Origin of the sequence: Streptomyces sedi, from assembly GCF_006335015.1 — a bacterium.
Lineage (GTDB): Bacteria > Actinomycetota > Actinomycetes > Streptomycetales > Streptomycetaceae > Streptomyces > Streptomyces sedi.
The window spans coordinates 1-57,671 of record NZ_VDGT01000020.1; the positions used below are offsets into that span (position 1 = coordinate 1).

Annotated in this window: 47 protein-coding genes; 21 read left to right on the plus strand and 26 right to left on the minus strand. The window is 72.6% G+C overall.

The features are described 5' to 3' along the window. Positions 1-114 (plus strand): hypothetical protein (locus tag FH715_RS22335; RefSeq protein ID WP_139648159.1); only part of this gene is annotated, 114 nt, incomplete at its 5' end. Between the two features lie 49 nt (positions 115-163). Here FH715_RS22335 and FH715_RS22340 read toward each other — a convergent pair. The 7 genes from FH715_RS22340 to FH715_RS22370 all read right to left on the minus strand — a co-directional run bounded on the left by FH715_RS22340 (position 164) and on the right by FH715_RS22370 (position 8,687). Further along, positions 164-1,579 carry a GH1 family beta-glucosidase gene (locus FH715_RS22340; RefSeq protein ID WP_139648339.1) on the minus strand — a complete coding sequence of 472 codons (1,416 nt, stop codon included), beginning with the start codon at positions 1,577-1,579 and terminating at the stop codon, positions 164-166. 39 nt (positions 1,580-1,618) lie between these two features. Continuing rightward, positions 1,619-2,614, minus strand: coding sequence for an ABC transporter ATP-binding protein (locus tag FH715_RS22345; RefSeq protein WP_139648161.1), 996 nt, complete (start codon positions 2,612-2,614; stop codon positions 1,619-1,621). Further along, the gene (locus tag FH715_RS22350; RefSeq protein ID WP_139648163.1) at positions 2,611-3,711 is read right to left on the minus strand and encodes an ABC transporter permease; all 1,101 of its coding nucleotides are present in this window, start codon (positions 3,709-3,711) and stop codon (positions 2,611-2,613) included. Before FH715_RS22350 ends, FH715_RS22345 begins: the two co-directional genes overlap by 4 nt. A gap of 5 nt (positions 3,712-3,716) precedes the next feature. After that, a complete protein-coding gene (locus tag FH715_RS22355; RefSeq protein WP_139648165.1) occupies positions 3,717-4,697 on the minus strand; it encodes an ABC transporter permease in 981 nt (326 codons plus the stop codon). Then, on the minus strand, positions 4,694-5,833 hold the full coding sequence (locus FH715_RS22360; protein WP_139648168.1) for an ABC transporter ATP-binding protein: 1,140 nt from the start codon (positions 5,831-5,833) through the stop codon (positions 4,694-4,696). Before FH715_RS22360 ends, FH715_RS22355 begins: the two co-directional genes overlap by 4 nt. A 104-nt stretch (positions 5,834-5,937) precedes the next feature. Then, positions 5,938-7,626 carry an ABC transporter substrate-binding protein gene (locus FH715_RS22365; RefSeq protein WP_139648170.1) on the minus strand — a complete coding sequence of 563 codons (1,689 nt, stop codon included), beginning with the start codon at positions 7,624-7,626 and terminating at the stop codon, positions 5,938-5,940. Positions 7,627-7,685: 59 nt separating this feature from the next. After that, the gene (locus tag FH715_RS22370) at positions 7,686-8,687 is read right to left on the minus strand and encodes a LacI family DNA-binding transcriptional regulator (protein WP_139648172.1); all 1,002 of its coding nucleotides are present in this window, start codon (positions 8,685-8,687) and stop codon (positions 7,686-7,688) included. 377 nt (positions 8,688-9,064) lie between these two features. Here FH715_RS22370 and FH715_RS22375 point away from each other — a divergent pair, with 377 nt between their 5' ends. Beyond that, complete coding sequence (locus FH715_RS22375; protein WP_139648174.1) at positions 9,065-10,039, plus strand: TIGR03557 family F420-dependent LLM class oxidoreductase; 975 nt, start codon at positions 9,065-9,067, stop codon at positions 10,037-10,039. A gap of 41 nt (positions 10,040-10,080) precedes the next feature. Here the strand turns inward: FH715_RS22375 and FH715_RS22380 are convergent, their stop codons facing one another. Continuing rightward, on the minus strand, positions 10,081-12,003 hold the full coding sequence (locus FH715_RS22380) for a Dyp-type peroxidase (protein WP_139648176.1): 1,923 nt from the start codon (positions 12,001-12,003) through the stop codon (positions 10,081-10,083). Between the two features lie 286 nt (positions 12,004-12,289). Here FH715_RS22380 and FH715_RS22385 point away from each other — a divergent pair, with 286 nt between their 5' ends. From FH715_RS22385 to FH715_RS22395, 3 genes are all read left to right on the plus strand, one after another. Further along, positions 12,290-12,832 (plus strand): type 1 glutamine amidotransferase domain-containing protein, encoded by a 543-nt coding sequence (locus tag FH715_RS22385; RefSeq protein WP_139648178.1) that lies wholly within the window; start codon positions 12,290-12,292, stop codon positions 12,830-12,832. A 39-nt stretch (positions 12,833-12,871) separates the two neighbouring features. After that, entirely contained in the window at positions 12,872-14,092 is a 1,221-nt protein-coding gene (locus FH715_RS22390; RefSeq protein ID WP_139648180.1) for a baeRF2 domain-containing protein, read from the plus strand. Positions 14,093-14,247: 155 nt separating this feature from the next. Continuing rightward, entirely contained in the window at positions 14,248-16,092 is a 1,845-nt protein-coding gene (locus FH715_RS22395; RefSeq protein ID WP_139648182.1) for a transketolase, read from the plus strand. Positions 16,093-16,134: 42 nt separating this feature from the next. Here the strand turns inward: FH715_RS22395 and FH715_RS22400 are convergent, their stop codons facing one another. Together FH715_RS22400 and FH715_RS22405 are read right to left on the minus strand one after the other, a co-directional pair. Continuing rightward, positions 16,135-17,184 (minus strand): hypothetical protein, encoded by a 1,050-nt coding sequence (locus FH715_RS22400; RefSeq protein ID WP_139648185.1) that lies wholly within the window; start codon positions 17,182-17,184, stop codon positions 16,135-16,137. Positions 17,185-17,280: 96 nt separating this feature from the next. Next, complete coding sequence (locus tag FH715_RS22405; RefSeq protein ID WP_139648186.1) at positions 17,281-17,649, minus strand: tetratricopeptide repeat protein; 369 nt, start codon at positions 17,647-17,649, stop codon at positions 17,281-17,283. Between the two features lie 130 nt (positions 17,650-17,779). Between FH715_RS22405 and FH715_RS22410 the strand changes: the two genes are divergently transcribed. Beyond that, on the plus strand, positions 17,780-19,165 hold the full coding sequence (locus tag FH715_RS22410) for an MFS transporter (protein ID WP_281290772.1): 1,386 nt from the start codon (positions 17,780-17,782) through the stop codon (positions 19,163-19,165). A 34-nt stretch (positions 19,166-19,199) separates the two neighbouring features. Here the strand turns inward: FH715_RS22410 and FH715_RS22415 are convergent, their stop codons facing one another. The 7 genes from FH715_RS22415 to FH715_RS22445 form a co-directional block, all read right to left on the minus strand. Then, entirely contained in the window at positions 19,200-19,796 is a 597-nt protein-coding gene (locus FH715_RS22415) for a DinB family protein (RefSeq protein WP_139648188.1), read from the minus strand. 80 nt (positions 19,797-19,876) lie between these two features. Beyond that, the gene (locus FH715_RS22420; RefSeq protein WP_139648190.1) at positions 19,877-20,719 is read right to left on the minus strand and encodes a LacI family DNA-binding transcriptional regulator; all 843 of its coding nucleotides are present in this window, start codon (positions 20,717-20,719) and stop codon (positions 19,877-19,879) included. Position 20,720: 1 nt separating this feature from the next. Continuing rightward, positions 20,721-23,192: a glycoside hydrolase family 2 protein gene (locus FH715_RS22425; RefSeq protein WP_139648192.1), complete on the minus strand. Its 2,472-nt coding sequence runs from the start codon at positions 23,190-23,192 to the stop codon at positions 20,721-20,723. Between the two features lie 268 nt (positions 23,193-23,460). Then, positions 23,461-24,387, minus strand: coding sequence for an ABC transporter ATP-binding protein (locus tag FH715_RS22430; protein ID WP_139648194.1), 927 nt, complete (start codon positions 24,385-24,387; stop codon positions 23,461-23,463). Further along, on the minus strand, positions 24,387-26,294 hold the full coding sequence (locus tag FH715_RS29465) for a dipeptide/oligopeptide/nickel ABC transporter permease/ATP-binding protein (RefSeq protein ID WP_139648197.1): 1,908 nt from the start codon (positions 26,292-26,294) through the stop codon (positions 24,387-24,389). The genes FH715_RS22430 and FH715_RS29465 overlap by 1 nt, the downstream gene beginning before the upstream one ends. A gap of 14 nt (positions 26,295-26,308) precedes the next feature. Beyond that, positions 26,309-27,298 carry an ABC transporter permease gene (locus FH715_RS22440; RefSeq protein ID WP_139648199.1) on the minus strand — a complete coding sequence of 330 codons (990 nt, stop codon included), beginning with the start codon at positions 27,296-27,298 and terminating at the stop codon, positions 26,309-26,311. A gap of 9 nt (positions 27,299-27,307) precedes the next feature. After that, positions 27,308-28,996, minus strand: a complete 1,689-nt coding sequence (locus FH715_RS22445) for an ABC transporter substrate-binding protein (RefSeq protein ID WP_139648201.1) — start codon at positions 28,994-28,996, stop codon at positions 27,308-27,310. 318 nt (positions 28,997-29,314) lie between these two features. Between FH715_RS22445 and FH715_RS22450 the strand changes: the two genes are divergently transcribed. The 3 genes from FH715_RS22450 (at position 29,315) to FH715_RS22460 (ending at position 33,172) form a co-directional block, all read left to right on the plus strand. Continuing rightward, entirely contained in the window at positions 29,315-30,589 is a 1,275-nt protein-coding gene (locus FH715_RS22450) for an ROK family transcriptional regulator (protein WP_139648203.1), read from the plus strand. A gap of 183 nt (positions 30,590-30,772) precedes the next feature. Further along, positions 30,773-31,978: a cytochrome P450 gene (locus FH715_RS22455; protein WP_246108895.1), complete on the plus strand. Its 1,206-nt coding sequence runs from the start codon at positions 30,773-30,775 to the stop codon at positions 31,976-31,978. A gap of 87 nt (positions 31,979-32,065) precedes the next feature. Continuing rightward, positions 32,066-33,172 (plus strand): type III polyketide synthase, encoded by a 1,107-nt coding sequence (locus FH715_RS22460; RefSeq protein WP_139648205.1) that lies wholly within the window; start codon positions 32,066-32,068, stop codon positions 33,170-33,172. A gap of 62 nt (positions 33,173-33,234) precedes the next feature. Here the strand turns inward: FH715_RS22460 and FH715_RS22465 are convergent, their stop codons facing one another. The 4 genes from FH715_RS22465 to FH715_RS22480 all read right to left on the minus strand — a co-directional run bounded on the left by FH715_RS22465 (position 33,235) and on the right by FH715_RS22480 (position 36,535). After that, positions 33,235-33,753 (minus strand): NUDIX domain-containing protein, encoded by a 519-nt coding sequence (locus FH715_RS22465; RefSeq protein ID WP_139648207.1) that lies wholly within the window; start codon positions 33,751-33,753, stop codon positions 33,235-33,237. Positions 33,754-33,944: 191 nt separating this feature from the next. After that, entirely contained in the window at positions 33,945-34,757 is an 813-nt protein-coding gene (locus tag FH715_RS22470; protein ID WP_139648345.1) for an SAM-dependent methyltransferase, read from the minus strand. 221 nt (positions 34,758-34,978) lie between these two features. After that, on the minus strand, positions 34,979-36,049 hold the full coding sequence (locus FH715_RS22475; RefSeq protein ID WP_139648209.1) for an ATP-dependent DNA ligase: 1,071 nt from the start codon (positions 36,047-36,049) through the stop codon (positions 34,979-34,981). A gap of 123 nt (positions 36,050-36,172) precedes the next feature. Then, entirely contained in the window at positions 36,173-36,535 is a 363-nt protein-coding gene (locus tag FH715_RS22480) for a PH domain-containing protein (RefSeq protein ID WP_097230840.1), read from the minus strand. 128 nt (positions 36,536-36,663) lie between these two features. Here FH715_RS22480 and ligD point away from each other — a divergent pair, with 128 nt between their 5' ends. Next, entirely contained in the window at positions 36,664-37,683 is a 1,020-nt protein-coding gene (gene ligD, locus FH715_RS22485; protein ID WP_139648211.1) for a non-homologous end-joining DNA ligase, read from the plus strand. A gap of 10 nt (positions 37,684-37,693) precedes the next feature. Here the strand turns inward: ligD and FH715_RS22490 are convergent, their stop codons facing one another. From FH715_RS22490 to FH715_RS22500, 3 genes are all read right to left on the minus strand, one after another. Next, positions 37,694-38,509, minus strand: a complete 816-nt coding sequence (locus FH715_RS22490) for an SAM-dependent methyltransferase (protein ID WP_139648213.1) — start codon at positions 38,507-38,509, stop codon at positions 37,694-37,696. A 129-nt stretch (positions 38,510-38,638) separates the two neighbouring features. Next, a complete protein-coding gene (locus FH715_RS22495) occupies positions 38,639-39,619 on the minus strand; it encodes a hydroxyacid dehydrogenase (RefSeq protein WP_139648347.1) in 981 nt (326 codons plus the stop codon). A 723-nt stretch (positions 39,620-40,342) separates the two neighbouring features. After that, positions 40,343-41,503 carry an 8-amino-7-oxononanoate synthase gene (locus tag FH715_RS22500; RefSeq protein WP_246108896.1) on the minus strand — a complete coding sequence of 387 codons (1,161 nt, stop codon included), beginning with the start codon at positions 41,501-41,503 and terminating at the stop codon, positions 40,343-40,345. 167 nt (positions 41,504-41,670) lie between these two features. Here FH715_RS22500 and bioB point away from each other — a divergent pair, with 167 nt between their 5' ends. Genes bioB through FH715_RS22520 form a run of 4 tightly spaced genes read left to right on the plus strand, consistent with a single transcriptional unit; the run spans position 41,671 to position 45,795 of the window. Continuing rightward, positions 41,671-42,732: a biotin synthase BioB gene (bioB, locus tag FH715_RS22505; RefSeq protein WP_139648215.1), complete on the plus strand. Its 1,062-nt coding sequence runs from the start codon at positions 41,671-41,673 to the stop codon at positions 42,730-42,732. A gap of 11 nt (positions 42,733-42,743) precedes the next feature. Beyond that, entirely contained in the window at positions 42,744-44,060 is a 1,317-nt protein-coding gene (locus tag FH715_RS22510; protein ID WP_246108897.1) for an adenosylmethionine--8-amino-7-oxononanoate transaminase, read from the plus strand. A 5-nt stretch (positions 44,061-44,065) separates the two neighbouring features. Further along, complete coding sequence (bioD, locus tag FH715_RS22515; protein ID WP_246108898.1) at positions 44,066-44,806, plus strand: dethiobiotin synthase; 741 nt, start codon at positions 44,066-44,068, stop codon at positions 44,804-44,806. Continuing rightward, a complete protein-coding gene (locus FH715_RS22520) occupies positions 44,806-45,795 on the plus strand; it encodes a phosphotransferase (RefSeq protein ID WP_139648217.1) in 990 nt (329 codons plus the stop codon). Before bioD ends, FH715_RS22520 begins: the two co-directional genes overlap by 1 nt. An 85-nt stretch (positions 45,796-45,880) precedes the next feature. Here FH715_RS22520 and FH715_RS22525 read toward each other — a convergent pair whose 3' ends face one another. Continuing rightward, the gene (locus FH715_RS22525) at positions 45,881-46,855 is read right to left on the minus strand and encodes an extracellular catalytic domain type 1 short-chain-length polyhydroxyalkanoate depolymerase (protein ID WP_139648219.1); all 975 of its coding nucleotides are present in this window, start codon (positions 46,853-46,855) and stop codon (positions 45,881-45,883) included. Between the two features lie 27 nt (positions 46,856-46,882). On the opposite strand from FH715_RS22525, the gene FH715_RS22530 reads away from it, so the two are divergent. Further along, positions 46,883-48,016: a PucR family transcriptional regulator gene (locus tag FH715_RS22530; protein WP_139648221.1), complete on the plus strand. Its 1,134-nt coding sequence runs from the start codon at positions 46,883-46,885 to the stop codon at positions 48,014-48,016. Between the two features lie 7 nt (positions 48,017-48,023). Here the strand turns inward: FH715_RS22530 and FH715_RS22535 are convergent, their stop codons facing one another. Then, positions 48,024-48,971, minus strand: coding sequence for an alpha/beta hydrolase (locus FH715_RS22535; RefSeq protein ID WP_139648224.1), 948 nt, complete (start codon positions 48,969-48,971; stop codon positions 48,024-48,026). A 535-nt stretch (positions 48,972-49,506) separates the two neighbouring features. On the opposite strand from FH715_RS22535, the gene FH715_RS22540 reads away from it, so the two are divergent. The 6 genes from FH715_RS22540 (at position 49,507) to yicI (ending at position 57,444) form a co-directional block, all read left to right on the plus strand. Then, the gene (locus FH715_RS22540) at positions 49,507-50,523 is read left to right on the plus strand and encodes a LacI family DNA-binding transcriptional regulator (protein ID WP_139648226.1); all 1,017 of its coding nucleotides are present in this window, start codon (positions 49,507-49,509) and stop codon (positions 50,521-50,523) included. Positions 50,524-50,606: 83 nt separating this feature from the next. Further along, the gene (locus FH715_RS22545; RefSeq protein WP_139648228.1) at positions 50,607-51,845 is read left to right on the plus strand and encodes a sugar ABC transporter substrate-binding protein; all 1,239 of its coding nucleotides are present in this window, start codon (positions 50,607-50,609) and stop codon (positions 51,843-51,845) included. Beyond that, positions 51,842-52,765, plus strand: a complete 924-nt coding sequence (locus FH715_RS22550; RefSeq protein ID WP_139648230.1) for a carbohydrate ABC transporter permease — start codon at positions 51,842-51,844, stop codon at positions 52,763-52,765. The genes FH715_RS22545 and FH715_RS22550 overlap by 4 nt, the downstream gene beginning before the upstream one ends. A 7-nt stretch (positions 52,766-52,772) precedes the next feature. Next, positions 52,773-53,600, plus strand: coding sequence for a carbohydrate ABC transporter permease (locus tag FH715_RS22555; protein ID WP_139648232.1), 828 nt, complete (start codon positions 52,773-52,775; stop codon positions 53,598-53,600). 103 nt (positions 53,601-53,703) lie between these two features. Next, on the plus strand, positions 53,704-55,137 hold the full coding sequence (locus FH715_RS22560; RefSeq protein ID WP_139648234.1) for a GH1 family beta-glucosidase: 1,434 nt from the start codon (positions 53,704-53,706) through the stop codon (positions 55,135-55,137). A gap of 27 nt (positions 55,138-55,164) precedes the next feature. Beyond that, positions 55,165-57,444 (plus strand): alpha-xylosidase, encoded by a 2,280-nt coding sequence (gene yicI, locus FH715_RS22565; RefSeq protein WP_139648236.1) that lies wholly within the window; start codon positions 55,165-55,167, stop codon positions 57,442-57,444. Positions 57,445-57,671: the final 227 nt, after the last annotated feature.

Here is a 57,671-nt window from a genome sequence, read left to right on the forward strand (position 1 = left end):
GCGCTGATCCAGGGGCAGCGCGACTTCTTCGGGGCGCACACCTACCGGCGGGTCGACCGGGAGGGCGACTTCCACACGCTCTGGGGCGAGGACCGCTCGGAGCGGCGGGGCTGAACGCGGAACGGGGCACGGTGCCCGTCGGGCCAGGGTGCCGTGTCGGGCACTAGCCTCCGCGGGTGAGCCGCACGGTGTCCCGGTACCAGGCGCCGCTCTCCTTGACGGTGCGCCGCTGGGTGTCGTAGTCCACCCGCACGATGCCGAACCGCTTGTCGTACCCGAAAGCCCATTCGAAATTGTCGAAGAGAGACCAGGAAAAATAGCCGCGCACGTCGGCCCCCTGGGCCCTGGCCTCGGCGACGGCCGCCAGATGGCCGGCGAGATAGGCGACGCGGTCCTCGTCGCGCACCTCGCCGTCCGCCGCGACGGTGTCGTCGAAGGCGGCGCCGTTCTCCGTGATCACCAGCGGCACCCCGTACTCGCGGTCTAGGCGCAGCAGCAGCTTGGTGAGTCCGGCGGGCACGATCTCCCAGTCCATGGCGGTGCGCGGCAGCCCGAACGGCACGGTGCGCACGACCGGCAGGCCCCGTTCGTCCGTGGTCGCGCCGTGCTCGTCGGTGCCGCTGAACTGGTGGCTGGTGTAGTAGTTGACGCCGAGCAGGTCCAGCGGCTGGGCGATGGTGGCCATGTCGCCGTCGCGCACCGGCAGGGTGACGCCGGCGGAGGGCAGCTCGGCCAGCAGGTCCTCCGGGTAGCGGCCGTGCACCAGGGCGTCCAGGTAGAGCCGGGAGCCCAGGGCGTCGGCGCGGCGGGCCGCCTCGCGGTCCTGCTCGCTGTCGCTGGCCGGGGAGCCGTGGCCGAGGTTGAGCACGATGCCCAGGTTCAGCTCGTCGCCGGCCTCGGCCGCCGCCGCCCGCATCCGCTGGGCGGCCATGCCGTGGCCGAGCAGCAGGTGGTGGGCGGCGTGCAGGGCGTCGGAGAAGTCCTTCCGCCCCGGGGCGTGGACGCCCTCGTGGTAGCCGAGCATCGCCGAGCACCAGGGTTCGTTCAGCGTCGTCCAGTTGACCACCCGGTCGCCCAGCGCGCGGTAGGTCAGCTCCGCGTACTCGGCGAAGCGGTGGGCGGTGTCCCGCTCCGGCCAGCCGCCGGCGTCCTCCAGCTCCTGGGGCAGATCCCAGTGGTAGAGGGTCGCCCAGGGCGTGATGCCGTGCTCCAGCAGGGTGTCGACCAGCCGGTCGTAGAACGCGATGCCCTTGGCGTTGACCGGTCCCCTGCCGCCCGGCTGGATGCGGGGCCAGGCCAGCGAGAAGCGGTAGCTGTCCACGCCGAGGCCGGCGATCAGCTTCACGTCCTCGGGCATCAGCCGGTAGTGGTCGCAGGCGGTGTCGCCGTTCTCGGCGCCCGCGACGGCGCCCGGCACGCGGCAGAAGGTGTCCCAGATGGAGTCGGTGCGGCCGTCGGCTCCGGTGGCGCCCTCGATCTGGTAGGCGGAGGTGGCGACGCCCCAGGTGAAGTTCTCCGCCAGCTCGGGGAAGGCGCGGGGCGCGCCGAGGGGTGTGGTCGTGGTGGCGTGGATCGTCATGGTGCTCGTGGTCACTCCTGTCAGTGGTCGGCGTGCAGCTCAGTGGTCGGCGTGCAGCCAGCAGGCGACGGTGCGGCCCTCGTCCAGCGGAACCGGTGCCAGCGTCGGCACCCGCTGGTCGCAGGGCTCGAACGCCTTGGGGCAGCGCGGGTGGAAAGCGCAGCCCGGAGGCATCGCCGTCAGGTCGGGGGGCGATCCGGGGATGCCGGTGAGTTCCCTGCGCGGCCCGTGGAGCGCGGGGAAGGAGTGCAACAGGCCGTGGCTGTAGGGGTGGTGGGCGGCCTGGTAGATCTCCTTGGCCGCCGCCTCCTCCACGATCCGGCCCCCATACATGATCGCGATCCGGTCGGAGAACTCGATCAGCAGCGAGATGTCGTGGGTGATGAAGACCACGGAGAAGTCCAGCTCGTTGCGGAGCCGCGTCAGCTGCTTGAGGATCTGGCGCTGCATCACCACGTCCAGCGCGGTGGTGGGCTCGTCGAGGATGACGATCTCGGGGTCCAGGGCGAGCGCCATGGCGATCATCACGCGCTGCCGCATCCCGCCCGACAGCTGGTGCGGGTAGCTGCCGAGCCGGTCGGCCGAGATGCCGACCAGGGAGAGCAACGAGGCCGCGCGCTCCTGGCGTTCGGCCGCCGTCATGTCGGGGCGGTGTGCCCTGAGCACGTCGGTGAGCTGGGAGCGGACGGTGTGCACCGGGTTGAGCGAGTTCATCGCGCCCTGGAAGACCAGCGAGATCTCGGACCAGCGGAACGCCCGCAGCTGCTCGGGCTCCAGGTCCAGGATGTCGAGGGAGGCACCCTCGCGCGGGTGGTAGGTGACCTCTCCCCCGGTGATCACGCCGGGTGGGGAGAGCAGCCGGGTGACGGCGTAGGCCAGCGTCGACTTGCCGGAGCCGGACTCGCCGGCCAGGCCGAGCACCTCGCCGCGGTGCAGGGTGAGGTTGATGTCGCGCACCGCGTGCACGGCCTTCGCGCCCAGCCCGTAGTTGACGTTCAGCCCTGAGATCTCCAGGACGGGTGGGGTGCTGGTCATGCCGGGTTGTCCTTCCGGGGAGAACGGTCCGGAGCGGCCTTTGTCGACTCGTCCGGGGCCGGCTCGTCCGGGACCGTCTCGTCCGGGGCCGGCCGTGCCTGCGCCGGCACCGCGGCGGCGGCGTCGCGGGCGACCGCCGTCACCGGCTGGTCGCGCAGCACCGGGGTGAAGCCGACGCGCATCCGCACGGAGCGGTCCGCCTTGTCGTTGCGCAGCCTGGGGTTGATGAACTCGTCGATGCCGTAGTTGATCAGCGCCAGCGAGGTGCCGAGCAGCGCGATACACAGCCCGGCGGGGACGAACCACCACCAGGCGTCCTGTGCCAGGGCCTGGTTGCTCTGCGCCCAGAACAGGACCGTGCCCCAGTTCCACTCGGAGATGTCGGCGATCCCTATGAAGGCGAGGGTGATGTTGGAGAGCACCGCGAAGATGACCGTGCCGATGAAGCCGGTGGCGATGACCGGCGTCAGGTTCGGCAGCAGTTCGAAGACGATGATCCGCCACGTCGACTCGCCGGTGGCGCGTGCGGCCTGGACGTAGTCGCGCCCGCGCAGCGAGAGCGTCTGCGCCCGCAGCACCCGCGCGCCCCAGGCCCAGGAGGTCAGGCCGATCACGGCCGCTATGGTCAGGTCGTTGGTCTCGGGCAGGAAGCTGGTGATGATGATGATCAGCGGCAGCCCGGGGATGACCAGGAAGATGTTGCTCAACGAGGAGAGCGCGTCGTCGCCGAAGCCGCCGAGATAGCCGGCGGTCACCCCGATGAGCACGCCCAGCACCGTGGCCAGGATCGCGGCGACGAAGCCCACCACCAGCACGCCCCTGGTGCCCACCAGGATCTGGGAGAAGATGTCCTGCCCGGTCTGGGTGGTGCCGAAGGGGTGGTCCCACGACGGCGAGGCCATGATCTCCTCTCCGCGCGCCGAGGGGTCGTAGGGGGCCAGCATCTCGCCGAAGATGCCCAGGAGCACGAAGACCCCGAGGATGGACAGGCCGACGATCGTCTTGCCGTTGCGCAGGAAGCGCAGCCGGTCGCGGCGCGGGGCCGCGTCGGTCTCGGCCGCGGCGACGACGGCCGATTCGGTTGCCTGGAGCGCCATGACCGTCACGCCTCCCTTCGGGTTCGGGGGTCGAGCAGCAGATAGATGAGGTCGGCCACCAGGTTGGCGGCCAACACGGCCAGGGTGATGATCAGGAAGACGCCCTGCATCAGCGGGTAGTCCTTGGCGCCGACGCCCTGGAAGAGGATGTAGCCGATGCCGGGATAGGAGAAGACCATCTCGACGAGCAGCGTGCCGCCCACGATGAAGCCCAGCGAGAGCGCGAAGTTGGAGATGCTCGGCAGGATCGCGTTCCTGGCGGCGTAGGAGAACATCACGCGCCGCTCGGGCAGCCCCTTGGCCTGGGCGACCAGCACGTAGTCCTCGGCCGAGACGGAGACCATCATGTTCCGCATCCCCAGGATCCAGCCGGCGATGGCGCTGACGATGATGGTCAGGGCGGGCAGCGTGCCGTGGTAGATGGTGCTGGAGATGAACGGCCAGTCGAAGGCCGGCACCAGGCTGTTGTCGTAGCCGCCGGAGGCCGGGAAGATCGACCACTGCACGGCGAACAGCGCGATGGCGATGAGCCCGAGCCAGAAGTACGGGATGGCCGACAGGAACGTGGTGACGGGCAGCATGTTGTCCACCCACGAGCCGCGCTTCCAGCCGGCGTAGACGCCGATCGCGGTGCCCAGCAGGAAGCTGAGGACCGTCGTCAGGCCCATCAGTCCCAGCGTCCACGGGAGGCTCTGGCTGATGATCTCGGAGACCCCGGTGGGGAAGTAGGTGAACGAGGTCCCCAGGTCGCCGTCGAGCAGGTTGCCCCAGTAGTCGAGGTACTGCCGCCAGACGGACGCCTCGTTGTCCAGGCCGAAGAGGGTGCGCAGCGAGTCGATCGCCTTGCTGTCCAACTGGCCCTGGTAGCGGGTGATCAGGGACTGCACCGGGTCGCCCGGCATCATCCGGGGGATGAAGAAGTTGATGGTGATGGCGGCCCAGGCGGTGAAGAGGTAGAAGCCGAGGCGCTGGATCAGATACCTCACGCCGAAGCCTCCTGGGGCGCGGCCTGCTTCGGGGCGTCCTCGGCGTAGAGCCAGCAGGCCGCCCACTGGCCGTCGGCCAGGTCGAAGCGGGGCGGCACCTCGCTGGCGCAGCGCTCCATCGCCTTGGGGCAGCGCGGGTGGAAGCGGCAGCCGGAGGGCGGGGAGATCAGGCTCGGCGGCTCGCCGGCGGTCTCGCTCTCCTCCTCCTCGACGACGACCTCGCCGCCGGCCGGGTCGGTGGCGGCCTCGGCCCTGGCCTTGGCGTCGGCGACGATCCGGTCGGGGTCGGGCGCGGAGGAGGTCAGCAGCTGGGTGTAGGGGTGCGCGGGGCGCTGGGTGACGGTCTCGCTGTCGCCGCCCTCGACCATCCGGCCCGCGTACATGACGAGTGTCTCGTCCGCGAAGTACCGGGCGGAGGCGATGTCGTGGGTGATGTAGAGGATGGCGAGGTCGAGCCGTTCCTTCAGGTCGCGCAGCAGGTTGAGGATGCCGAGCCGGATGGAGACGTCCAGCATCGACACCGGCTCGTCGGCCAGCAGCACGGCCGGGTCGGCGGCCATCGCCCGGGCGATGGCGACGCGTTGGCGCTGCCCGCCGGACAACTCGTGCGGGAAGGAGTCGAGATAGCGCTCGGGCGGGGTGAGGTGGACCCGTTCCAGCAGCGCGGCCAGCGCCTTCTCCAGGTCGTCGGCGGTGCGCCCGGCGCGGTCGTGGATGCGCAGCGCGCGGGTGAGGTGGTAGCGCACGGTGTGCGTGGGGTTCAGCGAGCCGAACGGGTCCTGGAAGATCAGCTGGACCTGGCGGCAGTAGGCGCGGAACGCGCGGCCCTGGCCGACCCTGGTGGGCTTGCCGTGCAGCAGCAGCTCACCGGAGGTGGTCGGGTAGAGCTGCGCCAGCAGCCGGGCGATGGTGGACTTGCCCGAGCCGGACTCGCCCACCACCGCGGTCACCGAGCCGCGGCGGAGCTTCAGGGAGACGTCGTCCACCGCGTGCACGACCGGGCGGTTGCGGTCGGCGAAGTTGCGCAACGTGCGGCGGACCGCGAAGTGCTTGCTGATGGCGCGTGCTTCGAGCACCACCTCGCCGTCCGGCGGCGGGCCGGTGGTGGTGCTGGGGGGATCGGGGCTCTTGGGCATGACGGTGGGTTCCTGTCGTACGTCGGCTGGTGCCCGCCCCCGCCTTCCGGGGCGTCGGTTGCGGCGGGGGCGGGCGGGCTGGGTGGCCTTCCGGTGCCGGGGCGTCAGCCGTCGGCGGGCTCCAGGTTGAGCACGACCTCCAGGGCGTTGCGCTGGGTGGGCTGCGGCGGAGCGTAGGGGTCCTCCTCCGAGGGCCAGCCGACCCAGTGGCGCGTGCTGTACTCGGCGCCCACGGGGGAGGCGACGGTCGGGATCATCGGCACCTCCTCGACGAAGATGCGCTGGATCTCGTCCATGGCCTCGGTGCGGCTCGCGTCGTCCGTGGCGTCGGCGTAGGCGCGCAGGGCCTCACCGGCGTCCTCGCTGGCGAAGCGGCCGAAGTTGCCGCCGGGGGACGCCTCTCCGATCGGCTTGAGCAGCGCGTCGTCCATCACGTGCTGGTAGCCGTCGTAGGGGGTGGCGCCGCCGTTGGTCCAGTGCAGGGTGGCGTCGAAGCCGCCGGCGTCGACGGAGGTGCGCCAGCCGTCGACGGTCGCGGTCTCGACGGACGCGTCGATGCCGATCTCCGCCAGATTGTCGGAGATCACCGACAGCGAGGTCAGATAGTCCGACCAGCCGGCCGGGTCGACCAGGGTCATGGTGACCGGATCGCCGTCGGGCGTGCGCAGGGTGTCGCCCTGGAAGGTGTAGCCGTTCTCCTCCAGCAGGGCGCGGGCGCCCTCGACGTCGCGCTCGACGGTCGCGCCCTGGTACTCGGGCGCCAGGAAGGAGTCGCCGGCCGGCAGCGGCAGGCCCGTCGGGCTCTCCACGACGGGGAACGCGCCGGCGTGGCCCTGCTCGTGGATGGCCTGCCGGTCGACGACCATGTTCATCGCCTGACGCAGCACCACGTCGTCGAAGGGCTCGCGCTCGGTGTTGATCCACAGTCCGTGGATGCCGAGGCCGGTGGGGAACCAGAGGTTGTGGTTCTCCGGGTCGTGGGAGAGGTAGACGTCCTCGAAGTTCGGGATGAAGACGTAGGACCACTCCAGCTCGCCGTTGGCCAGGGCGGTGGTCGCCGCGTTGTTGTCGTTGTAGCCCGTGTAGCGCAGCTCCTCGACCTCGGGCAGCTCCTGCCAGTACTCGTCGCGCCGGGTGAGGGTGACCGTCTGCGGGGTGAAGGTCTTGAGGGTGTAGGGGCCCGTGCCCACGGGGTCCTGGTTCTCGAAGGTCTCCGGGTTGTCGACCTCGGACCATATGTGTTCGGGAACGATGTAGGTCTGGTAGATCTTGACCTGGTTGACGAACTGAGGGGCCGAGAAGGTCAGGGTGACCTGGTTGCCGTCCTGGGTGATCTCCTCGAACGGGATCGCGCCCGCGTTCAGGCCCGCGTGATCCTTCAACAACTGAAAGGTGAACGCCACGTCCTCGGCGTCGAACGTCTCGCCGTCGGACCAGGTCGCGCCCTCACGGACGGTCAGGACCAGCTCGGTGTACTCCTCGTTCCAGGACCACTCCTCCGCGAGCCAGGGCTTGCCCTCCTCCTCGGGGGCGATGCCGTTGGTCATCACCAGCGGCTCGTAGACCATGGCGCGGTAGCCGAGCGAGGCGCCGGCCGAGGTCTCCAGCAGCGGGTTGCTGTTGTTGGCCTGGGGCCCGTTGGGCATCCCGACGGTCAGCACCCCGTCGCCGTTGCCGCCGCCCTTGTTGTCGCGGTTGCTGTTGGCGTCGGAGCAGGCGGCCAGCAGCGAGAGCGACAGTACGACTCCGGTCGCCAGTGCGAGGTTTCTGCGGGCTCGTGGTTGGACTCTCACGGAAGGCTCCCAGGGTGGTCTCTTGACGGGGTGGTGGAACGGTGCGGAGAACGGGGGCGTCAGCCGGGTGCCGAGGACCGGATGACGAGTTCGGTGGGCAGCACGAGGGGGTCGGGGCGCAGGGCCGTGGTGCCGCTGAGGTGGTCGAGCATCCGCCGGGCCGCGGCCTCGCCCATCGCCTGCATGGGCTGGCGGACGGTGGTGAGCGAGGGCTCGGTGTAGGCGGCGATGGGGATGTCGTCGAAGCCGATGACGGCCACGTCGTCGGGGACCCGCCGGCCGGCGGCGCGCAGCGCGTGCAGCACGCCGGTGGCGCTGAGGTCGTTGTGGCAGAAGACGGAGTCGAACGCGAGGCCGTCGGCGAGCGCGCGCTCGATCACCCGCTGACCGCAGCGGACGGTGAAGTCGCCCTCGAAGGTGCGGGAGGCGGGCTGTCCCACGCCGTGTTCGGTGAGCACCTCGGCGAAGCCGCCGAGCCGGTCCCGCACGCAGCCGAAGTGGGCGGGGCCGGTCACCACCAGCGGTGCGCGGCGCCCGGAGGTGAGCAGGTGCTGGGCGGCCGAGGCGCCGCCGGCGCGGTTGGTGGTGGAGACCGAGGGGAACGCGGCGCCCTGGCCGCGGTCGTCGACCAGGACCAGCGGCAGCCCCTGGTGGTGGAGGGCGGCGATGGAACCCCTGGTGTTCTCCGGCTCGATCACCAGCACCCCGTCGAAGGCGCGGGCCGAGACCTGGCTGGTGAACTGGGTCATCGACTCCTCACCGCGGTTGCAGGTGAAGAGCAGCAGGCCGTAGCCGGCGGCCTCCAGCGTGTCCGCGACGCCCTGGAGCACCTCGGCCGACCAGGGCCAGGTCAGGGAAGGGACGAGCATGGCCAACGTGCGGCTGTTCCCCCGGGCGAGGCCGACCGCGCGGGCGGAGGGCACATAGCCCAGCTCGGCGATGACGGTGCGCACCCGTTCCGCCGTCCCGGAGTCCACCTCGCCCTTGCCGTTGAGCACGCGCGAGACCGTGGTCTTGCTGACGGCCGCGTTGCGGGCGACATCGGCGATGGTGACACGCATGGGGGAGGCTCCTCGGCACGCTGAGCAGGGGGCTGCCGCGGGGCTTTCGGCGGCAGCGCCGACACCGGTCCCGGAACCGGTTCCGGCGATGTTGCGTGGGAGTTAATCGCGGGGGCGGGATGACGTCAATATGTCGCGCCACTTTTCTTTTGACAGGCGCTCAAGGCCCCTTATGCCTTCAAGAGGTGTACCTGGAAAACGTTTCACCCTCGCTGACCAGGCCCGGACGCGTCATGGTCACATAACCAGCACCCGCTCCCACGGGTCGGCCATCCGACGGACTCCGCACCGACGGCGGCCCCGTCAACGCGCGCCCCGTCGCCCGGACTGGCAGCGTGCCAGTCCGGGGGACCGACCCGCCAGGCCCAGGGAGCACGATGCAGATCGGTTACAAACTGGCCGCCGAGGCCTTCGGCCCGAACGAGTTGGTGCGGCAGGCCGTGCTCGCGGAGCGCGCCGGCTTCGACTTCGCCGAGATCAGCGACCACTACCACCCCTGGCTCGACGTCCAGGGCCACTCCCCCTTCGCCTGGTCGGTGCTCGGCACCATCGCCGCCAGGACCGAACGGCTCGGGCTCGCCACCGGGGTGACCTGCCCGACCGTGCGCTACCACCCGGCGGTGATCGCCCAGGCGGCGGCGACCCTCGCACTGCTCTCCGACGGGCGGTTCACCCTCGGCGTCGGCTCGGGCGAACGTCTCAACGAGCACGTCGTGGGCCTGGAGTTCCCCGACTCGGTGCAGGTGCGCCAGCAGCTGCTGCGCGAGGCCCTGGAGATCATCGGCCTCCTCTGGCAGGGCGGGTACCGCTCCTACGAGGGCGAGCACCTGCGGCTGGAGGACGCCAGGATCTTCGACCTGCCGCCCACCCCGCCGGCGCTCGCGGTCGCGGCCGGCGGCCCGGACGCGGCGCGGCTCGCCGCGGAGCTCGGCTCGGCGCTCTTCGCCACCGAGCCGCGGCCCGAGCTGGTGAACGCCTACCGCGAGGCGGGGGGCGACGGGCCGCGCTACGTGGAGATGCCGGTCTCCTACGCGGCGGACGAACACGAGGCGGCGCGTGCCGCGTTGACCACCAACCGCTGGGCGGTCACCGGCTGGAAGGTGATGAGCGAACTGCCCAACCCGGTCAACTTCGACGCGGCGACCACCACCGTCCGGGAGAGCGACATCCGTGAGAGCTTCGCCTGCGGCTCGGACGTGTCCCGCTATCTGGAGGTGGCCCAGCCCTTCGTCGACGCCGGCTTCGACCGGCTGGTGCTGATGAACGCCGGGCCCGACGCGGACGCCTTCCTCGACTTCTACCAGCGGGAGTTGGAGGGGCCGCTGCGCGAGCTGGCGCCGCGGCGGGGCTGACCGCCCCGGGCCCCGGGCGGCGCCCGGGGCCCGGCGCCGGCTCAGCCGCCCGTGCCCGTGCGCCACAGCACCTCGCCGTCGGCCGACCTGATCCGCGCCTCGCCGTCCGCGGCCACCACCAGCACGGCGCCCGGGTTCCCCTCGGTGGGCGTGGACCACAGCGCCCCGCCGTCCGCACCCACCAGGACCAGCCGCCCGTCCTCCAGGAACTCCGCGCGCCCCGCCTCACCCCCGGCCTCGCCCGCCTCCCAGAGGACCTCCTCGTGCTCGTCGCGCACCCGCAGGTCGGCGTCGTCCTCGAAGCGCAGCCTGGCCCGGCCCGAGCTGATCACCTCGCCCCTGCGCAGCACCACCGGCGCGGCCAACTCCCGGTCCTCCGGCGGCTCGCCGGCCGTGATCTCGCCGGCGGCCAGCAGCCGCAGCGCCGTGAGCGAGGGGGTGAACGCGTAGAGCGTGCCCTCGGTCCGCACGAACGAGCGCAGCGTCAGCGACACCTGCTCCTCGCTCCCCCGCACCGGGAACGCCGCGGAGCCGCCGCTGCCGATCACCGCGTCCCTGCCCACCGCCTGATCACGCTCCGGGAAGTTCTCCGCCTCCACCCAGGAGCGCTGGACGAACTCGAACTGCGCCACCAGATCGCCCTGGTAGGCGACGAAGACCAGACCGCGCGGCGCGTCGGGGCCGTTCTCCGCGCCGCCGGTCGGGTCGAAACGCGCCCCGAACGGCACCCCGCGCCGCATCAGCCGGCGGCCGTCCAACGCGCCCTTGAGCGCGACCGGTTCGGGGTCGGTGACGCGCGCCAGCAGCCCGTCGCGCGGGTTGGTCTTGCGCAGGTGGGAGCAGAGCGGCACGGCGCGGCCCAGCAGGTCATCGCCGTAGGTGACGTCGTTGTCGGCGTCGGTCTCGGGGTCGGGGTGCGGGTCGGCGTCCGGGTACTTCGTCAGCGGGGCGCCGGAGCGCCAGCGGCCCATCAGCCGGGCGGCCAGCCACTCGCTGCCGGCCTCCGACGGAATCGCGTCCCGCTCGCGCAACTCGCCGACCGCGTCGGCCACCTGGGCCCACCAGCCGGGAACGTCCTGGGCGAGGCGGCGCACCACCTGGAAGGAGCCGTCCCGCATCCACTCGGGCAGCCAGTCGGGCAGCCGGTGGTCCTTGGGGTGGCCGACCAGGAACTCGCCGGCCGCCACGATCCGGGTGCCGGGCCGGCCCAGCTGCTGATCGGGGTCGTCCGGGTCCGGCTCGTCGAAGTCCCGCACGCCGGGCTGGCTGACGCCGTCCTTGAAGCCGAAGTGCTCCCGGCCCCGGAGGCTGCCCGCGAGGGTGCCGGCCGGCTGCTCGAAGACGAGGCTCAGCCCGGCCTCCTCGGCCTCCCGGCGCTCCTCCGCCAGCGCGCGCCCCAGGTCCTCGGGGTCGTCGGCGGCGAGGGTGAGCACCGCGTGCACCGGAGACTGGTCGTCCGCGCCGAAGAGCCAGTGCTCGGGGGCGCTCTCCCCCGTGTCGCCGAGCAGCGCGGCGCGCCGGGCCGGCCCCTGGAGGAACGCCTCCCGCGTGGTGCCCCGGGGCACGTCCGCGTAGGGGACTCCGCCGATCAGCGTCTCCAGGCCGGCGTGGGTGAGCCCGACCGAGCGCCAGGTGGCGCGCTGGCGCTGCGGGTCGACGCCGGAGCGGGCCCGCCTGGCGCGGCTGAACTGGCGGTTGAAGTCGGCCACCTCGCGGGTGGTGGCGACCCGGTGGCGCAGCCCGTCCAGCCACCCCCTGGCCGCCTCCGGCGTGCCGAACGCGAGCAGCAGCAGATGGACGTGGTCCTTGCGGAAGCCGGCGAGCACGTCGCCCTGGATCTCGGTGCTCTGCCGCAGCGGCGGCTCCGCCGAGCGGGGCGCGGTGCCCGGCGCCGGCACCCGCGCGGTCGGCGCGGCCCGCTCGGTGGCTGTCGTGGGAACGGTCGACTCGGGTGGCTGGGGCATCGGCTCTCCGGAGCGTTCGGTCGGTGGGAGCGGCTGGCCCGCGCGGACGACCCATCCGTCACCATCCGTAGCCATCCGTCACGTCGGGGCGAAGCTACCGACCCCACGGGCGGAACACTCCCTTCCGCGGGGGAGTCCACTCCTTCGAGGGGGCACGCGCGCGGCTCACATTGACGCGTCGGCGCGCGCCGGGTGTTTTCCGCGCGCTCCGGCCGGTTACTCGCGTGGGGCCGGCCGCCGCACCGGCGACCGCACACGTCGATCGAAGGAAACGGTGGACCAGACGATGCGTATCGCGTTTCTCACCGCGCACGAGGGTGTCGAGCAGGTGGAGCTGACCGAGCCGTGGGAGGCGGTCGCGGCCACCGGGGAGACCCCGCAGCTGATCTCGACCCGCCGGGGGGAGGTGCAGGCATTCCGTCACCTCGACAAGGCCGACACCTTCCCGGTGGACGGCACGGTGGCGGAGACCTCCCCCGACGAGTTCGACGCGCTGGTGCTGCCGGGCGGCGTGGCCAACCCGGACGCGCTGCGCGTGGACCGCCAGGCCGTGGCCTTCGTCCGCTCCTTCTTCGACGCGGGCAAGCCGGTCGCCGCGATCTGCCACGCCCCGTGGACGCTGATCGAGGCGGATGTCGTCGCCGACCGGACCATGACCTCCTGGCCGAGCCTGCGGACCGACCTGACCAACGCCGGCGCCCACTGGGTGGACGAGCCGGTCCAGGTCTGCCGCGCCGGCCGCAGCACGCTGGTGACCAGCCGCAAGCCCGACGACCTGCCGCACTTCGACGAGGCGATGCTCCGCGAGTTCGGCAAGGTCGCCGCCTGAGCGGCACCGACCGAGCCCGCACCGCCGACGGAGGGCATCATGCATCTCGGATTTCTCAGCCCACTGCTCCAGCGCCCCGGCCCCTGGGCCTCGGCGTACGTCAACACCTCCCAGGTCGCGGCGGACGCGGAGGAGCAGATCGCGCTCCAGGCCCGCGCGGCGGGCGACCAGCTCGCCGGGCAGGGCGCCGACGAGGCGACCTGCCGGGCGGTGCACGCCGCCTGCGCCGGCCTGGACCGCGCGGAGGCGGGCCACGCGCTCTTCGCCACCGAGGGGGAGGTGGTCCTCGACGTCCCGCTGACCTCTCCCCCGCCCTCCCCGCCGCTCACGGCCTGGGCTCCGCTGCCCCGGCTCGGCCCGATGCTGGACTACGGCGAGCGGCGCCCGCCGACGCTGGTGGCCTTCGTCGACCGGGAGGGAGCCGACATCAGGTACCTGGGTACCCATGGCGGCTCGCGGCCGGTGGAACGAGTGGCGGGCCAGGAGTGGCCGATCCACCGCACCGGACGGGCCGACTGGTCCGAGCGCCACTTCCAGCTGGCCGTCGAGAACACCTGGGAGGAGAACGCGCGGCTGATCGCCGAGCACCTGGCGGACGACGCGTCCGAGGCCGGGGCCGAGCTGCTCGTCGTCGCGGGCGAGCCCCGGGAACGCGTCTCCGTCATCGAGCAACTCCCGGAGCCGTTGCGGGAGTCGGCCGTCGAGAGCGAGTTCGGCGGACGCGCGCCCGGCGCCGACGAGGACCGGCTGGACGCGCGGGTCGCCGAGGCCAGGACCGCGCTGGGTGAACGGCGGGCCGCGCGGCGGTACGACCGTTTCCTGGCCGGACGGGTCGACACCGACGAGCGCGGGGTCGACGCCGTCGAGGGCGTCCCCGCCCTGCTCGACGCGGCCCGCGAGCACCGGATCGACACCCTGCTCGTCCGGCTGGACGGCCCCGACCTGCACCGGGACGTGTGGGTCGGCGCGGAGCCCGACCAACTGGCCACGCGCCGCTCGGAGTCGGCCTATCTGGGCGAGCCCGAACCGCGGCCGGCGCGCGCCGACGACGCGCTGCTGCGCTCGGCGGCGGCCCACGAGGCCGAGGTGGTCGTGGTGGCCGGGCCCGTCCCCGAGGAGGGCCCGTTCGTGGCGCGCGACGGGCTGCCGGCCGGCGGCCTCGGGGCGTTGCTGCGCTGGCCGTACCGGGACGGCGTCCCGGACGGCGGCCACCGGCCGCCCGGGGACATCCCCAGCGGCGGGCCCCGTGCACCGGGGTGAACGGAGCGCACGCGGGGCATCGCGCGGGCGCTCGTTTAGCGCGCCCGCGCGCCGGGGTACCCGGGGGCGCGTGCGGACCGCCGCCCGCCGGGGGCGGCGCCGCCGCTTCGGGCGGAGACCGCAGGACCAGGGGCGATTCCCGGGAGGCAGCGCAGATGACGTCAGCGGACCAGTACCTGGCCGAGCTGGGCCAGCAGCTGAGGGTGGACGCGGTGCGCGCCACCTCGAAGGCCGGCTCCGGGCACCCCACCTCCTCGATGTCGGCGGCCGACCTGATGGCCGTGCTGCTCGCCCGCCATCTGCGCTACGACTTCGACTGGCCCGACCACCCGGGCAACGACCGGCTGATCCTCTCCAAGGGGCACGCCTCCCCGCTGCTGTACGCGGCGTACAAGGCGGCCGGCGCGATCACCGACGAGGAGCTGGGGACCTACCGCACCCTCGGCAGCCGGCTGGAGGGCCACCCCACCCCGCGGCTGCCGTGGGTGGACGTGGCGACGGGGTCGCTGGGGCAGGGGCTGCCGATCGGCGCCGGGGTCGCCCTGGCCGGGCAGCGGCTCCAGGAGGCCGAATCCCGCGTGTGGGTCCTCACCGGCGACAGCGAGCTGGCCGAGGGCTCGGTCTGGGAGGCGTTCGAGCACGCGGGGTACGAGCGGCTCGCCAGCCTGACCGCGATCCTCGACATCAACCGCCTCGGCCAGCGCGGCCCGACCCGCCACGAGTGGGACCTGGACGCGTACGCCCGGCGGATCGCGGCGTTCGACTGGCACACCATCGAGGTCGACGGCCACGACCTGGCCGCGATCGACGCGGCCTACAGGGAGGCCGCGAGCGTCACCGACCGGCCCACCGCGATCCTGGCGCGCACCCAGAAGGGGCGCGGGGTCGCGGCGGTCGCCGACCAGGAGGGCAAGCACGGCAAGCCGATGCCGGACGAGGCGGAGGCCGTCGAGGAGCTGGGCGGGGTGCGCGACCTGCGGGTCGACGTGCGCCGCCCGGAGGCCACGACCGTGCCGCCGAGGCCCGGCGGCGGGCGGGTGGAGCTGCCCCGCTACGAGGTGGGCGAGAAGGTCGCGACCAGGAACGCGTTCGGCGAGGCGCTGGCCGCGCTGGGCGCGGCGAGGCCCGAGGTCGTGGCGTTGGACGGTGAGGTGGGCGACTCGACCCGCGCGGAGTTCTTCGCGAAGCGCCACCCGGACCGCTACTTCGAGTGCTACATCGCCGAGCAGGAGCTGGTGGCCACGGCCGTCGGCATGGCGGTGCGCGGCTGGCTGCCGTTCGCCGCGACGTTCGCCGCGTTCCTCACCCGGGCGCACGACTTCCTGCGGATGGCCACGGTGAGCCGCGTGGGGCTCTGCGTCTCCGGCTCGCACGCCGGCGTGGCGATCGGCGAGGACGGCCCCTCCCAGATGGGTCTTGAGGACCTGGCGATGTTCCGGGCGCTCCACGAGTCGACGGTGCTCTATCCGTGCGACGCCAACCAGGCGGCCCAACTGGTCGCCGAGATGGCCGAGGAGAGCGGCGTGCGCTATCTGCGCACCTCGCGCGGCGCCGATCCGGTGATCTACGGCGAGGACGAACGTTTCCCCGTGGGCGGCAGCAAGCTGCTGCGCTCCTCGGCCGAGGACCGGCTGACCGTGGTGGCCGCCGGGGTGACCGTGCACGAGGCGCTGCGCGCGGCGGACGAACTGGCCGAGGAGGGCGTCCCCGTGCGCGTGGTCGACCTGTACTCGGTGAAGCCGGTGGACGCGGCGGCGCTGCGGGAGGCCGCGGAGTTGACGGGCTGCCTGCTCACCGTGGAGGACCACCGGCACGCCGGCGGCCTGGGCGACGCGGTGCTCGACGCGTTCTCCGACGGCCGGCCGGTGCCCCGGCTGCTGCGGCTCGCCGTCGACACGATGCCGGGCTCGGCGACCCCGGACGAGCAGCTGCGCGCCGCCGGCATCGACGCGGGCGCGATCGCGACGGCGGCGCGGAGGTATCTGGCGGGGTACGGCTGACCCGTTCGGTGAACCGCTCGGCGACGGTGGCCCGCAGCCCCCTCACGGGCCGGCGTGCGCGTCCAGCAGGGTCTCGCAGGTCTCCGTCAGGGAGGGGAACGTGCGCAGCGTGTGCCGGGAGCGGGCCGCGAGGGCGGCCGTGCTGGGGACGCCGAGGTCGGCCAGGAGCGCGGCGAACCCGGGGGTGTGGCGCTCGCTCCGCTCCGGCGGGGCGTCCGCCGCGAGGATCATCTGGCAGCGTGCGTACGTCGCCACCAGCCAGAACAGCACCTCACGCTGACGGCCGGCCCGGATCAGCTCGCGGGTGGCGTCGAGGGCGATCGGCCGCGCCGCCGGGCTGATGTCCGAGCGGAAGGGGAAGGGCGTGCCCGAGACGGCGCACGCCGCGTCGAACGCGTCGGTGAGCGGCGCCAGATGGGCCTCGGCGCTCCGGGCGTCCAGCTCGGCGCAGCCGAGGGCGTCGAGCAGCGGCGGGTAGGCGGTCGACAGGCCGTGCTCGGCGAGCAGTTCGCGCACCCGGAGATAGCGCAGGCGGACGGTGGGGTTGCGCAGCCCCGCGACGAGCAGCGCGTGGGTGGTGATCCCGGTCGGGAAGAGCCAGCCGATCACGGCGCCGGGGTCGGGCGCCGTCGGGCCGGCGGGCAGCGCGGCGGAGCGGGTGAGCCCCTCCGCGGCGCGACCCAGCGCGTGCCGGTAGCGGCGCCGCACCCACGCCCGTTCGGTGAACCGCTCGGCGACGGTGGCCCGCAGCCGGGCCAACTGCCCGGTGGGGTCGGCGATCAGGGTGTCGGCGCGGAACGGGCCGGCCAGGTGGTAGTCGCCGAGGACCGCCTCCGGGTTCTCCAGGGCCGCCGACGCCACCAGGCTGATCTCGACCAGCGCGCCCCGGTGGATGAACTTCCCGGGCTTGGTCGGGGGTTCGGGGTCGGTGGTGACCACCATGACGTCGGTGTCGGAACCGAGCGGCACCTCGGCGGTGTCCGGAAGCCCCACCGTCGAGCCGGTGAAGTAGGCCCCGGCGAACCAGTGTTCCCGCGAGGCGCGCGTGGCCACCCACTCGCGCGCGGCGGCGCGCGCCTCCCCGATCAGCATCGGGCCATTGTGCCCGTCCGGGACCCCGACCCCCGCGCGGGGCCCCGGACGGTGGTACGGCGGGGTGTTCCCCCGCCGTCGGCCGGTGTCGCGCCGTCAGTCGTACTGCCCGAAGCGGGCGGCGGCCAGGTAGTCGGGCTTGGGGTCCAGCGCGGCGGCCAGCCGGAAGTGGCGCAGCGCCTCGTCGCCGCGCGCCGCGCGCTGGAGCGTGCGCGCCAGCGCGAAGTGCGCGAAGGCGTTGTCCGGCTCGCGCTCCAACACCACCAGGAACTCGCGCTCCGCCCTGCGCAGCTGCGCGCCCAGGAAGAACGCGCGGGCGCGCAGCAGCCGGGCCGACGTGTTCTCCGGGTGGGCCTCCACCACTCCGTCCAGCAGCTTGACGGCGCCGCGCGGGTCGCCGGCGTCCAGGAGCTGTTCGGCGGCGCGGTAGGAGATGACGTGGGTGGCGGGTGAGGTCTGGTGCACGGTGCCCTCCCTGAGTGGTGTGAGGAGCGCTGCTTCCGTGGCGGCAACACACTCCCCGACCGGGGTATTCCCAGGATCCGCCAGGCGCACCGTTCACCCGACCCCCGGACAGGGGCTACGCTGAGTGATCGTGGCTGAGAACGAGACCCTCCCCCGCCGTCGCCGTCTGCTGATCCTCGCCATCTGTTGCATGAGCCTGCTGATCGTCAGCCTCGACGTGACCGCGCTCAACGTCGCGCTGCCCGACCTCGGGCGGGAGTTGGACGCCGATGTCTCCGGGCTTCAGTGGACGATGGACGTCTACACGGTGGTGCTGGCGTCCTTCCTGCTGCTGTCCGGTTCGATGGCGGACCGGCTGGGGCGGCGGCTGGTCTTCCGGATCGGGCTGGTCGTCTTCACTGCGGGCTCGCTGCTGTGCGCGCTGGCGCCGGGGCTGGAGTGGCTGATCGTCTTCCGCGGGATGCAGGCCGTCGGCGGTTCGATGCTCAACCCGGTGGCGATGTCCATCATCACCAACACCTTCACCGACCGGCGGGAGTTGGCCCGGGCGATCGGCGCCTGGGGCGGGGTGGTGGGCATCTCGATGGCGATCGGGCCGATCGTGGGGGGCGCCCTGGTGCACTCCTTCGGCTGGCGCGCGATCTTCTGGCTCAACCTGCCGATCGGGCTGGCCGCCCTCGTTCTCACCACGCTCTTCGTGCCGGAGTCCCGCGCGCCCCGCCCGCGACGGCTGGACCCGGTGGGACAGGCGCTGGTGATCACGCTGCTCGGCGCGTTGACGTTCGGCATCATCGAGGGCGGCAAGGAGGGCTGGTCCTCGCCCCTGCTGCTGGCGGGGGTCGGGGTGGCGGCGCTCGCGCTGGTCGGGCTGCTGCGCTACGAGCCGAGGCGGCGGGAGCCGCTGCTGGAGCTGGACTTCTTCCGCAGCGTGCCGTTCAGCGGGGCGTTCGCGATCGCCATCGCCTCCTTCGCGGCGCTGGCCGGCTTCCTCTTCCTCAACACGCTCTACCTCCAGGACCAGCGCGGGCTGAGCCCGTGGGAGGCGGGGCTCTATCTGCTGCCGATGGCGGCGACCACGCTCGTCTTCTCACCGCTGTCGGGGCAGCTGCTCGGGCTGGTCGGCGAGCGGGTGCCGCTGGTGGTCGCGGGGATCGCGATCACCTTCAGCGGGGCGTGGCTGTCCGGAGTGGGGAACGCGACCCCGCTGTGGGTGCTGTTCACCGGCTATGTCGTCTTCGGTATCGGCTTCGGTCTTGTCAACGCGCCCATCACGCACACCGCGGTGACCGGGATGCCGAAGACGCAGGCCGGTGTCGCCGCGGGGGTGGCGTCGACCGGGCGACAGGTCGGCTCGGCGCTGGGCATCGCGGTGGTGGGCACCGCGCTGGCCGCCGGGTCACGCACCGCGGGATGGTGGATCATCTGCGGCTGCGGCGCGTTGGTGCTGCTGCTGGGCGCGGCGACCACGGGCGCGCGGGCCCGCCGCACGGCCGAACGGCTCGGGCGGCGGGACTGACCGGCTGGTTCTCCCGCTTCCTCCGGCCCTCCGCTCAGCGGAACGTGCGGGCCGCCTCCTCCACCCGCTCCCGGTAGGCGCCCCACCAGTCGGTGTCCCGCTCCGGCAGGTTGTTCCCCCGGGAGCGCAGCCCGACCTCCCCGTCGACCAGCTCGCGCACGATGTCCGCGTGTCCGGCGTGGCGGTGCAGCTCGGCGACCAGGTGGAGGGCGATCTGGTGGACGGTGACCTCGGCCTTCTCGGCCGGCCACCAGGGGACCCTGCCACGGGTCGTGAGCGGCGCCGTCCCGACGAACCGGTCGGTGTGGGCGGCCACCCGGCGCAGGTCGGTGACGAGCGCCTCGCGCGACTGCTCGGGGGTGGCCCACATGTCGATGTTGTCCTCCTCGAAGTCGAAGCCCCAGGAGAGCGGCTCGACCCGCTGGTCGAAGACGACGCCGAAGTAGCCGTGCTCGGTGAAGGCGGCGTGCTTGACCAGGCCGAGGACGTTGGTACCGGTGGGGGTGAGGGGGCGGCGGGCGTCGTACTCGGAGAGTCCGTCGAGCTTGAGGAGGAGCGACTCCCTCGCCTCGCGCAGATAGCGCAGCAGATGTGTGCGGGGGTCGGCCGGGTCGGCGCTGGTGGTCGTCATGCGCGCCACTCTCTCAGCCGCCACTGACAATCCGGTCCGACGCCCGCGAGTTGGGGCGTCGGAACCGGCTGTCCCGGGGCTCAGCCGTCCGCCCGAGCCGTCGTCCCCCGCGCCTCGAAGCGCGGCGCCGGGGACCAGCGGGGCGTGACCGGGCCGCCGTCGATGAGCTCCACCACCGACTCGGCGACCGAGACGCCGAACTGGTGGACGTCCACGCTCATCGTGGTGAGGGCAGGCGAGGCGAGCCGGCACATCGTGGAGTCGTCCCAGGCGATCAGGGACAGTTCCTCGGGCACCCGGAGGCCGGCCGCCTTGGCGGCGCCGAGGCCCGCGACGGCCATCACGTCGTTGTCGTAGAGGATCGCGGTGGGCCGCTCGGCGCGGCGCAGCAGCCGCTCCGTCAACTCGGCGCCCGACTCGGCCGAGTAGTCGCCCTCCACGATCACCGGCTCTATCCCGGCGGCCCGGCAGCCGTCGACCAGGGCGGCCGTCCTGGCCCTGGTGTGCACCAGGGCGCTCGGCCCCGTGACCCGCGCGACGCGCCGGTGGCCCAGCTCCAGCAGCCGGCCCAGGGCCTCGCGCACCGGCCCCGTGTTGTCGGTGACGACGGCGGGCACATCCGGGTCGCCGTCCCAGGCCCCCACCATGACGGCGGGGAGCCCGAGAGCGGCGAGGACGTCGGGGCGGCGGTCGGCGACCGTCAGGTTGACGACGATGACGGCCTCGACGAGGTCCCGCTCGGCCCACCTGCGGTGGGTGGCGATCTCCTCGTCCTGGGTCGCGACCACGTGGAGCAGCACGGACAGGCCGCGTTCCGCCAGCCTCTCCTCGATGCCGGCGATGAACTCCATGAAGAACGGCTCGACACCCAGCAGCCTGGCCGGCCTGGCGAGCACCAGGCCGACGGCCTCCGACCGCCCCATCTCAGTCCCGCGGGGCGGTGTGCAGCGAGTTGACGGAGCGCAGCACCAGCGGCGCGGTCAGCTCGGCGGGGTCGACCTCGGCCGTGGTGCGCACCTGGAAGGTGTGGCGCTCCCCGGCGAGCAGGCTGACCAGGGCCTCGTCGACGACGGCGTCCGGCGCGACCCGGTCGGCGAGCAGCGTGACATCCCGCGCGAACGACGAGGCGGTGACCTCGACGCGGTAGCCGTCGGCGACACGCGTCACCTCGGCGGCGAGCGCGGCCGGGTCGTACGCCAGGTCGCGGTCCTCCTCGAACAGATGGAAGGAGCGGGTCTCGCCCACCGTCGCCACCAGTACCTCCCGTCGCGCGTCGGCCGGCTCCAGCAGCGGGTCGGCCACGTCCAACTCGGCGGCCCCACGGGCCGCCACGTCGAGGGAGATGGTAGCGGTCGCACGCACCTCGCCGTCGAACGAGACGCGTTCCAGGCGGAGTTCACCCGTCCACGGCGCGTCCGTGTCGTTGACGGCGACCAGCGCGGTCCGCCCCGACCTGGGCTGGAAGGTGAGCAGCCGGGGCGCGTAGGCGTGGCGCAGCCCGTAGTACAGCGGCTTGGGCCGCTCGTCGCCGTCGACGGCCGCCCAGGAGGTCACCGGCCAGCAGTCGTTGAGCTGCCAGACCAGCGAACCGGTGGTGCGCGGCCAGTGCGACCTGAAGTGCTCGACGCCGAAGGCCACCGCGCGCGACTGGTTGAGCTGGGTGGCCCAGTGCCAGTCCTCGAAGGTGCTGGTCTCGGGCAGGTGGGGCGCCATGCCGCGCTCCAGCTTGTCGTTGCCGTCGTTGGCCTTCTGGTGGAGCAGGAAGGCGGGCGAGGTGGAGCTCAGCGGGCGCTCGGTGATCCAGTCGGTGAGGGTGGCCCAGGTGGGCGGGCCCTGGTAGCCGAACTCCGAGCAGAAGCGGGGGGTGTGGTCGCGGTAGGCGGTGTAGTCGACGCGGTTCCACACCTGCCACTCGTGGCGGGTGCCGTGGTCCTCGTCGTTGGGGTGGACGACGTCGAGGGCGAAGCCCGGGCTGTAGGGGCTGCCGTCGGCGTAGGGGCGGTCGGGGTCCAGCTCGGCGACGACGCGCGGGAAGAGGTCGGTGTAGTAGCCCAGGCCCCAGGTCGCGCCGTCCAGCTCCGGCTGCCAGCCCCAGTCCATGAAGGCCCACAGGTTCTCGTTGCCGCCGTTCCACAGCGCCAGCGAGGGGTGGGGGGTGAGGCGGGCGACGTTCTCCCGTGCCTCGGCCTCGAACTCGGCCCACAGCTCCTCGTCCTCGGCGTAGGCGGCGCAGGCCAGCAGGAAGTCCTGCCAGACCAGCACGCCGCGCTCGTCGCAGAGTTCGTAGAAGTCGTCCGACTCGTAGATCCCCCCGCCCCAGACGCGGAGCATGTTCATGTGGGCGTCGACGGCCTGGTCGATGCGGCGGGCGAGCCGCTCGCGGGTGATCCGGGTCAGGAAGTGGTCGTCGGGGATCCAGTTGGCGCCCTTGGCGAAGATCCGGCGGCCGTTGACGACGAAGGTGAACGGGGTGCCGTGCTCGTCCGGGGTGGTGTCCACGGTGAGGGTGCGGAAGCCGACGCGGCGCGCGTAGCTGTCCAGCTCGGTCGCGCCGAAGGTCAACGTGACCTTGGCGTCGTAGAGCGGCTGGGCGCCGTGGCCGACGGGCCACCACAGCTCGGCGTCGGGGACCTCGACGGTGACGGTCGCGGTGTCCGCGTCGGCCGGGACGGTGACGGTCGCGGTGCGCCCGCCGACGGCGGCGCTCAGGGTCAGCTCGCCGGCCGTGCCGAGGCCGGAGCGCTCGATGTCGGCGTGGACCGTCAGACGGCCGGCGCCGTCCTCGGTGACGGAGGCCAGGGGGCGCACGCCGGCGAGGCGCGCGACGCGCCAGCGCTCCAGGCGCACGGGCTTCCAGATGCCGGCGGTCTGGAGGTCGGGGCCCCAGTCCCAGCCGAAGCTGCAGGCCATCTTGCGGACGGCGTTCATCGGGTGCGGGTAGGCGCGCGGGCGGCGGCCCATGCGCTGCTCGGCCTCCTCGGCGAAGGCCAGCGCGGAGCGGAAGGTGACGGACAGCTCGGCCGGGGAGCCGTCCAGCAGCTCGCGCACGTCGTAGCGGTAGGAACGGAACATGTTCGCGGTCGAGCCCAGGGCGCGGCCGGCGAACTCGACGGTGGCCACGGTGTCCAGGCCATCGAAGACCAGGTCGACCCGCTCGTCGTCGGCGGGCGCGGCGGCCTCGACGGTGGTGGCGTAACGCCAGTCGGCGCGGTGGAGCCAGACCAGGTCCTCCTCGACCCGGTCCCGGTAGGGCTCCTCGATCAGGCCGGCGGCGAGCAGGTCCAGATGGGTGCTGCCCGGCACCTGGGCCGGCAGGACGCGGTCGGCGACGTGCTCAGGAACGGGACCTGCGATCGCCGTCAACTGCCAACCGTCGTGCAGGGCATGGCGGATCATCGTGATTACTCCCAGGTGGTGGCGGGCTCAGGCCCCGAGATTCTTATGGCGCCGAATTAAGTAAGTCAACAGCACTCCCACCCCTACCCCGCCCCGGGCGCCCCCAACACCCCGCTATGGGCGGGCATGTCGCCCACTCTTCTCGAACTACCCGTGATCCAGGTCACGTTGGCGAAGCGGCGTCCTGGTTGGGATCGCGAAAGGCCCGGTGGAGCGACGGCCTGTCGCCGCCCCACCGGACCGGTACGCGCGGAACCTTCCCGCTTCCTCAGGAGCGGGCGACCTCGGGCCCCGCCCCCTGGAGCGGAACAGAGACCGGGCGGTCGAACTCGTACCAGGAGCCCGAGGCGTGGTCGTAGCCGCGCCCCAGGTCCTCCCGCGTGATCGCACCCGGCGAGTCGGCCAGCGAACGGCCGCGCTCGTCGGGGTTGGGCGCCGCCTTCGCCAGCAACTGGGTGTAGGAGTGGCGCGGGTTGAGGATCACCTCGTCGGCGGGACCGCGTTCCACGACCCGCCCCCGGTACATCACCAGGATGTCGTCGGAGAAGTGCCGCGCGGTGGCCAGGTCGTGGGTGATGTAGAGCACCGCGAGGTTGTCCTCGCGCTGCAACCTGGCCAGCAGGTTCAACACCCCGAGCCGGATCGAGACGTCCAGCATGGAGACCGGCTCGTCCGCGATCACCACCTGCGCGCCCGGTGCCAACGCCCGTGCGATGGCGACTCGTTGGCGCTGGCCTCCCGACAGCTCGTGCGGCCTGCGGGGCGCCATCTCCTCGGCCGGGGTCAGGTTGACCCGCTCCAGCAGCTGCGCCACGCCCCGCCGGACCTCCTCCGCCCCCCTGGCCCGACCGTGCAGCTTCAGCGGCCTGGCCAGGTGGTGCTCGATGGAGTGGAACGGGTTGAGCGAGGCGAACGGGTCCTGGAAGACCATCTGCACATGGTCGCGGTACTCCCGGTCGCGGACCGGGGCGCCGTCGTCCTTGGTCGCCACGATGCTGCCGCCCGTGGGCCGCTCCAGCCGCGCGATGGTCTTGGCCACCGTCGACTTCCCGGAGCCCGACTCCCCCACCAGCGCCACGGTGCGGCCCGGGGTGAGGGTGAACGAGACGTGGTTGACCGCGCGCAGCGTGGAACGACGCAGCCCGTTGCGGATCGGGTAGTCCTTGACCAGGTCGCGGACTTCGAGTGTCGTCATCACTGCGCCCTTTCGTTCGCGCCGGCCGCCGGCCGCCCGGACCGCGCCGACGACTCGCCGGTGCGGATGAAGGAGCCACGCTCGCCCGTCAGGCTCGGGAAGGACTCCAGCAGCTTGCGGGTGTACTCGTGCCGCGGGTTCGCGTAGATCTCCTCGGCCGGCGCGTACTCGACGATCTCGCCGGCGCGCATCACGGCGATGCGGTCGGTGAGTTCGAGGAGCAGCGGCAGGTCGTGGGTGATGAAGATGACCGCGAAGCCCAGCTCGTCCCGCAGCCGGATGATCTCCCGCAGGATGCCCCGCTGGACGACCACGTCGAGCGCCGTGGTGGGCTCGTCCATGATCATGACCTGCGGGTTCAGCAGCATCGCCATGGCGATCATGACCCGCTGCCGCATCCCGCCCGACAGCTCGTGCGGGAAGGAGTGCAGCCGCTGCGGATCCACGCCGACCAGCGTGAGCACCTCGGCGCAGCGTTCCCGCCGCTCCGCCTTGCCCATGTCGGGACGGTGGGTCAGCAGGACGTCGTCCAGCTGCTCGTGGATGGAGATGACCGGGTTGAGCGAGTTCATCGCGCCCTGGAAGACCATGGAGAGCTTGGACCAGCGGAATGCCCGCAGCTCCTCCCTCTCCAGCGCCAGCAGGTCGATGTCCTGGCCCTCGCGGTCGTGGAAGACGGCGGTGCCCTCGGTGACCTCGGCCGGCGGACGGTGCAGCCGGTTGATCGCGTAGGCGAGGGTGGTCTTGCCACAGCCGGACTCGCCGGCCAGGCCCAGGATCTCGCCGCGCCGCAGCGTGAGGGAGACGTCCTTCACCGCGTGCACCGGACGCTCCGTCTGGTAGACCACGTTGAGCCCCTCGACCGTGAGGACCAGGTCCTCGCGGCGCTCGGCGGGGGCCGGCTCGGTCACCGCGACGTGCCCGGCCACGGCGGCCTGGGCGACGTCGCCGACGGCCTTGACCTTGCGGGGCTGGCGCAGCTTGGGGTTGATGATCTCGTCGATGCTGAAGTTGATCAGCGCGAGACCGCAGCCGAAGAGCGCGATGATCAGGCCCGGCGGAACGAACCACCACCACGCCTCGTACTGGAGCGCGAAGCCGTTCTGGGCGAAGTACAGCATGGTGCCCAGCGTGTGGCTGTTGGACGCGCCCAGGCCGAGGAAGGAGAGGCCGGCCTCGGCGAGGATCGCCGCGATCACGGCGAAGACGAACTGCGAGGCGAGCAGCGGCAGCAGGTTCGGCAGGATCTCCACCGAGACGATGCGCCAGGGCCGTTCGCCCGCGACCTTCGCCGCCGCCACGTAGTCGCGGTTGCGCAGCGAGAGCGTCTGGGCGCGCAGCACCCGCGCCGCCGCGGCCCAGCCGGTGACGGCCAGCACCAGGGCGACGGTCCACCAGCCGCGGTCCTCGGGCGGCACGAAGCCGGCGACGACGATCACCAGCGGCAGGCCGGGGATCACCAGCATGACGTTGGTCAGCAGCGAGAAGCCCTCGTCGAGCGCCCCACCGACATAGCCGCCGATGATGCCGAAGATCGCCGAGAGCACGGTGGCCAGCACGCCGACCAGCAGGCCGATCTGCAGCGACCCCCGGGTGGAGTGCGTCAGTTGGGCCAGGACGTCCTGGCCGGTCTGGGTGGTGCCCAGCAGGTACTCGCCGCTGGGCTCGGTCATGCCGATCGGGTCGATCGCGTTGGGGTTGGAGAAGAACGGCGGGCCGATCAGCCCGAAGAGCGCGATCCCCAACACCAGGAAGAGGCCGATACCGAGCTTGGGAGACCAGCTCGGGAGCAGCGCGCGCAGACCGCTCTTGCCGCGGCGCGGTGCCGAGGCGATCGGGTCGGTCGTGCCCCCAACGGGCGGCGCGCTGTCCTCGGCGCCACCGGGGAGCGGACTGAGATTGGTCACGATGCCGCTCCTGATCAGTTCTCGACTCGGGTACGGGGGTCGATGACGCCGTACAGGAGGTCAACGACCAGGTTCGCGGCGAGCACCGCCAGCGTGATGACCAGGAAGATCCCCTGCATCAGGGCGTAGTCGCTGTTCTGCACGGCCGACAGCAGCTGCGAACCGATGCCCGGGTAGGAGAAGACCTGTTCGGTGATGATCGATCCGGAGACGACGAAGCCCAGCGAGATGGCGAACCCCGCCACCGAGGGCAGCACCGCGTTCCGCGCCGCGTAGCGGCTGAGGATCCTGCGGTCCCGCAGCCCCTTGGCCTGGGCGGTCAGGACGTAGTCCTCGGAGACCGTGGAGACCATCATGTTGCGCATCCCCAGCAGCCAACCGCCGACCGAGGAGACCACGATGGTCAGCGCCGGCAGGGTGCCGTGCTCGACCACCGAGCTGATGAACTCCCAGTTCCAGCCGGTCGCCAGCGCCACGTCGTAGCCCTGGTTGAGCGGGAACCAGCCGAGGTTGGTGGAGAAGACCAGCACGAAGATCAGCGCCAGCCAGAAGTAGGGCACCGCCGAGAGCACGGTGGTGGCCGGAACCAGGGAGTCGAGCCAGGTGCCCCGCTTCCAGCCGACCACCGCGCCGAGCACCACGCCCAGCACGAACGACAGCAGGGTGGCGATGCCCACCAGGCCGATGGTCCAGGGCAGGGCCTGCCCGATCACGTCGGTGACCGGCGTGGGGAACGCACTGGTCGCGACTCCCAGCTCACCTCTGGCCAGGTTCCCCAGATAGGTGAAGTACTGGTTCCACAGGGGCTCACCGGTGTCGGAGCCAAGCAGGGCCTCGTAGGCCTCGCGTGCCTCGGGGCCGACCTGGCCGCCGCGCTGCTGGAGCTTGCCCAGCAGCGCGTCGACCGGGTTGCCCGGCATCATTCGTGGGATGAAGAAGTTCAGAGTCAACGCCGCCCAGAAAGCGACGAGATAGAACCCCAACTTCCGGGCGTAGTACCTCATGGAGCAGCGTCACTCACCGGCGGGCTTCAGGTTGCGGAAGATCTCGGACTGGTCGGGGTGCGACCACACCGCCGGGAAGGCGTACATGTTCACGTCCGTCGGCCAGCCGGAGAACTTCGCCGCGTTGAACTGGCTGGTGGTACCACCGGTCATGATCGGGATGTACGGCATGTCCTCCTCGATCTGCGCCTGGATGGTGTCGTAGTACGGCTGCCGCGCGTCCTGGCCCGCGTCGGGGTCCATCTGGGTGAGCGCCTCAAGGGCCTCGTCCACCTCGGGGTTGGAGTAGCGCGCCCACCCCGGGTTGGTGCTCTCGCCGACCTCCACGGTGCTGGAGGAGTGGAAGAACTGGTAGTAGACGTAGTACGGGTCGGGGGAGGCACCCGGGTAGAGCGAGTCGATGGCCAGCTCGAAGTTGCCGGAGTTCCGGGCGTCGGTGGTCTCGTTGAACGAGGCCTGGTTGACGTTGACCTTGATGCCGGCCTCGTTGAGCTGCTCGGCCATGGTGTTGACCGCGGTGATGTAGTCGGTCCAGCCGGCGGTGACGCGCAGGCTCATCTCCAGCTTGACGTCGTCCTTGGCGTAGATGCCGTCGCTGCCGCGGGTGTAGCCGGCGGCCTCCAGGATCTCCTCGGCCTGGGCGACGTCCGCCGTCATGCTGGCGGTGCGGTTCTCCAGCTGCGCGGAGGCGTAGGCCGCGTCACGTTCGGGCAGGGTGTATCCGGGAGAGATCTCGCTCGCGGTGTCCTGGAAGGCGAGGGAGTTGAGGGTGTCGCGGTCCATGGCGTGGAAGATCGCGTGCCGCACGGCCGGGTCGGTCTGCGGCCCCTCGCAGCCCAGGTCGGTGTTGGCGCAGGTCACCAACGCCATCTGGTTCATCGGGGTCGTGATGATCTTGTAACCGTCGTGGTTCTTCTCGAAGTTCTCCATGTCCGGCACCGGGCCGGTGAAGAAGTCGATCTCACCGGCGGACAGGGCGTCGGCGGCGGCCTGGTTGCCGGAGAGCGACACGAAGCGGACCTTCTTCAGCTCCGGCTCGCCGTCCCAGTACTCGGGGTTGGAGGCGAAGGTGTACGCCTGCGGCTTGAACTCGTGCATCACGAAGGCACCGGTGCCGACCGGCTCCTCCATGATGTCCGTCTCCGGGTCCTCGATGCCCGACCAGATGTGCTCGGGCACGATCCAGGTCTTGCCGAGGAGCTGCGGCACGTCCATGTAGGCCGCCTCCTCGAAGGTGACCTTGACCTGGGTGGGGCTCACTATCTCGGTGTCGCCGTCGAAGCCGAAGCTGTTGAACGACGCGGTGTCCCGGACCAGGTTGAAGGTGAAGGCCACGTCCTCGGCGTCGAACGCCTCGCCGTCGGACCAGGTGACGCCCTCGCGGAGGTCGATGGTCAGCTCGGTGCCGTCGTCGTTCCAGCTGTACTCGGTGCCGAGTCGGCTGGCCGGCTCGTCCTGGCGCGCGACGTTGAAGAAGAACAACGTCTCGTAGATGGTGCCCTTGCCCCCGATCGCGTCCGGCGAGTAGGGGTTGTAGTTGCGCTGCCAGTCACCGGCCTGGCCGGTGTAGGCGATCAACGTGTCGGGGTCGGTGGACGACCCCCCACTCGATCCGCCACAACCGGTCGCGATCAGGCCGAGGCTTACCGCCCCGATCGCCGCCGCTCGCGCGCGCCGCCACCTTGCGTGCAAGGACATTCTTGTTCCTCTCTTAGCCTGCCCCGAGATTGGGGCATGGGCGGAGTCTCCCAGGGGTATGTGATTGTTAAGCCGCCGAATTAACAAAGTCAACCCTCCAAAGAACACGAACAGGCAACGACGTGTCCGCACTTCGGAGGAGCGTCTCCGCGTCGGCGTCCCCACGATGAGCCATCGGTCCCCACACGTCCCCTGCCTGACGGTCCATACTGGCCAAAAGCTTCGTCAGCCAAATAAACTAAGAGTCGCGCAGTGTCACCTGCGCGCCACCTAACGAAGTGGTCAACTCCCGTGCGGGGTGCGAAGGATGGGGATGCAGTGAACGGACCGGCCGGAGCGACCCCCCACGCCAGCAGCAGAGCCGCCGTGCTCGACGTCATCCGCGCCGCCGGCACCATCAGCAGGGTCGGCCTCGTGAAGGCGACCGGGTTCACCGGCGCCACCATCTCCACCGTGGTCCGGCGCCTGATCGACGACGGCCTGGTGTGGGAGTCCGGGCGGGCGGAGTCCACGGGCGGCAAGCGCCGAGTGCTGCTCCAGCTCAACCAGTCCTCCCGGTTCGCCGTGGGTGTCCATCTGGACCATGCCGGCATCACGTACGTGCTCACCAACCTGGGGGGTTCGGTGGTCGCCCGGATGTCCCGGGCTGGGGTGGGCACCGACGATCCGCCGGTCATCATGGAGCGCATGGCGACGGAGGTCGACGCGCTGATCGACGGCGCCGGGGTCGACCGGAGCAGGATACTGGGCCTCGGTCTCGTTGCTCCCGGCCCCATGAACCAGATCAGCGGAGTGCGTCTGAGTCCACCGGCCATGCGGCACTGGGAAGACTACCCACTGGCCGGAGTGCTGGAGACCGCCACCCACCTCCCGGTGGTGCTGGACAACGATGCCACGGCCGCCGCGCTGGGGGAACACTGGTCCGGCGACGTGGGCGGTACCTCCACGTTCGCCGCGATCTACATGGGTACCGGGGTCGGTGCCGGCCTGGTGGTCAACGGCATCACCTACCGCGGTGTCAGCGGCAACGCCGGGGAGATCGGGCACATCTGCCTCGACGTCAACGGCCCCGAGTGCTGGTGCGGGGCCCGCGGCTGCACCGAGACGCTCGCCGGCCCCGGCGCCGTGGTGGCCGCGGCGCGCGCCGACGCGGAGCTGGCGCGGACGGCCGGCCTCACGGACTCGCCCGAACGCCCGCGCTGGCTCGCGGACTTCGCCGCCGTCACCAGGGCGGCGCTGCGCGGGGACGCCCGCGCCAAGCTGCTGCTTGAGGGCTCCGCCCGCCATCTGGCGGTGGCCGCCCGCACCCTGGCCAACGTGATGGACCTGGAGCAGCTGGTGCTGACCGGGCCGAGCCTGGCGATCGCCGGCTCCATCTATCTACCCGTTGTTCAGGCGGAGTTGGACCGTTCGTTCTTCTCCAGGGCCACCCACTCGGTGACCGTGCGGCTCTCCCACTCTGCGGCCACGGCACCCGCCATCGGGGCCGCGGCGCTGGTGCTCCAGTCCGAGCTGGTCCCGCTGCGCGAGGGCTCCCGGCTGCCGGACAACCTGGGCGAGGCAGAGCCGACGGCCCAGCCCGCGGGGAGATGACCCGCGCGGGGGCGCGCGCCGTGCACCCCCCGCGACCTTTCGGGATCGCACCACCCTAAGTAAAGAAAAATCGCGGTATCTCTTCTCTAACGGGTTAATTCCGCGAACGGGGCACATGACCGGGGTTCGTCGCGGGGACAGAACGATTCGTCCCCGTGATCCCGACGAACTGGAGAGCCTCCGTTGGCCACCTCCGACACCGTCCACCACTGCCCGTTCGACTTCTCCGAAGGGCTGGAATTCGACCCCACCCTGAGAAAACTCATGACCGAGGAGCCGGTCGCGCGCGTCACCCTCTCCTACGGCGAGGGCACGGCCTGGCTGGTCACCCGCTACGAGGACGTCCGGCTGGTCACCACCGACCGCAGGTTCAGCCGGGCCGCCGTCGCCGGACGGAACTTCCCCCGGATGACGCCGGCGCCCATCGTCCAGTCCGAGTCGATCAACCTGCTCGACCCGCCCACCAGCAGCCGACTGCGCCGCCTGGTGGCCCAGGCGTTCACCGCGCCCAGGGTCGCGGCCATGCGGCCGGCCACCCAGCGGATCGTGGACCGGCTGCTGGACGAGATGGCCGACCACGGGCCGCCGGCCGACCTGGTCGCGCATCTCTCCTCCCAGCTGCCGATGACCACCATCTGCGAGGTCCTCGACATCCCCGAGGAGGACCGTCCCGAGCTGCGCCGGCGGGCGATGGCCATGATGGCCACGGGTCCCGCCACCAAGGAGGCCGCCGTCCAGGCCAAGGCCGAGCTGCGTTCCTACTTCGGCGAGCTGACCCGGGCCCGCCGGGCCGCGCCGGGCGAAGACCTGGTCAGCCACCTGGCGACCGCGCGTGACGGCGAGGAGCGGCTGGGCGACGACGAACTGACCGTGATGGCCATGGTCCTGATGATGACCGGCCACGACACCAGCACCTACCAGCTGAGCAACATCACCTACACCCTGCTCACCCAGCCCGAGGCACTGGCCAAGCTCCGCGCGGAGCCGGACCGGCTGCCGAACGCGCTGGAGGAGCTGTTCCGGTACATCCCCTTCCGCAAGGGCGTCGGGATCCCCAGGATCGCGCTGGAGGACGTGCGGCTGGGCGACGTCACCGTGCGCGCCGGCGACACGGTGCACGTCTCCTATCTGGCGGCCAACCGCGACCCGGCCCGCTTCCCGCACCCGGACGAGCTGGACATCGACCGGCCGCCGTCGCCGCACATGACCTTCGGCTGGGGGGCCCACCACTGCATCGGCGCGCCGCTGGCGGTGATGGAGATCCGGGCGGCCATCGGCACGCTGCTGGCCCGGTTCCCCGGACTGCGGCTCGCCGTCCCGCCGGAGGAGGTGCGGTGGAACGACGAGTCCATCTGGCGCTATCCGTATGAGCTCCCGGTCGCTTGGTGACCGGCTCGGCCGAAGCGAACACCGTCAAGAAAGCCATCGATACCGCGCCTGGCACCCCGTGCCCGGCGGCGGCAAGGGGAGGGGATCATGGCCGTCCTGTGCAGACCAGCGATCGCGGTACCTGAGCACGTTCTCACCCTGGAGCAGACCCTCCAGCTGGCGCGCGACATGCACGCCGACCATCCGCAACTGGGCCTGGCGCTACGCCTGATCGAGAACACCGGGGTCCGCACCCGGTATCTGGTGCAGCCGATCGAGGACACCCTGCGGCATCCGGGCTTCGAGGAGCGCAACCGGATCTACGAGGCGGAGGCCAAGCGCCGGGTGCCGCAGGTCGTGTACCAGGCGCTGGACAACGCCGACCTGACCGTTCGGGACATCGACCTGATCGTCTATGTCTCCTGCACGGGCTTCATGATGCCGTCGATGACCGCCTGGTTGATCAACACGCTCGGTTTTCGGCCGGAAACCCGTCAGTTGCCGATCGCCCAGCTCGGCTGCGCGGCGGGCGGCGCGGCGATCAACAGGGCGCACGACTTCTGCCAGGCGTACCCGGAGGCCAACGCCCTCATCGTGGCCTGCGAGTTCTGCTCGCTCTGCTACCAGCCGACCGACCTCGGCGTGGGCCAGCTGCTCTCCAACGGCCTCTTCGGCGACGCCGTGGCCGCCGCCGCGGTGCGCGGGCGGGGCGGGAGCGGGGTGTCGCTGGAGCGGAACGCCTCGCACCTGGTGCCGGACACGGAGGACTGGATCTCCTACGGGGTGCGGGCCACCGGCTTCCACTTCCAGCTGGACAAGCGGGTGCCCACCACCATGAAGATGCTGGCGCCCGCGCTGCGCACGCTCGCCGACGCACACCAGTGGGACGTCTCCGGGCTCGACTTCCACATCGTGCACGCAGGCGGCCCGCGCATCCTGGACGACCTGTGCCACTTCCTGGACGTGGACCCGGAGATGTTCCGCTTCAGCCGGGCCACCCTGACCGAACGGGGGAACATCGCCAGCTGCGTGGTCTTCGACGCGCTGGAACGGCTCTTCGCCGAGGGCGGCGCCGAGCAGGGTGCCAGGGGGCAGATCGCGGGCTTCGGGCCCGGCATCACCGCCGAGATGGCGCTCGGTAGTTGGGAGACCGGGGAACGGCCGGCCGTGGCAGGGCAGACCCGGCGGTCCGCCCCGCGCGCCACCGTCGTCTGAGCGGAGGCTCGCGGCGGCAGGCCGCGAGCCGAGAGTGGCGAGCGGCGGGCGGGGGCCGGGGGTCAGCGGGCGGCGGTCGCCAGATAGGCGGCGGAGATGTCCGTGTGCGTGGGGAAGGCCAACCGGGCCGGGCGGTTGAGAACCAACCACTCGGTGGCCTCGGAGGTCGGTCGGGACGGCGGCAGCCCGGCGGCGTCCACGGGCGGGAAGAGCGCGAAGACGTTCAGATTCCGTTCGGTGCTGTGCACGTCGAAGAGGGTGGCATCCTTCGCCGGCGCGGTCAGGCCGGTCTCCTCCCACAACTCCCGGGCCGCCGCCTCCCGCCAGTCCTCGCCGATCTCCATGTAGCCGCCGGGCAGAGCCAGTTCACCACGACAGGGCTCGATGTCCCGGCGCACCACCACCAGCCCCCGGTCGCCGTCCGTCGCCACCACCGGCAGCAGGGCGACGGCCACCGGCAGCGGGTTGGCCCACAGCGTCTCGCCGCAGCGCGGGCAGTCCCTGGGCCAGCCCGCGACGGCGGCGTACCCGGCCCCGCAGTAGGGGCAGTGCGTCACGGTGCGGCCATAGGTGTAAGCCATCGGGCGTCGCTCCGCCTTTCGCTCTCTCGCATCGGTCGGACGTCGTGCGCGTGGCCCCGCGGGGCGCACGACGTCCGACGCTCCTCGTTCCGCTCGAAGTCGACATGTCCCCCGGCCCGTGGTCGGTCACGACACGTCGACTTGTCCATGAGTGCCCTCGTCTCCTCGACGAGCGCGCGCTCGCACCGAGGCTACGCTGCCCGACCGCCGTCGCCGGTCAGGGGGCCGGGCCGCCGTTTGAGCCCGACGCCGCCCACGATCTCCAGGTCCAGGGGGCCGGGGTCGACGTCAGCCGTCGGGCGCCACAGGGGGCAGGAGACCACCCCGGGGTCGATCAGCTCCAGCCCGTCGAAGAAGCCGACGATCTCGTCGTGGCCGCGCAGGTGGTACGGGACGGCGCCGGTCCTGTTGTAGCGGCCCTGCGCCTCCGCGAAGGCGAGGCGGCCCGTGACGCCGTCGTTGAGCGACAGCCCGCTGCCGGGAGCCAGCGCGTCCACCAGCGTGCCGACGGCGGCGCGGGCCCGCGCGTAGTCGTCGACATGCCCCAGGACACCGTTGAGAATCAGCCCCACGGGGCGTCCCAGGTCCAGCCGTTGGTTGACGGCGGCCAGCACGGCCTCGGGTTCCCGCAGGTCGGCGTGGACGTAGTCGGTGGCGCCTTCGGGGCCGCTGGCCATCAGGGCCCGGGCGTGGGCGAGGACCAGCGGGTCGTTGTCGACGTAGACGATCCGCGCGTCGGGGCGGTGGCGCTGGGCGATCTGGTGGGTGTTCTCCGCCGTGGGCAGCCCGGTGCCGATGTCGACGAACTGCCGGATGCCGCCCTCGACGGCGAGGTGCCGGACGGTGCGGCCGAGGAACTCCCGTGAGGCGCGGGCGACCTGGCGCACCTCGGGGAAGATCCGGCAGTACTCCTCCCCCGCGCTCCGGTCCACCGCGTAGTGGTCGCGACCGCCCAGCCAGTAGTTCCAGATCCTCGCCGAGTGCGGCACCGTCGTGTCGATCATGGTCGCCTCTTCGGTCACGGCGCGGTTTCTCCAGGTGGTGCACGATGCTGCGGAGCGGGTGGGGCGGGGCCGCGACCGGGAGGGCGCGCGGGGCGGACGACGGTGGACGACAGCAACGCATCATAGAGGCGCCGTGTCGACGCGTCGACAAAAAGCGGGCGCGGGCGCGTGGTTGGGAGCACGCCGGCCGCGCTCGCGCCCGCGCCGGCCGCCCTTCGGGGTCAGTCGCCGCGCGTGGTCAGCACCCGCTCCAGGTCGTAGCCGACGGGCTCCTCCAGCTGCGCGTAGGTGCACTCCTCGGGCAGCCGGTCGGGGCGCCAGCGGCGGAACCTGGTGGTGTGCCGGAAACGGTCCCCCTGCATGTGGTCGTAGGCGACCTCGCAGACCCGCTCGGGGCGCAACGGGAGCCAGCTGAGGTCCTTCCCCGCGCTCCACCGGCTGGGTCCGCCCGGCATCCGGTCATGCGCGTGCGCCTCCTCGTGGCCCCAGTCCGCCCAGGGGTGCCCCTCGGCCGAGTCCATCAGCAGCGGCGTCAGCTCCTCCATCAGCTCGGCGCGCCGCTTGGCGGTGAACGAGGCGCTGACGCCGACGTGTTGGAGCCGGCCCTCGGCGTCGTAGAGGCCGAGCAGCAGCGAGCCGACGACCGGGCCGCTCTTGTGGTGGCGCAGGCCGGCCAGCACGCAGTCGGCGGTGCGCTCGTGCTTGACCTTGACCATGGTCCGCTCGTTCGGCGTGTAGGGCTGGTCGACGCGCTTGGCGACGACGCCGTCCAGGCCGGCGCCCTCGTACCGCTCGTACCAGTCCCTGGCGACGGCGAGGTCGGTGGTGGCGGGCGCGAGGAAGAGCGGCCGGCCGGCGCCCGACACCGCCTCGACCAGCAGCCGGCGCCGCTCGGACAGCGGCTCACGCAGCAGCGGCCTGTCCCCGAGGGCCAGCAGGTCGAACGCGACGAACCCCGAGGGGTGCCGCTCCGCGAGCATCCGCACCCGGGAGTCGGCAGGGTGGATGCGCTCCAGCAGGGCGTCGAAGTCCAGCCGGCCGTCGCGGGCGATCACGATCTCGCCGTCCACCACGCAGCGGGACGGAAGCCGCTCCAGCAGCCCCTCGGCCAGCTCGGGGAAGTACCGCGTCAGCGGCTTGGTCGAACGGCTGTGGATCTCGATCTCGGGACCGTCCCGGAAGACGATCGCCCGGAAGCCGTCCCACTTCGCCTCGTAGTGCAGCCCGGAGGGGATGCGCGCGGCCGGCTTGGCGAGCATGGGCTTGACGGGGGGCATCACGGGCAGCTCCATGCCGCCGATGCTCCCCGCCCACCCGCGTCCGCCGCCCGCGATGCGCCGCCGTTCGGGGGCGTCGGTCCCCGCGGCGGCGGCTCAGGACGCGTGCCGTGCGCGCCGGGACGCGTGCCGTGGGCGTCAGGACACGTACTGCGTGAGTATCGCCTGCACCTCGTAGATGTCGACGCCCTTGGTGAAGGTCTTCTCCAGCGGCGTCGGGTTGCTGGAGATCCAGATCTTCAGCTCGGCGTCCAGGTCGAAGTGGCCCGCGGTCTCGACCGCGAAGTGCGAGATGCTGCGGTAGGGGATCGAGTGGTACTCGACCTTCTTGCCCGTGAGCCCCTGCTTGTCGATCATGATCAGCCGGCGGTCGGTGAAGAGCATCGTGTCGCGGATCAGCAGGAACGCGGCCTGCACCCGCTCCCCCTGCCCGAGCAGCCGACCGTACTCCTGGTGCGCCTGCCCAGGGTCGATCGCGTGTGCGTTGCCGAACAGCGCCATAACTGGCCCCCCACCGTGCGAAGTTACCTGTTTGGCACTGTACCCCGCCCCACTGACGGCGAACGGGGGCGCCGGACCGCGGCCCGCCCGGACTGCGCGTCGGGGCCCCGGCCCCTACCGTGGGAGGCATGGCTGAGGCGACGGAGGTCACGGTCGGCGGACGCGCGGTGCGCGTGTCGAACCCGAACAAGGTGTACTTCCCCGAGCGCGGCTTCACCAAGCTGGACGTGGTGGAGTACTACCGCTCCGTCGCCGAGGGAGCCCTGCGCGCGCTGCGGGACCGGCCCACCACGCTCCAGCGCTTCCCCGACGGGGTGAACGGGGAGTCGTTCTTCCAGAAGCGCGCCCCCCGCAACCTTCCCGACTGGATCCCCACCGGCCGCATCTCGTTCCCCAGCGGCCGGCACGCCGACGAGATCGCGCCGAGCGAGCCGGCCGCCGTGGTGTGGGCGGCCAACCTGGGCTGTCTGACCTTCCACCCCTGGCCGGTGCGCCGGAACGACACCGAGCACCCGGACGAGCTGCGGATCGACCTCGACCCCCAGCCCGGCACCGACTACGCGGACGCCGCCCGGGTCGCCCTGGAACTGCGGGAGCTGCTGGACGAGTTGGGGCTGACCGGCTGGCCGAAGACCTCCGGCGGGCGGGGCATCCACGTTTTCGTGCCGATCGTTCCCGAGTGGTCGTTCCCCCAGGTGCGCCGGGCGGCGATCGCGCTGGGCCGGGAGCTGGAGCGGCGCACGCCGAAGCGGGTCACCACCGCGTGGTGGAAGGAGGAACGCGGCGAGCGGATCTTCGTCGACTACAACCAGATGGCCAGGGACCGCACCATCGCCAGCGCCTACTCGGTCAGGCCGCGCCGCGAGGCCACGGTCTCGGCGCCGCTGACCTGGGACGAGGTCCCCCACGCCCGGCCCGAGGACTTCGACCTCGTCTCCATGCCGGGGCGGTTCGAGGAGATCGGCGACCTCCACGCGGGGATGGCCGACCACCCGTGCCGGCTGGAGCGGGTGCTGGAGCTGGCCGAACGGGACGAGCACGACCACGGCCTGGGCGACCTGCCCTACCCGCCGGACCACCCCAAGGCCGAGGGCGAACCCACCCGCGTCCAGCCGAGCCGCGCCCGCGGCAAGCCGCGGGGCTCCTGACCGGTTCGCCTCACGGCTTGCGCGCGACCCCGCCGGCCTGGCCGATGTCCTGCGGCCCCTGGCCCGCCGCGGGGTCGGGCCGCCAGCGCGGCACCGGGACCACGCCGGGCTCCACCAGTTCCAGGCCGTCGAAGTAGCCCCGGATCTCGTCCATGGTTCGCAGCCGGTAGGGAACGGCCCCCGAGGCGTTGTACTCGGCCTGGGCCGCGCAGTAGGTCGGATCGGTGTCGGTGCCCTCGTTGATCGACACGTGGCTGCCGGGCGCGAGCGGGGCCGTCAGCCGGCGCACGAGCGCACAGGCCTCCTCGTGGGTGGCCACATGGCCGAGGATGCCGCTGAGGATGAGCCCGACCGGCTCGCCGAGGTCGAGGTGCTCGGCGGCGGCCTCCACGATGCGCTCGGGATCGTGGAGGTCGGCCTCCAGATAGGCGGTGTGCCCCTCGGGCGTCGAGGTCAGCAGCGCGTTGGCGTGCAACAGGATCAACGGGTCGTTGTCGACATAGGCGATCCTGGCCTCGGGGTTGACCCGCTGGGCGACCTGGTGCGTGTTGTCGACCGTGGGCAGCCCGGTGCCGACGTCGAGGAACTGCGCGACCTCCGCGTCGCGGACCATGTACCGGATGGAACGGACCAGAAACTGCCGGGAGCCGCGGGCGACGTCCACGATCCCGGGGAACGCCTCCCGGTACTGGTCGCCGGCGATCCGGTCGACCTCGTAGTTGTCGCCGCCGCCCAGCCAGTAGTTCCAGATCCGCGCCGAGTGCGGCACGGAGGTGTCGATCTTGGAAACCGGCACGGGCCGGGGGGTCGAGCCGTCGTCGGTCACGGGCGCTTCTCCCTGTGGTGCGGCGGATCTGCCACGCCCCAACGTAACCCTCGGGGCGGGCCGACCGGGCCAGGCTCACCACACCGGTGAACACCCGGACCGGCCGACCCTCCGCGCGACGGCGCCGGTTCAGGCGATGCGGCCCAGCTCCTCGGCGTGCACCGGATGGGCCAGCGGTTCACCGGCCACGTGGTGGGCCAGCTCCTCCAGCACCACGTCGGCGAGCCGGTGCAGTTCGGTGCCCTGGGCGCCGGCCAGGTGCGGGGTGAGCCAGACGTTCTCCAGCGACCACAGCGGCGAGTCGGCGGCCGGCGGCTCCGGCTCGGTCACGTCGAGCACGGCGGTGAGCCGGCCGCTGACCAGCTCCGGCTCCAGCGCCGCGTGATCGATCAGCGCGCCGCGCGCGGTGTTGAGCAGCACCGCGCCGTCCCGCATCAGGGCCAGCCGCGAGGCGTCCAGCATGTGGCGGGTCTCGGCGATGGACGGCGCGTGCAGGCTGACGATGTCGCTGGTGGCCAGCAACTCGTCGAGCGGCAGCGCAACAGCGCCCAACGCGGCGGCGTCCTCCGGGGCCAGATAGGGATCGGCGATGACCACCTCCAGGTCGAAGGGGCGCAGCGCCTCCGCGACCAGCCGGCCGATGCGGGAGGCACCCACCAGGCCGACGCGGCGCCCGTGGTTGCCGACCGCCGGGAACCGACGCAGCAGGTCGACGCGGCGGCGCTCCTCACGGAACGTGCTCATGGCGGCCGGCACGCCCTTGAGGGTCAGCAGGATCATCGCCAGCGTGTACTCGGCGACGGGCTGGGCGTTGGCCTGCGCGGCGGTGGAGACCTTCACGCCGCGGTCCCAACAGGCCGGCGACAGGTGCCCCTTGACCGTGCCCGCCGAGTGCAGCACGGCACGCAGTCCGGGGGCGGCGGCCAGCGCCTCCTCGTCGACGGCGGGGCTGCCCCAGCCGGTGATCAGCACCTCGATCTCGGCGAGCCGCGCCCGGGCGGCCGGCGAGGTGAACTCGGTGAGCACCCGGCCGTCCCCCAGGTCGGCCAGCTCCCGCAGTCGGGACCACTGGGACGGGGTGAAGAGGCGGTCCGGGAGATCGGGGATCATGGCAAGGGCGACCTGCGGCAGTCGGGACTGCACTAGCTCCTCCGGAGGTGGGGCTGCTGTTGCGGGGCGGAGGTAAGCGATTACCGAGCCCCGTGCATGGTATGCGAAGCCCCCGCGGGGGCGGTTGCCCGCGAACGACCACGGTCCGGGACACACCCGTGCGTCGTCGACCGCACCCCGGTGGGCGGTTGCCCGCGAACGACCACGGTCCGGGGCACACCCGTGCGTCGTCGACCGCACACGCGCGGGCGGTTGCCCGCGAACGACCACGGTCCGGGACACACCCGTGCGTCGTCGACCGCACCCCGGTGGGCGGTTGCCCGCGCAGTTCCCCGCGCCCCTTCTCGGCCGGTGGGCGGCTTGGGGACGCGAGAAACCGCGCGAACACCGAGTGACGGGCCACGAACGACCACCGCACAGGACCGGCCAGGTCACTCGTCGACCACGCCCCGGTGGGCGGTTACTCGCGCAGTTCCCCGCGCCCCTTCTCGGCCGGTGGGCGGCTTGGGGACGCGAGAAACCGCGCGAACACCGAGTGACGAGCCACAAACGACCACCGCACCGGACCGGCCAGGTCGCTCGTCGACCGCACCCCGGTGGGCGGTTACCCGCGCAGTTCCCCGCGCCCCTTCTCGGCCGGTGGGCGGCTTGGGGGCGCGGGGAACTGCGCGAATGCTTCGTGGCGGGGTGAGGGCGACCGCGCAACGGCCAGGCCCAGGACCGTCAGGGCCGCGTCGCGGTCACCGTGGTCACCGCGTGGTCGAGTTGGGTCGGGGTGAGGTCGGCGCGGGCGGTGAGGCGGAGGCGGGAGACGCCGTCGGGGACGGACGGCGGGCGGAAGCAGCCGACCCGCAGGCCACGTTCCCGGCAGTCCTCGGCCCAGGCGACGGCGGTCTCCGGCGAGGGGGCGCGGACGGAGAGCACGGCGGCGTCCGGAGCCCGGGCGGTCAGCCCGGCCGCGGTGAGCCGGTCGTGCAGGGTCCGGGTGGCGGCAAGGGCGCGCGCGGCCATGGCGGGCTCGGCGCGCAGCAGCCGCAGCGCGGCCAGGGCCGCGGCGACGGCGGGCGGGGCGAGACCGGTGTCGAAGATCATGGTCCGCGCGGTCTCCACCAGCTGCCGGATCACGCGGGCCGGCCCCAGCACCGCGCCGCCCTGGCTGCCGAGCGCCTTGGAGAGGGTCACGGTCGCCACCACGTCCGGCGCGCCGGCGAGTCCGGCGCCGGCGACGGCGCCCCGCCCGCCGGGCCCGACGACGCCCAGCCCGTGTGCGTCGTCGACCAGCAGCGCCGCCCCGTGGGCGCGGCAGGCCTCGGCCCACGCGGCCAGCGGTGCCGCGTCGCCGTCGACCGAGAACACCCCGTCGGTCACGCCCCACGCCGGCCCCTCGTGGCCGGCGAGCGCGTCGGCGACGGCCTCGGGCGCGGCGTGCGGCACCACGGTGGTGGCGGCGCGTGCGAGCCGGCAGCCGTCGATCAGCGAGGCGTGGTTGCCCGCGTCCGAGACCAGCAGGGTGCCGGCGGGGGCGAGCGCGGTGAGGGCCGCCAGGTTGGCCGCGTAGCCGGAGGAGAAGACCAGCGCGGCCTCGAAGCCGCAGAAGGCGGCGAGTTCCGCCTCCAGCAGGGCGTGTGCCTCGGTGGTCCCGGTGACCAGCCGGGAGCCGGTGGCGCCGGCGCCCCAGCGGCGGGCCGCCTCGGCCGCCGCGGCGGTCACCTCGGGGTGGCGGGTCAGGCCGAGGTAGTCGTTGCCGGCCAGGTCCAGGTCGCGCGCGTCGGCGGGGCGGGGGCGCAGCCGACGGGTGAGTCCGGCCTTGGCGCGCCGCTTCGCGGCCTCGTCGAGCCAGTCCAGCACCCGTTCCGGGCGCTCCGGGCGCCGGGGCGCGGTCACGCTCGGTGCCGTTCGCGTCGTTCGCGTTGTTGAGTCCACATAACTCCGCTCCACGTTAGTGTCCCGGTCGGGTCGCGCAACATGGAGAGATGGACAGACGGGGGCCAAGTCCTCTTGTGGGGTTCCGCCTTGGACCTGGGGCTTCGGGTGCGCGAGGATCGAGAGCCATGGACCTCTTGGACCGGCTGGTGGACAAGGGGCTGCGCGGCGCGCGGCCCACCCGCGAGGAGGCGCTGGCCGTGTTGGCCACCTCCGACGACGAGCTGCTGGACGTGGTGGCCGCCGCCGGCCGGGTGCGCCGACACTGGTTCGGCCGGCGGGTGAAGCTCAACTACCTGGTGAACCTCAAGTCCGGTCGCTGCCCCGAGGACTGTTTCTACTGCTCGCAGCGGCTGGGGTCGAAGGCCGAGGTGCTGAAGTACACCTGGCTGCGCCCCGAGGAGGCGGCCGAGGCGGCCGGCGCCGGGGTGGCGGGCGGGGCCAAGCGGGTCTGTCTGGTCGCCAGCGGGCGGGGGCCGACCGACCGGGACGTGGACCGGGTGTCGCGGACCATCGAGGCGGTGCGGGACAAGCACCCCGAGGTGGAGGTCTGCGCCTGCCTGGGGCTGCTCTCCGACGGGCAGGCGACGCGCCTGCGCGAGGCGGGGGCGGACGCCTACAACCACAACCTCAACACCTCCGAGGCCACCTACGGCGACATCTGCACCACCCACGGGTACGAGGACCGGGTGGCCACGGTCGAGGAGGCCAGGTCGGCGGGGCTTTCGGCGTGCTCCGGGCTGATCGCGGGAATGGGCGAGGGCGACGGGGACCTGGTGGATGTGGTCTTCGCGCTGCGCGACCTGGACCCGGACTCGGTGCCGGTCAACTTCCTGATGCCGTTCGACGGCACGCCGTTGGAGGGAACGTGGGAGCTGACGCCGGCGCGGGCGCTGCGCATCCTGGCGATGGTGCGGTTCGTCTGCCCGGACGTGGAGGTGCGGCTGGCCGGCGGGCGGGAGACGCATCTGCGGTCGCTCCAGCCGCTGGCGCTGCACGTCGCGAACTCGATCTTCCTCGGCGACTACCTGACCAGTGAGGGGCAGGCCGGCCAGGAGGATCTGGCCATGATCGCGGACGCCGGGTTCGAGGTGGAGGGCGCGGAGACCGACACGTTGCCCGACCACCGCGAAGGGCTGGTGACGGTGCGTCAACGCGGCGCCGGCACGGACCTTCCGCCCAACGCCTGAGAGGAGCCGCTTTGTTGACGCCGGGTCACCTGGTGCGGAGCCCCGCCGATCTGCTGGCGCTGGACCGGGAGCACGTGTGGCATCCCTACGGGCCGATGCCGGCCGCCAGCAGTCCGCTGCTGGTCGAGTCGGCGCGCGGGGTGCGGCTGCGGCTGGCCGAACCCGTCTTCGGGCAGCGGGAGTTGGTCGACGGCATGGCGTCCTGGTGGTCGGCGGTGCACGGGTACCGGCATCCGGTGCTCGACGCGGCGGCCGGTGAGCAGCTGGGGCGGATGAGCCATGTGATGTTCGGCGGGCTGACCCATCGGCCGGCCGTCGAACTCGCCACCAGGCTGGCGGAGGTGACGCCCGGTCAGTTGCGTCATGTCTTTCTGGCCGACTCGGGTTCGGTGGCCGTCGAGGTGGCGCTCAAGATGTGCCTCCAGCACTGGGTCTCGCTCGGGCAGCCGGCGAAGCGGCGGGTGTTGACCTGGCGCGGCGGCTACCACGGCGACACCTGGCACGCCATGTCGGTGTGCGACCCCGAGGGCGGGATGCACCGGCTGTGGTCGGGGGCGCTGCCCCGGCAGGTCTTCGCGGACGCGCCGCCGCCCGGCTTCGACGCCTCCGCCGACGCGGCCTATGTCGAGCGGCTGCGGGCGCTGGTCGCCGAGCACGCGGCGGAGTTGGCGGCCGTGGTGGTGGAGCCCGTGGTGCAGGGCGCGGGCGGGATGACGTTCCACTCCCCCGCCTATCTGCGGGCGCTGCGCGAGATCTGCGACGAGCACGACGTGCTGCTGGTCTTCGACGAGATCGCCACCGGTTTCGGCCGCACCGGGCGGCTGTTCGCGGCGGAGCACGCGGGGGTGGTGCCCGATGTGCTGTGTCTGGGCAAGGCGTTGACGGGCGGCTATCTGACGTTGGCGGCGACGTTGTGCACGCCCCGGGTGGCCGAGGGCATCTCCCGCGGGGAGGTGCCGGTGCTCGCCCACGGCCCGACCTACATGGGCAACCCGCTGGCCTGCGCCGTCGCGCTGGCCTCGGTCGATCTGCTGCTGGCCGGCGACTGGGCGGGCGACGTGGCGAGGATCGAGGGCGGGCTGCGGGAGGGGCTCGCCCCGGCGGCCGAGCTGCCGGGGGTGCGCGAGGTGCGGGTGCTGGGCGCGATAGGCGTGGTGCGGCTGGACCACGGGGTCGACATGGCCGCCGCCACGGAGGCGGCGGTGCGCGCGGGGGTGTGGCTGCGGCCGTTCCGCGACCTCATCTACACGATGCCGCCCTATGTGACGGAGGACGCCGACGTGGCCCGGATCTGCGCCGCCGCGGTGGCCGCCGCGCGGGCCGGGTGAGCGCGGTGGCGACACGGCGTGAACGGCCCTCGCCCGGCCGGGTGTTGGTGGTCAGCGGCACCGGGACCGAGGTGGGCAAGACGGTGGTGACGGCGGCCGTGGCGGCGGTCGCGCTGGCCGGGGGGCAGCGGGTCGCGGTGCTCAAGCCGGCGCAGACCGGGCTGGCGCCCGATGAGCCCGGCGACGCGGCCGAGGTGGCGCGGCTCGCCGGCCCGTTGACCGCGCGGGAGCTGGCGCGCTTCCCCGAGCCGTTGGCCCCGGCGACGGCCGCCGCCAGGTGCGGGCTGCCGCCGGTGGGGCCGGCGGAGGTGGCCAAGGCCGCCGAGGAGCTGGCGTGGGAGCACGATCTGGTGCTGGTCGAGGGCGCCGGCGGGCTGCTGGTCAGGTTCGACGAGACGGGCGCCACGCTGGCCGAGGCGGCGGAGCTGCTGGAAGCGCCGGTGCTGGTGGTGGCGGCGGCCGGTCTCGGCACGCTCAACGTGACGGCGTTGACCGCCGAGGCGCTGGCCGCCAGGGGCCTCGCGTTGGCCGGGGTGGTCATCGGCAGTTGGCCGGCCGCGCCCGACCTCGCCGCGCGGTGCAACGTGGCCGACCTGCCGGCGGTGGCCGGCGGCCCGCTGCTCGGCGCGGTCCCGGCCGGCGCCGGGGCGCTGCCGCCCGCCGCCTTCCGCCGGCGCGCCGCCGACTGGCTGGCCCCGGCGTTAAACGGTCGCTGGCGGGCGGCCTCGCTGACTACCGTGCCCTGATGCACGAGCCACCACCCGAACTGGACCCGTCCGCCCTGGCCGCCCTGCTGCGGGAGCGCTGGGGTCTGACGCCGGCCTCCCTGGAGCACTCCCCCGTCGGCTTCGGCGGCTACCACTGGACCGCCGCGGAGGAGGGCGGCCGGCGGTGGTTCGTCACCGCCTGGGACCTCGACGCCGGACAGGCCCGGCTGCCGACGCTGACGGCGGCCCTGGACGCGACGGCCGTCCTGGCGGGCGGGATCGACGGCGTCGTGGGGCCGGTGCCCGACCGCGAGGGGGCGACGACGCGCACGCTGGGCACGCGCTACGCGGTGGCCGTCTTCCCCTGGGCGACGGGCACGGGCGGTGCCCACGGCCAGGAGTACTCGCCTGAGCGGCGCCGGGCGCTGCTGGGCCTGCTGGCCTCGGTGCACGGCTCGTCCCGGCTCGTTCCCGACGCCCCGCGCCTCGCCCCCGAGCTGGGCCAACGCGCCGTGCTGGAGCGGGCGTTGGACGAGCTGTCGACGCCCTGGACGGGCGGGCCCTACGCCGAGCCGGCGCGCGCGGCGCTGAGGGAGCGTCAGCCGGACGCGGTGCGCGCGACGTTGGACCTCTTCGACGCGCTGCTCGCCCGGACGCGCGCGGAGGGCGTGCCGTCGGTGCTCACCCACGGAGAGCCGCACCCGGGCAACGTGCTGTGGAGCGAGGGGCGTCCGGCGCTGATCGACTGGGACACCGTCGGGCTCGCCCCGGCCGAACGCGACCTGTGGCAGGTCACGGAGGACCCCGCCGAACTGGCCGCCTACACCGGGGCCGGCGGCGGCCCGGTCTCCCCCACCGCGCTGCGGCTCTACCGGCTGCGCTGGGACCTGGACGAGATCACGCTCTATCTGGGCCAGTTCCGCGCCCCGCACGGCGGGGGCCGGGACAGCGCGGTGGCGTTCGACGGGCTCGTCGAGTCCCTGGACCGGGCGTTGGCGGAGCGGGAACGCGGCGGACCGGGGACCTGACCACGGCCCGGGCCGGCGGGGGCCGGGCCGTGGTCGGTGTCCCGTGCGCGACGTCCCGCCGGCTGACCCGGCCCCCGCCGTTCCGTCAGGAGGCGCGGGTCGACGCGTCGAGCCCGAAGAAGCGGATCGTCTCGGCGGCCATCCCGGACCGCGGCAGGTCGTGGCCGGCGCCGGCGAGGCTGATCGCCTCCACCGGCGCGCGCTCACCGGCGTCGCCGTAGCGGGTCCTGGTCCAGTTCGGCTGCGGGCTGTCGGTGAGCGCCGGCGTCTGGCCGACGCCCAGCACGTCGGTCCACTGCTTGACCTCCTCGGCGAGGTTGTTGTGGTGGAGTATCGCGTCCTCCGTGCCGTGCCACAGCTGCATCCTGGGGCGTTCCCCCGCGTATCCCGGGTAGGCGGCGCGCGCGAGGTCGCCCCACTCCGCCGGGCCGCGGCTGATCTGTCCGTTGGCGCACTGGCTGTTCCACTCCGAGCCGTCGGTGGTCGCGAAGCAGCCGAACGGCACGCCCATGTACGCGGCGCCCGCCCGGAACACGTCCGGGTAGTTGCCGAGCAGCACGTTGGTCATCATGGCGCCGGACGAGGCGCCGGCGACGAACACCCGCTCGCTGTCCGCGCCGTGATGGTTCGTCACATAGTCGACCATGGAGCGGATACCGACGGGGTCGCTGCCGCCTCCCCTGGTCAGGGCCTGCGGCGAGGAGACGTCGAAGCACTGCCCCGAGCGGGTCGCGGACGGGTAGACGACGAGGAAGCCGTGGCGGTCGGCGAGCGAGGCGAACTCGGTGCCGGAGTGGAACGCGGGCCCCGAGCCCGTGCAGTAGTGCACGGCCACCAACACCGCGGGGTTCTCCGGGGCGTTGTCCGGAACGTAGAGGTGCATCCGCAGCCCGCTCGGGTTCTCCCCGAAGTCCGCGATCTCGGTCAGCTCGGCCGCCCGCGCCGGTGGCGCGACGACCAACAGCGTTGCCAGCAGCGGGAGTACGGCCGTCAGCAGCGCCCGCGCGACGGAGCGCCGCCGACGGGTTCCGGTGGGGGGTGACGCGACTCTGGTGAACATGTTTCCGCCCTTTCTAGACTGCGGATCGTGAAGGGTCTGTTACAGCGGTTGAACGTGCTCGACGCCGACGCGGCAGCGGCCGTTCGGGTCATCGCCCACTACCAGGCGCTGTTGAACGCCGGTCCGGTCGATCCGACGGCGCTGACGCGCGCGACGGCGGGGCTGCTGGGCTGCCCGGCCGGGATGGAGCTGGCCGACGGCGGGCGACTGCGGTTCGGTCCCGACGGCCGGGAGCTGCCGGGGGCGGCCGGCCGGGCCTCGGGCCAGGTGAAGCTGTCCCCCACCGGGCGCGTCTGGCTTGAACGGGCAGAGGGTGCGGGCCCGTTGGACGCCCTCGCGCTGGAGTGGATGGCCCTCGCCGCCCGGGTCGGAGGCCCGGCCGGGACCGTCGCGCCGCCGAGTGCGGCCGACCCGACGCTGGTGGAACGGGTGCTCTCGGCTGGGGAGAGCGCGCGGGAACGGGCCGACGCCGTACGCCTGTTGGGGTTGCGGCCCGAGGTTCCGCTGCGGGTGCTGGCCGTGGCGGCGGGGCCGGAAGACGACCCCGGGGTCGTGGCGGTGACGCTGCTGGCCCGCTGCGGCCTGGCGACGTCGGCGCGGGTGGCCGCGGTGGGGCCGTTGGCCGCCGCGTTCGTGCAGCCGGGGGCGTCGGACGGCGGGGAGTCACCGGCCGCCGCGGTGCGGGCGGCCCTGACCGGGCGCGGCGGGGAGCGGGCCGTGCGCTGCGGCGTGGGTGGTACGGCGTCGCCGGCCACGGCCGCCGTCTCCTGGGCGCAGGCCACCACGGCGCTGCGCTTCACCGACACCGACGATCCCGACGAACAGGTCGCGGACCACGCGGCGTTGGGCCCGTTGGCACTGTTGGCCGAGGTGCCGCGGGAGCGGCTGCGCGCCGAGCCCGGGGTGCGGGCGCTGGCCGCGCTCGCCGAACGGGAGGGCGGCCGACCGGTGTTGGCGGCGCTCTCCGCGTACTGCCGCACCGGTTCGCTGCGCCGCGCCGCGGCCTCCCTCCATCTGCACCACAGCTCGGTGGCCGACCGGCTGTCGACGGTCGAGGAGGCCCTGGGCTGGCGGCTGCACCGGCCCGAGGGGCTGCTCACCGCGCAACTCGCCCTGTATGCCCGGCGCTTGTCCGAGCGCGAGAACCCCGCACCGGAGTGAGGCCCCGTCATGCCGCGAGTCCCGCGCGGAGCGCGGCCAAGGCGTCCGCCTGGATACGCCGGGCCACCCCCGAGTGGGTGACCGCGGCGCACCCGTGGAACGTCCCCGGGTAGAGCCGCGCCTCGGTCGGCACCCCGGCCGCGCGCAGCCCCTCGGCGAACGCCAACGCCTCGTCGCGCAGCGGGTCGAACTCCATGACCGCCACGAACGTCGGCGGCAGCCCCGCGAGTCGGCGGGCACGCGCGGGCGCCGCGTACGCCGGCACCCGCGCGCCGCCGCGCACGCCGGGCCCCAGATACGCCTCCCAACTCAGGCGCGCGTTACGGCGGTTCCACACCGGCGTGTCGGTGAAGACCCGCGCGCTCCCGGTGGCGAGCCGGTCGTCGAGCGCGGGGCTGTGCAGGTGGAGATGGCGCGGCAGCCGGCCGCCGAGATCGCGCAGGAGCAGCGCGGCCCCGGCCGCCAGCCCCGCCCCCGCGCTGTCCCCCCACAGCGCGATCCGTCCCGGGTCGACGCCCAGCGCGCCGGCGTGCTCCCCCAGCCAGCGCAGCCCGGCACACACGTCGTCCAGCGGCGCCGGATAGGGATGCTCGGGCGCCAGCCGGTAGTCGACGACGGCCACCACCGCCGGCAGCTCCCGCGCGAGCCGGACGTTCCACTCGTGGTCCACGTCGGGCGAGCCGAGGACGAAGCCCCCGCCGTGCACGCCGTACACGGCGGGCAGCGGACCCCGTCGCCCCTCGGGCCGGTAGACGCGCAACGGCACCTTCGGGTCGCCCGGCGCACGGCCGGGGACCAGGACCTCCCGCACCTCGACCCCGCGGGTGTCGACGGTCGCCGTCGCCACCGCCAGCTCGGCCGCCTGCGCGGCCCGGGCCGCGGCCAGGTCCGTGAGGTCGACCTCCGCCAACAGCGGTACCACGGCGGCCAGTTCGGGATCGAAGCGATAGTCCACGCGGCCCGCACCTCCGCTCTCGACGGCGGCGCCGTGCCGCACGCGGGAAACATCCCACGCCGGGCCGCCGCCGGAAAGCAGACACCCGTCGGGAAAACCGCGCCCGGGGCCCGACAAACGTGCGCGCCGCAGCTCGGAGGGGCGGCGACGGAACGAGGCGGGGCCCGCCGGCCGCCGCTCATCGAAACGGCCCGCCGGAAGTTCTCGGACACCTACCGGAAGTCTTGACGCGCTCACCCCCCGTCCCTACGTTCACCGCGTTCGCACCGCCGCCGAGCCGAGGGGAGGACGCGGCGCCGCCCCCGAGAGCCGGCCGGGCCGGCTCCGCGTGGGACGGAGGGCACCCGCGCCCCACGGCCCCCTCCAGGCGGCCGGACCGGCCCGGTTCGCCTTCGGAGATCCGATCCCTCCGATCCCTTGTGCGAAGCCCGACGGATGTCTACGATTCCGGACGAACCCCAGTCGAATCGATTCGACTGGCTTCGACCCGCATCGATCGCGACGTCGCGATCCAGCCGTTCGAGAGGGGCGCCCCATGGTGACCATCAAGGACGTCGCCCGGCACGCCGGGGTGGCTCCCAGCACGGTCTCCTACGTGCTCAGCGGCTCCCGCAAGATCTCCGACGAGACCCGTGCCGCCGTCCGCGCCGCCATCGACGAGCTGGGCTACCACCCGCGCGCCTCGGCCCGCACGCTGCGGCGCGCGCGCAGCGAGGTGCTGGTGCTGGCGGTACCCCGTGAGCCGGGGAAGTACCGGGCGGTCGACGGCAGGTTCGCGATCGACATCGGCGACACCGCCCGGGACCTCGGCTACGACCTGCTGTTGATGACCGACCCCGACGGGGTGCGCGGACTGACCCGGGTGGCCCGCAGCGGGCTGGCGGACGGCGCCGTGCTGATGGCCGTGCGCGAGAGCGACCCGCGCGTCGCCGCGCTGCGGAAGCACGGCTTCCCGGCAGCGCTGGTCGGGCACGGCGACGAGAGCGAAACGGACTCCCCTCCCTGGGTCGACCTGGACTGGGCCGCGGCGGCCGGCCTCGCGGTGCGGGAGGCGGTGGCGGCCGGCCACCGGCGGATCGCCTACTGGGCCTCGGCCGACCACGAGTTCGCCGCCCGGAACGGCTACGCGCTGCGCGGTCTGGCCGGCGCGGAGACCGCCGCGCGGACGTCCGGCGCCGCGTTGGTGGTGCGGCGATCGACCGTCGACCCGACGGCGCTGCGGGCGCGGCTGGCCGAGGTGCTCACCGCGCGCCCCCGCCCGACCGCGCTGCTGGTCCAGCATCTGATCCCGCTGCCCCTGCTGCTGGACGAGATCGCCGCGCTGGGGCTGCGGGTGCCGGACGACCTGGCGGTGGTGCTGGTCGGCAGCCTGCCGGACGAGCCGGCGCCCCGGCTGCTGCCGCGCATCGAACTGCCGGTGGGGCGGATGGCCGAGGCCGCGGTGCGGCTGGTGGTCAGCGCCGTCGAGGGCGGTGAACGGGCGGCCGGTGACCACGAGTTGATCGCCCCCCGGATGGCCGAGGGGCCGCCGGTCGCGGCACCGGGCGGGTGAGGTGACCCCCCACGAACCCCCACGAAGGGGCGCGCCGGGAACGACGCGCCCGAGGAGCGAACGGACCTGCGAACGAGAGACTGATGTCAGCTAGCAACGGAAGGACCCGCCGTTCGGCGGCGGCCGTCGGCCTGACGGCGGCCACACTCGCGGTCGGGCTCACCGGCTGCGCCGCCGAGCCCGACCCGGACACGGTGACGGTGCTCAACTCGGCGACGGACACGGCCGAACACGAGGCGAACCAGGACTTCTTCGACCGCTGCGCCGAGCCCCTGGGGCTGCGGGTGGAGCAGATCAGCGTGCCCGCCGACCAGGTGGCGTCCAAGGCGCTGCGGATGGCGTCGTCCGACTCGCTCACCGACATCCTGGAGCTGGACGGCTCCGAGCTGCCGCAGTTCGCGGAGACGGACGGCCTGCGGCCGATCGGTGAGGTCGGCGTGGAGACCGAGGGGCTCTCGGACAGCTCGATCTCGTTGGGCTCCTTCGAGGACACCCAGTACGGGGTGGCGCGCTCGGTGAACTCCCTGGCGTTGATCTACAACACCGAGCTGCTGGCCGAGGCCGGCCTCGAACCACCCACGACCTGGGACGAACTCCGCTCGGCGGCGGCGGAGTTGACAGGGGGCGACACCTACGGGATGGCGTTCAGCGCCAGTCCGGACGCGGACGGTGTCTACCAGTTCCTGCCGTTCTTCTGGTCAGCGGGCGGCGACGAGTCGCGGCTGGCCGAGGGCGGGGGCGGCGCGTCCGCGCTGGCGCTCTGGAAGGAACTGGTCGACTCGGGCTCGACCTCGCGCTCGGTGGTCAACTGGAACCAGCAGGATGTCAACGACCAGTTCGTCTCGGGCCGCGCGGCGATGATGATCAACGGTCCCTGGCAGGTGCCGGTGCTGGACGCGCAGGACGACGTGGACTGGGCGGTGGCCTCGATACCGGTGCCCGAGGAGGGCGTCGACCCGCTGCCGCCGATCGGCGGCACCGTGATGACCGTGCCGAAGAACGACGACCGGGAGCGGGAGCGCAACGCGGGCCGGGTGCTCGACTGCCTCAACTCGCGGGAGAACCAGTTGGCCTGGGGCGAGCGCGTGAACAACGTGCCGACCAGGGCCGAGGCCGCCGCGACCTATCGGGAGCAGAACCCGAAGCTGGCGCCGTTCGCCGACCTGGTGGAGACCGCGCGCTCGCGCACGGCGGTGGTCGGCACCCGGTGGCCGGTGGTCGGCGACGCGCTGGCCGGTGCCTTCCAGTCGGTACTGACCGGACGCTCCTCCCCCGAGGACGCGCTGCGGAACGCCCAGCGGCAGGCGGGTGAGGACGGATGAGCCGGACGACCGAGCGGAGCCGGGCGCGAAGCCCGCGCGTGCGGGCGCTGTACCGCTGGCTGTTCGTGCTGCCGGCCCTGCTCTACATGCTGGCGTTCTTCGGCTATCCGCTGGTGCGGAACGTGCTGATGAGCTTCCAGGAGTTCACCCCGCGCACGTACTTCACCGGTGAGGCACCCTTCAACGGACTGGAGAACTGGCGGGCGGTCTTCGACGACCCGCTGTTGAAGGACGCGTTCTGGCAGACGATGGTCTTCACCGTCGGCTCGCTGGTCGGCCAGTTCACCCTCGGCATGGCGCTGGCGGTCTTCTTCTCGCGGCGGTTCCGGCTCTCCGGGCCGGTCCGGGCCGTCCTTCTGCTGCCGTGGCTGGTCCCGATGGTGGTCTCCGCAGTGGTCTGGCGACGGATCATGGACGAGGACCACGGGGTGCTCAACAGCTTCCTGGAGACGGTGGGGCTGAGCTCCGACGGGGTGCCGTGGCTGTCCAGTCCGAGCGTCGCGCTGCTCTCGGTGATCCTGGTCAACGTCTGGATCGGCATCCCGTTCAACATGGTGATCCTGTACGGCGGACTTCAGGAGATCCCCGAGGAGCTGTACGAGGCAGCCGCGCTGGACGGCGCCGGGCCGTGGCGGACGTTCTGGCGGATCACGCTGCCGATGCTGCGCCCGGTGGTCACGGTGGTGCTGGTTCTGGGCTTCATGTCCACCGTGAAGATCCTGGACCTGGTGCTGGCGCTGACCGGCGGCGGCCCGGCCGACTCGACCCAGACCCTGGGCACGCTCACCTACCAACTCTCCTTCCTGCGCCTGGACTTCGGCCAGGGCGCCGTGGTGGGCAACATTCTGATCGTGATCAGCGCGGTCTTCGCCGTGCTCTATCTGCGCGCCAACCGGGCCGACCAGGGCTCGGGGAGGTGAGGTGACGATGCGACAGCGGACAAGCCGTTCCCCGGTGGCCCGTTGGGGCAGCACGGTGGTGGCGCTGCTGGTACTGGCCGTGATGCTCTTCCCGGTGTACTGGATGGTCTCGACGGCCCTCCAGCCGCACTCCTCGATCGCCTCGGCCGACCTGATCCCGACCTCGCCGAGCCTGGACAACTTCCGCACCGCACTGGACAGTCAGGGTGGTTCACTGGTCACCAGTCTGGTGGTGGCCCTGGGCGCCGTGGTGGTCTGTCTGGCACTGGCTGCGCCCGCGGCCTACGGGCTGGCCCAGTTCGGTCTGCGCGGCGGGCGTTCGATCGTCTTCGGCACGCTGATCACGCAGATGGTGCCGGGGATCGTGGTGGCCAACGCGCTCTACAGCGCCTACGCCGAGCTGGGACTGGTCAACTCCTATCTCGGGCTGATCCTGGCGGACGCCTCGCTGGGGCTGCCGTTCGCGATCGTGCTGCTGCGGGCGTTCATGGTCTCCATCCCCTCGGAGGTGGTGGAGGCCGCGATGGTGGACGGCGCCAACCGGTTCACCGCGTTCGTGCGGATCGTGCTCCCGATGAGCCGGAACGCGCTGATCACCTCGGGGCTCTTCGCCTTCCTCTTCGCGTGGGCGGACTTCGTCTTCGCGCTGACCCTCAACACGACGGACGACGTCCGGCCGGTCACGCTCGGGCTCTACCAGTTCATCGGGGCCCATGTGAGCGACTGGGGAGCGGTGATGGCCACCGCCGTGCTGTCCGCCATCCCGGCGGCGATCCTGCTGGTCGTCGCGCAGAAGTACATCGCCGCCGGGATCGCCGGCGGCTCCATCAAGTAGACGGGGCCCTCCGGGGCCGACCAGCCCACCGGGGCGGGCGTTCGCGGCCCGTCCCGGTGGAACCACGAGTGGAACCACGATCCTGACGAGGGCCGAGAGCACTATGAGCAAGACTGGTTCATCCGATTCCTTCCCCACCGACGGCTTCCCCGAGTTTCCCGCCGACTTCGCCTTCGGCGCGGCCACGGCGAGCTACCAGGTCGAGGGCGCCCACGACGTAGGCGGGCGCGGCCCGTCGATCTGGGACACGTACTGCCGCACCCCCGGCAAGGTCGCCGGCGGCGCGACCGGCGACGTGGCCTGCGACCACTACCACCGCTACCGGGAGGACGTGGCGCTGCTGCGCGACCTGGGCGTGGACGACTACCGCTTCTCCGTCGCCTGGCCGCGGGTGCAGCCCACGGGCTCGGGTCCGGCCAACGCGGAGGGGCTGGCGTTCTACGACAGGCTCGTCGACGAGCTGCTGGAGGCGGGGGTGCGCCCTGCGGCCACCCTTTACCACTGGGACCTGCCGCAGGCGCTGGAGGATCTCGGCGGCTGGCGGGTGCGGGACACCGCGGAGCGGTTCGCCGAGTACACGGCGCTGGTCGCCGACCGGCTGGGTGACCGGGTCACCCGCTGGATCACCCTCAACGAGCCGTTCTGCGCCGCGTTCGTCGGCTACGCGATCGGCCGGCACGCCCCGGGCGCCAAGGAGGGCAGGGGCGCGCTGGCGGCGGCCCACCACCTGCTGGTCGGTCACGGTCTCGCGGTGCGGGCGCTGCGCGCGGCCGGCGAGAGCGAGGTGGGGATCACCCTCAACCCCGACCGGCTGCTGCCGGCGACCGACTCGGCGGCCGACCTGGCCGCCGTGTGCCGGGCCGACACCCTGCACAACGCGGTCTGGTTCGACCCGATCCTCGCCGGGCGCTACCCGGAGAACGAGCGGGAGACCTGGGGCGAGTTGGCCGACGGCTCCTACCGGCGGGAGGGCGATCTCGAACTGATAGGCGCCCCGCTGGACTTCGTCGGCGTCAACTACTACCGCCCGATCACCATCGCCGACGCCCCGCGCCGCGAGGCCGACCCCGCGCTGCGGACGGCGGTCGACATCGGCGTCCAGGAGAGCTGGCGGGACGACGTCCGGCACACCACCATGGGCTGGCCCGTGGTGCCCGAGGCGTTCACCGAGCTTCTGGTGGACCTCCACCGGCGGTATCCGAACCTGCCGCCGCTGTACATCACCGAGAACGGCTCGGCCGAGGCGGACACCGTCGCCGAGGACGGGCAGGTGCACGACGCCGACCGGGTCGCCTATCTGCGGGACCACCTGGCGGCGCTGGCCGAGGCGGTGCGCGCGGGCGTGGACGTCCGCGGCTACTACGTCTGGTCGCTACTGGACAACTTCGAGTGGGCGTTCGGCTACGACAAGCGCTTCGGCATCGTGCGGGTGGACTACGACACCCAGACCCGCCTGCCCAAGGACAGCTACCGCTGGTACCAATCCATGATCGGTCACCACCGGCAGCGGCACGACCGGCCCTCGACGGCCGACTGACGACAGGAATAGGGAGAACCGAGCACCGTGAAGTTCACCGACGGCTACTGGCTGATGAGAGAAGGGGTGGCGGCCTCGTTCGCCACCTGGGTCGCCGACGCCCGGGTGGAGAGCGACCGGCTCACCCTGTGGGGCGCCACCGACCGGCGCAGGGGGCGTGGCGCGACGTTGAACAGCCCCCTGATGACGGTGGAGTGCTTCTCCCCCGCCGAGGGGGTGATCGGCGTGCGCTCCACCCACCACGGCGGGCTGCGCGACCGGGGTCCGCACTTCGGTCTGACCCCCGAGGAGGGCCACGAGGCGAAGACCCGCGCCGACGGCTCCACGCTGGAGTTGACCAGTGGTCCACTGTCCCTGCGGGTGGACACCGAGGAGCCGTGGCGGCTCGACTTCCTGGCCGAGGGGCGCGTGCTCACCTCGGCCGGCAAGCGTGGCACCGGCTTCGCGACCTCGGAGGGCAAGCACCACAGCCTGACGCAACTATCCCTCGGCGTAGGCGAGTTGGTCTACGGCCTCGGCGAGCGCTTCACGCCGTTCGTCAAGAACGGCCAGACGGTCGACGTCTGGCAGGCCGACGGCGGCACGGCGAGCGAGCAGGCTTACAAGAACGTCCCCTTCTACCTGACCAATCGCGGCTACGGCGTCTTCGTCAACCACCCGGGGCAGGTCTCCTACGAGATCGCCTCGGAAGCCGTCGGCAAGGTGCAGTTCAGCGTCGAGGACCAGTCGGTCGAGTACTACGTGGTCTACGGTCCGACGCCGAAGGAGATCCTGGAGCGCTACACCGCGCTGACCGGGCGGCCCGCGCTGCCGCCCGCGTGGTCGTTCGGACTGTGGCTGTCCACCTCCTTTACCACCGACTACGACGAGCAGACGGTCAACAGCTTCGTGAACGGCATGGCCGAGCGCGAGATCCCGCTGAGCGTCTTCCACTTCGACTGCTTCTGGATGCGGGCTTACCAGTGGTGCGACTTCACCTGGGACCCCGCGGTCTTCCCCGACCCGGAGGGGATGCTGACCCGGCTGAAGGAACGCGGGCTGCGGGTCACGGTGTGGATCAACCCCTACATCGGGCAGAAGTCCCCGCTCTTCGAGGAGGGCAAGCGCCTGGGTCATCTGGTCCACACCGCCGAGGGCGACGTCTGGCAGTGGGACATGTGGCAGGCCGGCATGGCACTGGTGGACTTCAGCAGTCCGGAGGCCAGGGAGTGGTACGCGGAGAAGCTGCGGGCGCTGCTGCGGCAGGGCGTGGACGGCTTCAAGACGGACTTCGGCGAGCGGGTGCCGACGGACGTGGTCTGGGCCGACGGCTCCGACCCGGCGCGGATGCACAACTACTACGCGCAGCTGTACAACGAGACGGTCTTCCAGGTGCTGAAGGAGGAGCGCGGCGAGGGCGAGGCCGTGGTCTTCGCCCGCTCCGCCACCACCGGCGGGCAGCAGTTCCCCGTCCACTGGGGCGGTGACTGCGAGTCCACCTTCGAGGCGATGGCCGAGTCGCTGCGCGGCGGCCTCTCCCTCGGTCTCGGCGGCTTCGGCTTCTGGAGCCACGACATCGGCGGCTTCGAGGGCGTCCCGACCCCCGCGGTCTTCAAGCGGTGGGTGCAGTTCGGCCTGCTCTCCTCGCACAGCCGGCTGCACGGCTCCTACTCCTACCGCGTGCCGTGGGAGTACGACGAGGAGGCGGTCGACGTCACCCGGGACTTCACCCGGCTCAAGAACCGGCTCGCGCCCTACCTGCTGCGCGCCGCCGAGCAGGCCGGGGAGCGGGGCACGCCGATGATGCGTGCCATGCTGCTGGAGTTCCCCGACGACCCGTCCGCCCACACCCTGGACCGCCAGTACATGCTCGGCGAGAACCTGCTGGTCGCGCCCGTCTTCAGCGAGGACGGCGAGGTCGAGTACTACGTTCCGGAGGGCGACTGGACCCACCTGCTGACCGGTGAACGGGTCTCCGGGCCCGGCTGGCGGCGGGAGCGGTACGGCTTCGACAGCCTGCCGCTGCTGGCCAGGCCCGGGTCGGTCATCCCGTTCGGGGCGCACGACGACGGCCCCGAGTACGACTGGGCCGACGCGGTGACCCTCCGGGTGCACGCGCCCAAGGACGGTACCGAGGTTGTCACCCGGGTGCCGGCGCCGGGGGACAACGAGCCGGCCGTCTTCCGCACGGTGCGCGACGGCGCGACGCTGACCGTGACGGCGGAGGGTGCGCGTGGCCGTTGGTCGGTCGTGCTGGCCGGCCCCGACGGGTACGCCGAGCCGGTGACGGTCGCGGCGGGCGCCAACGCGGTCACCTTGCCGGTGTAGCGGACGGCCTCGCCGGCCAGGCCACGGACGACCACCCGCCTGGCCGGCGCGGACCGTAGTCGCCAAGCCGCCCACCGGGCGAGAAGGGGCGCGGGGAACTGCGCGAGCAACCACGCACCGGGCTCACGCCGACAACCCACCCAGACCGGCAAGGTCAGTAGTCGACCAACCCCCGCCACAAATGCACCGCGCAGTTCCCCGCGCCCCCAGACAGGCCGCCATCTGCC

What these genes read in the sequence shown, in the direction of transcription:
- FH715_RS22340 (WP_139648339.1), bottom strand. Translation starts at nt 1,579, where the DNA reads ATGACGATCCACGCCACCACGACCACACCCCTCGGCGCGCCCCGCGCC.
- FH715_RS22345 (WP_139648161.1), bottom strand. Translation starts at nt 2,614, where the DNA reads ATGACCAGCACCCCACCCGTCCTGGAGATCTCAGGGCTGAACGTCAAC.
- FH715_RS22350 (WP_139648163.1), bottom strand. Translation starts at nt 3,711, where the DNA reads ATGGCGCTCCAGGCAACCGAATCGGCCGTCGTCGCCGCGGCCGAGACC.
- FH715_RS22360 (WP_139648168.1), bottom strand. Translation starts at nt 5,833, where the DNA reads ATGCCCAAGAGCCCCGATCCCCCCAGCACCACCACCGGCCCGCCGCCG.
- FH715_RS22370 (WP_139648172.1), bottom strand. Translation starts at nt 8,687, where the DNA reads ATGCGTGTCACCATCGCCGATGTCGCCCGCAACGCGGCCGTCAGCAAG.
- FH715_RS22375 (WP_139648174.1), top strand. Translation starts at nt 9,065, where the DNA reads ATGCAGATCGGTTACAAACTGGCCGCCGAGGCCTTCGGCCCGAACGAG.
- FH715_RS22380 (WP_139648176.1), bottom strand. Translation starts at nt 12,003, where the DNA reads ATGCCCCAGCCACCCGAGTCGACCGTTCCCACGACAGCCACCGAGCGG.
- FH715_RS22385 (WP_139648178.1), top strand. Translation starts at nt 12,290, where the DNA reads ATGCGTATCGCGTTTCTCACCGCGCACGAGGGTGTCGAGCAGGTGGAG.
- FH715_RS22390 (WP_139648180.1), top strand. Translation starts at nt 12,872, where the DNA reads ATGCATCTCGGATTTCTCAGCCCACTGCTCCAGCGCCCCGGCCCCTGG.
- FH715_RS22395 (WP_139648182.1), top strand. Translation starts at nt 14,248, where the DNA reads ATGACGTCAGCGGACCAGTACCTGGCCGAGCTGGGCCAGCAGCTGAGG.
- FH715_RS22400 (WP_139648185.1), bottom strand. Translation starts at nt 17,184, where the DNA reads ATGCTGATCGGGGAGGCGCGCGCCGCCGCGCGCGAGTGGGTGGCCACG.
- FH715_RS22415 (WP_139648188.1), bottom strand. Translation starts at nt 19,796, where the DNA reads ATGACGACCACCAGCGCCGACCCGGCCGACCCCCGCACACATCTGCTG.
- FH715_RS22420 (WP_139648190.1), bottom strand. Translation starts at nt 20,719, where the DNA reads ATGGGGCGGTCGGAGGCCGTCGGCCTGGTGCTCGCCAGGCCGGCCAGG.
- FH715_RS22425 (WP_139648192.1), bottom strand. Translation starts at nt 23,192, where the DNA reads ATGATCCGCCATGCCCTGCACGACGGTTGGCAGTTGACGGCGATCGCA.
- FH715_RS22430 (WP_139648194.1), bottom strand. Translation starts at nt 24,387, where the DNA reads ATGACGACACTCGAAGTCCGCGACCTGGTCAAGGACTACCCGATCCGC.
- FH715_RS22440 (WP_139648199.1), bottom strand. Translation starts at nt 27,298, where the DNA reads ATGAGGTACTACGCCCGGAAGTTGGGGTTCTATCTCGTCGCTTTCTGG.
- FH715_RS22445 (WP_139648201.1), bottom strand. Translation starts at nt 28,996, where the DNA reads ATGTCCTTGCACGCAAGGTGGCGGCGCGCGCGAGCGGCGGCGATCGGG.
- FH715_RS22460 (WP_139648205.1), top strand. Translation starts at nt 32,066, where the DNA reads ATGGCCGTCCTGTGCAGACCAGCGATCGCGGTACCTGAGCACGTTCTC.
- FH715_RS22465 (WP_139648207.1), bottom strand. Translation starts at nt 33,753, where the DNA reads ATGGCTTACACCTATGGCCGCACCGTGACGCACTGCCCCTACTGCGGG.
- FH715_RS22470 (WP_139648345.1), bottom strand. Translation starts at nt 34,757, where the DNA reads ATGATCGACACGACGGTGCCGCACTCGGCGAGGATCTGGAACTACTGG.
- FH715_RS22475 (WP_139648209.1), bottom strand. Translation starts at nt 36,049, where the DNA reads ATGGAGCTGCCCGTGATGCCCCCCGTCAAGCCCATGCTCGCCAAGCCG.
- FH715_RS22480 (WP_097230840.1), bottom strand. Translation starts at nt 36,535, where the DNA reads ATGGCGCTGTTCGGCAACGCACACGCGATCGACCCTGGGCAGGCGCAC.
- ligD (WP_139648211.1), top strand. Translation starts at nt 36,664, where the DNA reads ATGGCTGAGGCGACGGAGGTCACGGTCGGCGGACGCGCGGTGCGCGTG.
- FH715_RS22495 (WP_139648347.1), bottom strand. Translation starts at nt 39,619, where the DNA reads ATGATCCCCGATCTCCCGGACCGCCTCTTCACCCCGTCCCAGTGGTCC.
- bioB (WP_139648215.1), top strand. Translation starts at nt 41,671, where the DNA reads ATGGACCTCTTGGACCGGCTGGTGGACAAGGGGCTGCGCGGCGCGCGG.
- FH715_RS22520 (WP_139648217.1), top strand. Translation starts at nt 44,806, where the DNA reads ATGCACGAGCCACCACCCGAACTGGACCCGTCCGCCCTGGCCGCCCTG.
- FH715_RS22525 (WP_139648219.1), bottom strand. Translation starts at nt 46,855, where the DNA reads ATGTTCACCAGAGTCGCGTCACCCCCCACCGGAACCCGTCGGCGGCGC.
- FH715_RS22540 (WP_139648226.1), top strand. Translation starts at nt 49,507, where the DNA reads ATGGTGACCATCAAGGACGTCGCCCGGCACGCCGGGGTGGCTCCCAGC.
- FH715_RS22545 (WP_139648228.1), top strand. Translation starts at nt 50,607, where the DNA reads ATGTCAGCTAGCAACGGAAGGACCCGCCGTTCGGCGGCGGCCGTCGGC.
- FH715_RS22550 (WP_139648230.1), top strand. Translation starts at nt 51,842, where the DNA reads ATGAGCCGGACGACCGAGCGGAGCCGGGCGCGAAGCCCGCGCGTGCGG.
- FH715_RS22555 (WP_139648232.1), top strand. Translation starts at nt 52,773, where the DNA reads ATGCGACAGCGGACAAGCCGTTCCCCGGTGGCCCGTTGGGGCAGCACG.
- FH715_RS22560 (WP_139648234.1), top strand. Translation starts at nt 53,704, where the DNA reads ATGAGCAAGACTGGTTCATCCGATTCCTTCCCCACCGACGGCTTCCCC.